Here is a 43,029-nt window from a genome sequence, read left to right as displayed (position 1 = left end):
GGGCGCTTCGGCTGCTTCCGCTACTAAAGGCTCAAGCCAAGAAGAAGGCCTTCGGGCGCTTCGGCTGCTTCCGCTACTAAGGCTCAAGCCAAGAAGAAGGCTTCGGGCGCTTCGGCTGCTTCCGCTACTAAGGCTCAAGCCAAGAAGAAGGCTTCGGGCGCTTCGGCTGCTTCCGCTACTAAGGCTCAAGCCAAGAAGAAGGCTTCGGGCGCTTCGGCTGCTTCCGCTACTAAGGCTCAAGCCAAGAAGAAGGCTTCGGGCGCTTCGGCTGCTTCCGCTGCCAAGTAATCCGGCAAGCTGTAAAATTCAAAAACGGGGGCTTTGCCCCCGTTTTTGTTTTGCAAGGCACAAACCCATGCTCCGCTTCCTCGCCCTGCTGTCCGTTCTCTGCGCCGGCCTTGCCCACGCGGACGAAACCCCGGCACAGCGCAATATCCTGTTTTTCGGCCATGATGACCGCCAGTTCATCGCCGCCCCCTACCCCGCGCCATTTGCCCCGGTGGGCCAGCTGGAAACCCGCGCCGGCAACCTGTGTACCGCCACGCTGATCGCACCGGATCTCGCCATCACCGCTGCGCACTGCTTCCTGATGGAGCCGAAAAAAGGTGACGACGGCGTATGGTTCAAAACCGGCGTGCACAAGCACCGGTACACTGCGCGCTACCAGGTACTGGCGCAGGTGTTCCACCCGCGCTTCCAGAAAGGCACGTTCTTCAAGGGCAATGATCTGTACATCATGCCCGAGGCATCGCCTTACGATATGGCGTGGATCAAGCTCAAGCTGGTTGACGGCACGCCACCACCGCCAATGCCGCTATTTCGCGGCGACCGCAAGGCGCTGCAGGCCGCCATCAAGGCCGCCGGCAACACGGTGACGCAAGCCGGTTACGCGGGCGATCACGATGACGTGCTGACCACGCATCGCAATTGCAAGCTGACCGCACTGCGCCGTGACAACACCATTTTGCACCGCTGCGATACCTTGTCCGGCGATTCGGGCAGCCCCATCTGGCTCGATACGCCTACCGGCCCGCAGCTGATTGCCACGCAAAGCTCGGCACCGGACTGGTTCAAGCGCAAGACCATCGACAATATCGGCGTGTCGGTACTGCAAGCACCGCCGCGACCCTGAAAGCCGATGCATGGCGCCAGCCGGTATCGGCACGGGTTGCACGCGCATGGCTATATAGACCCGAGCGAAGTCGATAGAATGTAGCAATTGGATGCAACACCCTTAGCGGGCCGTATCATGGATATCAAAACCTATATGCAAGCCGTGGGCCGCAATGCCCGCGCCGCCAGCCGCGCAATGGCCAAGGCCGATACCGGCGCCAAGAACCGCGCGCTGAGCGCCATTGCCAGCGCCATCGAACGCGATGCCGCGCAATTGTTGGCGGCCAACGCACAGGACATGGTGCAGGCACGCGCCGATGGGCTGGAGCCAGCACTGCTGGACCGCCTGCAGCTGACCGAAAAAACCATCGCCACCATGGCCGAGGGTTTGCGCCAGATTGCCACGCTGCCGGACCCGATCGGCAATATGGGCGATTTCAAATACCAGCCGTCCGGCATCCAGGTGGGCAAGATGCGCGTGCCGCTGGGCGTGATCGGCATCATTTACGAAGCCCGTCCGAACGTGACTGCAGACGCGGCCGGCCTGTGCATCAAATCCGGCAATGCCACCATCCTGCGTGGTGGCAAGGAAGCATTCCATTGCAACCAAGCGATTGCCCGGCTGGTACAGGAAGGGCTGGAAGTCGCCGGCCTGCCGGCCACCGCAGTACAAGTGGTCGAAACACAAAACCGCGCCGCGGTGGGCGAGCTGATCACCATGACCGAGTTCGTCGATGTGATCGTGCCGCGTGGCGGCAAGGGGCTGATTGCCCGCATCGCTGCCGATGCGCGCGTGCCGGTGATCAAGCATCTGGACGGCATCTGCCACGTGTACATCGACGACGAAGCCGACCCGGACAAAGCCATCCGCATCAGCGACAACGCCAAGACCCACCGTTACTCGCCATGCAACACCATGGAAACGCTGCTGGTGAACAGCAACGTGGCCGACGTGATCCTGCCGCCGCTGGCCGACATCTACCGCAGCAAGGGCGTGGAACTGCGTGGTTGTGCCGCCACGCGCGATATCCTGCCCGATGCGGTAGCGGCAACCGAGGAAGACTGGCGCACCGAATATCTGGCGCCCATCCTCTCGATCAGGGTGGTGGATGATCTGGATGCCGCCATCGACCATATCAATACCTATGGCAGCCACCATACCGATGCCATCGTCACCGAGAATTACACCAAGGCGCGGCGCTTCTTGCGCGAGGTGGATTCGGCCAGCGTGATGGTAAATGCATCCACGCGCTTTGCCGATGGCTTCGAGTACGGGCTGGGTGCCGAGATCGGCATTTCCACCGACAAGATCCACGCGCGTGGCCCGGTTGGCCTGGAAGGGCTGACCAGTGAAAAATGGATCGTGCTGGGTGATGGCCAGGTCCGTAACTGAGCACGCCGTATCAACCACAGCGGCCCGCCCCACGGTGGGCCGTTTGTTTTGCGCGCCGCGCATCGGCATGCGGGCAGGCGCATGAACGCCATCGGCATTTACGGCGGCAGCTTCGACCCCATCCACAACGGGCACCTGACGTTTGCGCGTACGCTGCGCGATTGCTTTGCCTTGCCGCAGGTGCGCTTGATCCCCACCGGTTTGCCGCCGCACCGCCCTGCCACGCGGGTAAGCCCGCGCCAGCGCTACGACTGGGTGGTGCAGGCCATTGCCGGCGAACCGGCGCTGGTGGCGGATGACCGCGAAATACGCCGGCAAGGCTATTGCTATACCGTGGATACGCTGCAGGAGCTGCAGGGCGAGCACCCCGATGCACTGCTGGTGTGGCTGATCGGCGGTGATTCGCTGGCGCAACTGGCCAGCTGGCACAGCTGGCGCACGCTGTTGGCGCTGGGCCACCTGGTGGTTGCGGCGCGCCCCGGCTACGATTTGGCAGCATTACCCGTTGAAATTGCAGAAGAATTTGCCAAACGGCAGGTTTCTTCCACGCCGGAAGCGCTGGCTCGCGGTAAAATCAGCTTATTGCCCAGCCCGCTGCTGACGGTGTCATCGACGCTACTACGGGAAAAACTGGTGCGCGGCGACGATGTCAGCGCACTCACCCCGGTGGCCGATGCAGTGATGCAGAGCGGGCTTTATCGTTTTATGAAAGGACATACTGAATGAATGAACTGACCCAAGCCATGCGCGACGTCGCGGTTGCCGCCCTTGAAGACATCAAGGGCAAGGACATCCTGTCGCTGGATACCACCAAACTGACCGATCTGTTCGATTGCATGATCGTGGCTACCGGTGATTCCAACCGCCAGGTGCGTGCGCTGGCCAACAATGTGTCGGTCGAACTCAAGGCCAAGGGCTACGACATTGTCGGCACCGAAGGCGAAGAAGGCGGCGACTGGGTACTGGTCGATGCCGGTGAACTGGTAGTACACGTAATGCTGCCGGCAGTGCGCGATTACTACGACCTGGAACAGCTGTGGGGCGGCCAGAAGCCCACTTTCAACCCGCTTGGCAAGAGCTGGAGCGCGGTTTAAGCATGACGGCAACAGTGGTGAAAACGGCGCAAAGCCGCTTCACCACTGGTTTTACAGCGATTCAAACCGCCTATAAAACATAAAGTCATAACTACAGATTCTTTTTCTTTTATCCATTTTTTGGATACATTTGCGAAATTGAATCAATCGGCTCGCTAAGGGCCCGCATCGAGTACGCATGAACACCCTCAGTCACGCCCGCCTGACTCATCTCAAGCAACTGGAAGCAGAGTCCATCCACATCATCCGCGAAGTGGCTGCCGAATTCGATAACCCCGTCATGCTGTACTCGGTGGGCAAGGATTCCGCAGTGATGCTGCACTTGGCGAAAAAGGCGTTTGCCCCGGGCAAGCCGCCGTTTCCGCTGATGCATGTGGATACCACCTGGAAATTCCAGGAGATGTACACGCTGCGCGACAAGCAGAAGGCCGAAGGCTGGAACCTGATCACCTATGTGAACGAGGACGGCGTGAAAGCCGGCATCAATCCGTTTACCGCCGGCAGCGCCAAGCACACCGACGTGATGAAGACCGAGGGCCTGAAGCAGGCACTGAACAAGTACGGCTTCGATGCTGCATTTGGCGGTGCCCGCCGCGACGAGGAAAAGAGCCGCGCCAAAGAGCGCGTGTACTCGTTCCGCGACAAGAATCACCGCTGGGATCCGAAAAGCCAGCGCCCGGAGCTGTGGAACATCTACAACTCGCGCATCGACAAGGGTGAATCGATCCGCGTGTTCCCGCTGTCCAACTGGACCGAGCTGGACATCTGGCAATACATCTTCATGGAAAACATCGAGATCGTGCCGCTGTATTTCTCGGCACCGCGCCAGGTGGTCAACCTGAACGGCACGCTGGTGATGATCGACGACGATCGCATCCTGCAGTATCTGACGCCGGAACAGAAAGCCAGCATCGAAACCAGGTCTGTCCGCTTCCGCACGCTGGGTTGCTACCCGCTGACCGGCGCGGTGGAATCGACCGCGGCCACCCTGCCGGAAATCATCCAGGAAATGCTGCTGACCACCACCAGCGAGCGGCAGGGACGGGTGATCGACCATGATTCGTCGGGGTCGATGGAGAAGAAAAAGATGGAAGGCTATTTCTGATTCCGGGAAGCATTTGACCCCGGCACTTTGTCGGCTGCGCTGCGCGGCTCCTCACCTCAGTACTGTGTCGTCGCTGCTCGCTTGCCTTCGCGTTCCGGGGCCAAATGCTTCCCGGAATCCGCACAATTTGATATGACCGCCCCGATGGGCGGATATGAAGGACTGAACAGATGTCCCACCAATCCGATCTGATCGCCAGCGACATTCTTGGCTACCTCAAGCAGCACGAGAACAAGGACATGCTGCGCTTCATCACCTGCGGCAATGTCGACGATGGCAAATCCACGCTGATCGGGCGCTTGCTGCATGATTCCAAGCTGATCTTCGAAGACCAGCTAGCCGCTATCCAGAAAGACAGCCAGAAGTACAACACCACCGATCAGGAAATCGACCTGGCGCTGCTGGTGGACGGGCTGCAGGCGGAGCGCGAGCAGGGCATCACCATCGATGTGGCATATCGCTACTTCAGTACCGACAAGCGCAAGTTCATCATTGCCGACTGCCCGGGCCACGAGCAGTACACGCGCAATATGGCTACCGGTGCCAGCACCTGTGATCTGGCCATCATCCTGATCGACGCGCGCTACGGCGTACAGACGCAAACCCGCCGCCACAGCTATATCGTCAGCCTGCTGGGCATCAAGCATGTGCTGGTGGCGGTCAACAAGATGGACCTGATGGATTTCTCCGAAGCACGCTTCAACGAAATCAAGGCGCAGTACCTCGCTTTCGCAGAAGACCTGGCGATCCCGGATATCCGCTTCGTGCCGATCTCTGCCTTGCGCGGCGACAACGTGGTGAACGAATCCACCGCCACGCCGTGGTACGAGGGTGAAACGCTGATGCGCCTGCTGGAGAGCGTCGAGATCACCCAGCACGCGCAGCTGGATGCATTCCGCCTACCGGTGCAATACGTGAACCGCCCCAATCTGGATTTCCGTGGCTTCTGCGGCACCGTTGCTGCGGGCCATGTACTGCCTGGCGATGAAGTGGTGGCACTGCCTTCGGGCAAGAAGTCGAAAGTGAAAGCCATCGTCACCTTCGAGGGCGATCAGCCCGCGGCGTACGCCGGCCAAGCCGTCACGCTGACGCTGGAAGACGAAATCGACGTCAGCCGTGGCGATATGCTGGTGCGCGCCGGCGATGCGCAACCGGCGATCTCGCAAGCGTTCGAAGCCCACGTGGTGTGGATGAACGAAAGCCCGCTGCTGGTCGGCAAGGAATATGCGTTCAAGCTGGGTGGCAAGAGCGTATTCGGCCGCATCTCGCGCATTGCGCACCGCGTGGACGTCAACACCATGGAAAAGGTGGATGCCAGCCAGCTGAGCCTGAACGAAATCGCCCTGGTCACCGTGGAAGTGAACGCTGCGGTGGTGTTCGATAGCTACAGGCAGTGCCGTGGCACCGGTGGCTTCATCATCATCGACCGCCTGAGCAACGCCACCGCCGGCGCCGGCATGATCAACGCCAGTGCGGTATCGGCCCAGCAAGGTCAGGTGGATGAACTGAGCCGCCTGCGCGCATTCGAAGTGGAGCTCAATGCGCTGGTGCGCAAGCATTTTCCTGACTGGGAAGCCAGGGACATCAGCAAGCTGCGTTAAGCAGCACCCGTTCTGCAGAAAAAACCGCCGTTCCGGCGGTTTTTTTGTTTCAGTTCGCTGAAACTAGGACAAAATATCAGCATTCGCTGAGATCAGCCGCCACGCAGGCCAAACCGCATGTCGCCATTGGATTTGCTCCAGAACAGAATCGCCGGGCGCTCGCTCACCGTGGGCATCTACGGGCTGGGCTATGTCGGCCTGCCGCTGGCGCTGCGCTTTGCCGAAGTCGGCATCAGGGTGATCGGCTTCGACATCGATGCCCGCAAGGTCAGCATGCTGGACAGCGGCGAGAGCTATATCGAGCGCATCACGCCGGCACAGATCGCCAGCGCCCGCGCAGGGGGCTTTACCGCCACCACCGATTACAGCCGCACCGGCGAGGCCGATGCGCTGATCATCTGCGTGCCCACCCCGCTGGATGCCCACCGCGCGCCGGACCTGAGCTTCGTGATCAGCACCGTGGATGCCATCGTGCCGCACTTCCGCGCCGGGCAGCTGCTCAGCCTGGAAAGCACCACTTATCCCGGCACCACCGATGAAGAGCTGGCGCCGCGCCTGGCCGCACGTGGCTTCATTCCCGGGGAAAACTGTGCGCTGGTGTTCTCGCCGGAGCGCGAAGACCCGGGCAACCCCGATTACGGCACCAAGGACATCCCCAAGGTAGTGGGTGGCATCACGCCATCCTGCCTGGCGCTGGGCTGTGCGCTGTACCAGCTGGCAGTGAAAACCACCGTGCCGGTCAGCTCCACCCGCGTGGCCGAAATGACCAAGCTGCTGGAGAACATCCACCGCGCAGTGAATATCGGCCTCGTCAACGAAATGAAAATCGTCGCGGACAAGATGGGCATCAATATCCACGAAGTGATCCGCGCCGCCGCCACCAAGCCCTTCGGCTTCGTCCCCTACTATCCCGGCCCCGGCCTTGGCGGCCACTGCATCCCGATCGACCCGTTCTACCTGACCTGGAAAGCCAAGGAATACGGTGTGAACACGCGCTTCATCGAGCTGGCCGGCGAAGTGAACCACCAGATGCCGCACTGGGTGGTACATAAAACCCAGGCCGCGCTGAACGAACAGGGCAAAGCCGTCAAAGGCAGCCGTATCCTGGTGCTGGGCATTGCCTACAAGAAAAACATCGACGACACGCGCGAATCACCGTCGGTAGAAATCATGGACCTGCTACGGAAGATGGGTGCAGAAGTGCACTATTCGGATCCACACGTGCCGGTATTTCCGCAGATGCGGGAGTATCAGTTTGATTTGCAGTCGGTGGCACTGGATGCCGATGCGCTGGCAAGCTATGACTGCGTGGTGCTGGCGACGGATCATGACGGATTCGATTACGGCTTGATATCAGGAAGCGGCACCCCCATCATTGATACCAGAGGCCGCTATCAATCCCACGCAGAGCGCATTGTTCAGGCTTAGCGATGCCATTTCTTGATACGCCACATCAATTATTCGCTTGGATCACCCATGCTCAGAAATAGAGCGTGGGTAAGCTGGTTACCAGCGCCAATACAAAACAGGCTGCATGATCGCTATACCGCCCAAGCGGTACTGGCCAATTCGGGCTGGCTGATCTTTGACCGTGCTGGCCGCATGCTGACCAGCTTGCTGGTTGGCGTGTGGATGATCCGTTATCTCGGGCCGAGTCAATATGGGGAGCTGGCATATATTCTTGCCTGCGTTGCTTTCTTCCAGGTATTAGTCAGCCTGGGGCTCGATAGCATTGTTGTGCGTGAAGTGGCTATTGATTCAGAGCAAGCTCCCCACATACTTGGCTCCACGCTGTTTTTACGCAGTACAGCAGGTATTTTCGGCTGGCTTATCGCAATCGCCAGCATGGCAATTTTCGAATCGGGACCGCATAAAAATATATTGCTGATCTGCATTGCAGGCAGCTCGCTGGTATTTCAAGCAGCGGACAGTGTTGATCTCTGGTTTCAAAGTCAAAATCAAAGCCGGCGTACAGTGACGGTAAAATTGATTGCACACTTGGCCGCCAATGGGTTCAAGGTCGGATTGATACTTCTGCAAGCACCGCTGGTTTACTTTGCCGGAGCCGTCGCTATAGAAGCACTGCTATGTGCCTGCGGGCTTTTCTTCGCATATACTCGATTCAGGACCAGCACACCATGGTTCCATACTGCAACGAAATCGATGGCCCTTCTTTCCGAGTCGTTTCCATTCATCATCAGTGGCATATCGACCATAATCTATATGCGGATCGATCAGTTCATGATAAAACATTATCTCGGCGACACACAGCTTGGCATTTACTCTTCGATCATACTTTTATCGCAAGCGCTCAATTTCCTGCCAGCGACCATTGTCAGTTCCATTTTGCCGCACATGGCAAGAATCAGTACAACCAATGTCGTAACATACGAAAAATTTCTGATAAAAATTTTCCGATTTTTCTTTTACGGCGCATTGTTTTTTTCCCTGTGCATTTCATTTTTTTCTTCCAATATAATCTCCGCTTTCTATGGGTCAGCTTATGTATCCGGAAACGGAGTACTGGCATTGCATATTTTCTCGAATGTCTTTATCTGGCTGGGCGTAGCGCATACGATCTGGGTCGTAATCGAAAAAAAGCCGTCGATTCGTGTTTATGGAACGCTCATTGCTGCGGTTGCCAACATTATCTGCAACATTGCATTGATACCGCATCTCGGTTTGCTCGGCGCTTGCTATGCAACGATTGTTAGCCAATTCATCGCAGCAGTAGGAATAAATTTGTTCCTGGCCAAGCGTTCTTTCCAGCTTCAGTTAAGCGCCATCTTCTTCATTCCATTTCCAGCGGCACGTACACTTCATGGTTAAATATTTGATACAGTCGCGGCTTTACGGCCTTTTTTCCTTGGGAAAAAAAGCCTTGGCAAATTATGGATGGCTGCAAAGCTATACAAGCCGCTCTTCAGTAGACCGCCATGGCGATCCGGTTCCCTGGATTACCTATCCTGCAATCGATTTCCTGGACAGGCGTCTGCACCAGCACCTGGATGTATTCGAGTTTGGCTGTGGTAACAGTACCCTCTGGCTCAGCAAAAAAACCAGGGCGGTGCACAGCGTCGAGCATGATGCTGACTGGTTCCAGAAAATCAAGGCGACCTTGCCGGGAAATGCCTTTTTGCAGTATGTCCCCCTTGAATATGACGGCGATTATTGTCGTTCTGTATTGAACGGGAAATGGCATGTCATTTTTGTCGATGGCAGGGATCGCGTAAACTGCATAAAACATGCGCTCCATGCTTTGACTACAGACGGCATTGTGATCCTCGACAATTCGGATCGGAAAAACTACGGGGATGCCCTGGAAGTCCTGGCCGACAGCGGATTCAGACAACTCCCCTTCACCGGCTTGGCACCCATTACGCCCCATATATCAGAAACATCCATCTTTTATCGTGATCAAAACTGTCTTGGCCTCTAGCGTGTTTGATTGTCAAAAAGGGCGTATCATTTTCAATTGCCATACATGAAGAGACAGGCATAATCTAATGTTTCAGCAACATCTTGCACCGGTGGCCCTGTTCGTTTTTGCGAGGCCCGCACATACCAGACAAACCCTGGATGCTTTATTGGCTAACGACCTAGCCAGTAAAACGGATTTGATCGTCTATTCAGATGGTGCTCGTGCTGGTGCGGATGAAACTGCGGTGCAAGAGGTGCGTGACTTGATCCGTGCGTTGCGTGGCTTTAAAAGCGTCACCCTGATCGAGCGTCCGAGAAATTATGGTTTAGCAAGCAATATCATTTCCGGTGTCACCGAAACACTGAATCAATTCGGTCAGATCATCGTTCTCGAAGATGACCTGGTAACGAGCCCTCATTTTCTGGACTTCATGAATCAAGGTCTGGCCAAATACCGAGATAAGGAAAAAGTAGCTTCCATACATGGATACTGCTATCCGGTCAAAGACCCCATTCCTGAGCTCTTTTTCCTGCGCGGTGCAGACTGCTGGGGGTGGGCAACGTGGAGTCGGGCGTGGGATTGTTTTGAATCAAACGGTACGAAATTGCTGGCGGAATTGAAGCAACGCGACCTGATCAAAGAATTTGACAGAGGCATTTCATATCGCGTCTACTCGAAAATGCTGAAGAAGCAGATTGCGGGAAGGAACAACTCATGGGCCATTCGCTGGCATGCGTCAACTTTTTTAAATGGCATGTACACGCTTTATTCCAGAGAAAGCTTGATCAACAACATAGGCCATGATGCGAGCGGTGTACACTGCGCCCAGAATGATCACTACGGGAATCACACTCATAATTCCCGGATCATGCTGAAAGACATTGCCATCGTGGAAAATGCTGACGCGGTTTTTGCATTTCGCCGATTCTATGAATCGATACGGCCATCACTTCTGATGGCCATTCTTGGAAAATTAAAACAGATGGTTGGCATGCAATGATTGAACATATCAATATTGAAAATCAACTCGCCGCCATCATTATCCGGAGAGAATATACTACGTCGGGAATCCAGTTTTTTACGCCGGATGATTTTTCCCAACAACTCGGATATATGAATCGTCCTCGGGGCTACATCATCCCCCCGCATGTACACAACCCTGTTGTCAGGGAGGTCCAGTACACCAAGGAAGTGCTTTTCATCAAATCGGGCAAGGTCCGGGTAGATTTTTATGATGAAAAGCAGCAGTATCTGGAAAGCCGGAATTTGTATGCCGGGGATGTCATCTTATTGGCCTTTGGTGGCCATGGCTTCGAGGTGCTTGAGTCATCCGAAATCATAGAAGTCAAACAGGGGCCATATGCTGGCGAACAGGACAAGACTCGTTTTTCACCGGTACCTCACAGCCAAGTAAAGGTAGATGATGATCCCCGTTAATACCCCCCTGCTCGACGGCAACGAGAAGAAATACCTGAATGAATGTATCGATACCGGATGGATTTCGTCAGAAGGGCCATTCATTAAGAAATTCGAAGATGCGTTTGCAAAAACAGTGGGCAGACGCCATGCCATTGCGGTCTGCAACGGCTCTGTGGCTTTGGATGCGGCTGTTGTTGCGCTGGGAATTGGTCCAGGCGATGAAGTGATCCTGCCTACCTTCACCATTATTTCTTGCGCCAGTGCGATCGTACGCGCTGGCGCGTTACCGGTGCTGGTTGATAGTGATCCGGTAACCTGGAATATGGACACGCGGCAAATCGAACAAAAGATCACATCCAGGACCAAAGCAATCATGGTTGTGCATATTTATGGTTTGCCGGTAGACATGGCGGCAATTGAACGCATCGCTGCCAAACATCGGCTGCTGATTATCGAAGATGCAGCAGAAATGCATGGCCAGCGCTTTGAAGGACGGCCTTGCGGTAGCTTTGGAAATATCAGCACATTCAGTTTTTATCCAAACAAGCATATCACCACGGGGGAAGGAGGTATGCTGGTTACAGATGACGAGATATTGGCGGACCGTTGTCGCTCGTTGCGTAATTTGTGCTTCCAGCCTCAAAAGCGCTTTGTGCACGAAACGCTGGGCTGGAACATGCGGATGACCAATATGCAAGCGGCCATTGGCGTGGCCCAGCTTGAGCGGCTTGATGAGTTTGTTTTGCGAAAAAGGCAGATGGGGAATTTTTACACGCATGCGCTGCAGGGTGTCCCCGGGTTGCAACTTCCACTTGAGCGCGCAAGCTATGCCGAGAATATCTATTGGGTCTTCGGCATTGTGCTTGAGGATGATGTTTCTTTTGATGCCGAAGAAGCGATGAGGCGACTGGCAGAATTGGGCATTGGCACCCGGCCCTTTTTCTGGCCAATGCATGAGCAGCCCGTTTTCCAGGCAATGGGCCTATTTGCTGGTGAGCACTATCCCATTGCAGAAAAGCTCGCTCGTCGGGGGTTTTATATTCCAAGTGGTCTTGCCTTGCAGGAAGACCAGATGGAAACGGTTGGAGCAGGCGTGCGGGCCATGATGCAATGAGCATATTCGATCGTTATGCGCGTTATTATGATTTGCTGTACCGGGAAAAGGACTATCGCGGTGAAGCTGATTTCATCATTTCGCGCCTGAAAACCTATTTTCCTCAGGCAAGCACCATTCTCGAGCTGGGCTGCGGTACGGGTATTCACGCCCAAGTGTTAGCCGAAGCTGGCTATAAGGTTCATGGCATTGATATCAGTGCGAATATGCTGGCTGCTGCGGAGCAACGGAAGCGTGATCTGCCGCAGGAAATCAGTAATCGTCTGACTTTTTCACAGGCAGATTTGGGCAGCTTTTCAACAAGCAGAAAATTCGACATCGTATTATCCCTTTTTCATGTTTTCAGCTATCAAACCAGCAATCAAGCTTTGCATGCCGCATTTGATACTGCCAACAAGCATCTTGTAAATAACGGAATACTGGTTTTTGACTACTGGTATGGGCCTGCAGTTTTATCGATGAAACCGGAAACACGCGTCAAGCGGCTTCAGGATGGCGGCCTATCCATCATACGGATAGCCGAATCAACCATCGATTACCAGAAAAATACCGTCAACGTTCAGTACGAAATCATGATGACTGAACAGGACTCGGTGGAAGTCGTCAAAGAATCGCATCTTATGCGTTATCTATTTGCGCCAGAGGTGGAATACATGGCCAGCATGCACAACTTCTCCCTGCTCAGCCATGGCGTTCTCATGCAGGAATCAGCACCTAGCGAGAACAGTTGGGCTGCATACTCCACGTTTCGCTTGATTCCATGAAAAAATGTCTCATTGTCTTTCCGGATGACTGGATTGCTTACTCGCCATCGACCCTCAATATGGCGACGCTATTGAAAGCCCATGGCTTCGAGCCCACTATCCTCACATTCAATGGGAGGTTCAACAGCCACAACATCAGCCGTCTCTTCCGGATTGTTTTCATTGATCAAAGAAGCCCATTGTTATTGGTTTTGACAAAAACCAGGCTTTTGAACTTCTTGAAACCGCTGGTTCTTTATCGGCATATAAAGAAGCTGGATACATTTGACCATTACATTGGCATTGATTCCGCTGGCAGTCTGGCTTTGCAACTTGCAGGCATTCACAATTTTGACTATTTCTCGCTGGAAGTGAAGAAAAACATTGCATTTTTCTTGGTGGACAGCACAAACATTGCAAATGTCATTACTCAAAATAACGAACGGCTTGAAATCCAATTTCAAGAAAAATTACAGCGTGTTTTTTTTATACAAAATGCCCCCATCGCCCCTGCAGATCGCCCTGCAAAAGCATTACCTGAAAATGGAATAAAGAAATTGCTATATATCGGCAATGCCATTCCCAGCCATGGCATTCTTGATTGCATTGGCGCGCTGGAGGAGGATGACACGCTTCACCTGGAAGTCAGGGGCATCATACCGGACGTCATTCGCGAAAAAATCAATGCCAGCCCCGCCGCCAAGCGGATTACCGCAGCCGATGGCTTTGTGGAAAATTCGGATCTGATTGACTACATCCGGCAGTTCGATATCGGGTTATGTCTTTACAATGTAAAGAACAACGACCCCAATTACTTGACGTGCCCGTCGGGCAAAATGTTCAATTACATGGCCGCCGGTATACCGATGATAGGTACCCGGATACCGGGGTTAAAAATAATCGATGAGGCAGGCGCCGGAATTACCATAAAAGACAATGCACCAGCTGAAATAATAGCCGCCATCAGGAAAATCCAATCCAATTACGAAGCATACGCCTCCAACGCGTATAATGCATTTGAAAAATATGAATTTTCCAGAATGGCATCCCCATACATAGCCGCTGTCAGCCACAGCCAAGCTGAGTAACTGATCATGAAAAAAGCCCTTATCACCGGCATCACCGGTCAGGACGGATCCTATCTGGCCGAATTCCTGCTTGCCAAAGGCTATGAAGTCCATGGCATCAAGCGCCGGGCGTCGCTGTTCAATACGCAGCGTATCGACCATATCTATCAGGATCCACATGTAGAGAACCAGCGTTTCAAGCTGCACTACGGCGACCTGACCGACAGCTCCAACCTCACCCGCATCCTCGCGGAAGTGCAGCCAGACGAAGTGTACAACCTGGGCGCGCAATCGCATGTTGCGGTCAGTTTCGAATCGCCGGAATACACTGCGGATGTTGATGGCATGGGTACCTTGCGCTTGCTTGAGGCGATCCGCTTTCTGGGCCTGACTGGTAAAACCCGCTTCTATCAGGCGTCCACGTCCGAGCTGTACGGGCTGGTGCAGGAAACACCGCAGCGCGAAACCACGCCGTTTTATCCGCGCAGCCCGTATGCGGTGGCCAAGCTGTATGCGTACTGGATCACCGTCAATTACCGTGAAGCGTATGGCCTGTATGCGTGTAATGGCATCCTGTTCAACCATGAAAGCCCGCGCCGTGGTGAAACCTTCGTTACCCGCAAGATCACGCGTGGTTTGGCCAATATTGCACAGGGCCTGGAGCAATGCCTGTACTTGGGCAATCTGTCTGCACTTCGCGATTGGGGTCACGCGCGCGATTACGTAAAGATGCAGTGGCTGATGCTGCAGCAGGAAAAACCCGAGGACTTCGTGATCGCCACCGGCGTGCAATACAGCGTGCGCGATTTCGTGCTGCATGCAGCGGCAGAACTGGGTATTACGCTGGATTTCCACGGGGATGGGGCGGGAGAGTACGCGGTGATTGCTGCGATCAATGGTGATCGTGCCCCTGCCCTCTCCGTGGGTGATGTCATCGTGCGGGTAGATCCGCGCTACTATCGCCCGGCAGAAGTGGAAACCTTGCTCGGCGATGCCAGCAAGGCACGCGAGAAGCTGGGCTGGCAGGCAGAGACCACGCTGGATGAAATGGTGGCCGAAATGGTCGCGCATGATCTGGCGCAAGCCCGCCAGCACGCGCTATTGAAAGCGCATGGCTACCAGATCGACGTGGCCGGTGCCGATTAGGAGCATGCCCATGACCATCATTCCGGTCATTCTGTGTGGTGGCGCAGGGACCCGGCTATGGCCGGTATCACGCAAACTGCACCCCAAGCAATTCCTGTCCTTGCATGGTGAACACAGCCTGCTGCAACAGACTGCACAGCGCTTGCAAGGCATACCCGGCGTAGTCGCACCATTGCTGATCAGCAACCAGGATTTGCGTTTCCTGGTGGCAGAACAGCTGCGCAGTGCTGGCGTTACTACCGCGCGCATCGTGCTGGAGCCGGCTGAGCGCAATACCGCGCCAGCAGTAGCCGCCGCCGCACACCTGGCGTTGCGTCAGGATCAGGATGCGTTGCTGCTGGTGCTGCCATCCGATCACGTGATCGGGGCACCGGCGCGTTTCCGGCAATACGTGGCGCAAGCAGCAACATTGGCCCAGGATGGCAAGCTGGTCACGTTCGGCATCCGCCCTACCGAGCCGCACACCGGCTACGGTTATATCCGCCAGGGCGCAGCGCTGGCGGGGCATGAAGGCGCCCACCTGGTGTCGTCATTCGTCGAAAAACCGGATCGTGCCACCGCAGAGGCGTTCATCGCCAGCGGCGATTACCTGTGGAACAGCGGCATGTTCCTGTTCAAGGCGGCGTTGTTCCTGGAAGAACTGGCACGCCTGCAGCCGCAGATGCATCAGCATGTTGCGGATGCTGTCGTGCGCAGCCAGGAGGACCTGGATTTCCTGCGGCTCGATAGCGCGGCCTTTGCCGCCTGCCCGGCAGAATCCATCGACTATGCGGTGATGGAGCACACGCCGCATGCGGCAGTGATTGCCACCAGCGAACTGGGCTGGAACGACATCGGCTCGTGGAGCGCGCTGGCGGACGTCAGTACGCCGGATCAGCAAGGCAACGCGCTACTGGGCGACGTGTTTGCCGAAGATACGCGGAACAGCTATATCCGCAGTGAGGCACGACTGGTGGCCACCGTAGGGGTGGATGACCTGATCGTGGTGGAAACGGCCGATGCGGTGCTGGTGGCCCACAAGGCGCATGTACAGGGCATCAAGCAACTGGTTGACCGCCTGAAAAACGCCGGTCGCGGCGAAGTCTTGAACCAGCGCAAGGTGTTTCGCCCGTGGGGCAGTTACGAATCCGTCGACAGCGGCGCACGCTTCCAGGTGAAGCGCATCGTGGTCAACCCCGGGGCAGCCTTGTCGCTGCAGATGCATCACCATCGGGCCGAGCATTGGGTGGTGGTCAAAGGCACCGCCAAAGTCACCAATGGTGACAAGATCATATTGCTGAGCGAAAACCAGTCGACCTATATCCCGCTGGGCACCACGCACCGGCTGGAAAACCCTGGCAAGCTGCCGCTGGAAATCATCGAGGTACAATCGGGCAGCTATCTGGGCGAAGACGATATCGTACGCATGGATGACCAGTATGGCCGCACTCAGGACAAGCCGGCATGATGCTACCTGCGTGCTTCAAGGCCTACGACATCCGCGGCCGGGTGCCCGATGAGCTGGACGAAGCAATGGCCTATCGCATCGGGCGGGCATTCGTGGACGTGATGGCTGCACGGCGTGTTGCCGTGGGCGGCGATATCCGCCTGAGTACACCCGCCCTCAAGGCTGCGCTGATCCGGGGCCTGCAAGATGGCGGCGCGGATGTACTCGATCTGGGCATGACGGGGACCGAGGAAGTCTATTTCGCCGCTTTCCACCTGGATGTGGACGGCGGTATTGAAGTCACTGCCAGTCATAATCCCATCGATTTCAATGGCATGAAGCTGGTAGCCGGGGGGGCACGGCCGCTGGATAGCGATACCGAACTGCAGGCCATTGCGCAGCTGGTGCAGTCTGGCCAGTTTACCGCGGCAGGCCAACCCGGCACCGTGCAGGCCGTGGATTTGCTGGCGCCCTATACCGATCACCTGCTTGGCTATATCGCCACTGCACAGCTGCGGCCACTGCGCATCGTCGTCAATGCAGGCAACGGTGCCGCCGGGCAGGTGATCGATGCGCTGGAAACACGCCTTTGCGCTATGGGTGCGCCGCTGCAGTTCATCAAGCTCAACCATGCGCCGGATGGCCATTTTCCCAAAGGCATTCCCAATCCGTTGTTACCGGAAAACCGGGCCGAGACGGCAGATGCCGTGCGTGCGCATGGCGCAGACCTCGGCATTGCCTGGGATGGCGATTTTGATCGCTGCTTTTTCTTCGATGAGCAAGGCCGTTTCATCGAGGGCTATTACGTGGTCGGCCTGCTGGCCGAAGCATTCCTGCTGCAGCAGCCTGGCCAGAAAATCATTCATGACCCGCGCCTGACCTGGAACACGCTGCAACTCGTTGCCGCCGCCGGCGGCCAGGCAATCCAGAGCAAAACCGGCCACGCCTTCATCAAGGCGCGCATGCGCGAGGAAGATGCCGTGTATGGCGGCGAGATGAGCGCCCATCACTATTTCCGCGATTTTGCCTATTGCGACAGCGGAATGATTCCCTGGCTGCTGCTGGTGCAATTGCTCAGCGCGCGCGGGCTTGCGCTATCGCAACTGGTGGATGCGCGCATTGCCGCCTTCCCCTCGTCCGGCGAAATCAATCGCCAGATCGCCAATCCGACAGCAGCCATTGCCAATATCAAAGCGATCTATGCCGACCATGCGCTGCTGATGGATGAAACCGATGGCCTGAGCCTGGAATTTGCCGAATGGCGCTTCAACCTGCGCTGCAGCAATACCGAAGCACTGGTGCGCCTGAATGTGGAAAGCCGCGCCGATATCGCGCTGATGCAACAACAAACGCAAGTGCTGCTGGCCTTGCTGGATGAACACCATGACTGAAGCTGCCGCCAACAAAAAGACCGTCTTCATCGCTGGCCACCGCGGCATGGTCGGCTCTGCCATCGTGCGGCAACTGAGCGGGCAAGCGGATGTCACTCTGCTGCTGGCTGGCCGTGATGAACTCAACTTGTGCGATCAGGCAGCAGTGGAGGCATTTTTTGCCAGCCACGCCATCGACGAGGTGTATCTGGCTGCAGCCAGGGTGGGCGGCATTCAGGCCAACAACCAGTTCCCCGCTGATTTCATCCACGATAACCTGGCAATTGCATTGAACGTGATCGGTGCGGCGCACCGGCATGATGTACCCAGATTGCTGTTTCTGGGTTCAAGTTGCATTTACCCGCGGCTGGCCGAGCAGCCGATCAGCGAGGCACAGCTACTGACCGGTCATCTGGAGCCGACCAACGAGCCGTATGCGATTGCCAAGATTGCCGGCATCAAGCTGTGCGAATCCTATAACCGCCAGCATGGCCGCGATTACCGCAGCCTGATGCCGACCAATCTGTATGGCCCGGGCGACAATTTTCACCCCGAGAACAGCCATGTGATTCCAGCTTTGCTGCAGCGCTTCCATCTAGCCAGGCAACAAAGTGCACAGCGTGTGACGATCTGGGGTAGCGGTGCGCAGTTGCGCGAATTCCTGCATGTGGATGATCTGGCCATTGCGGCAGTAAATGTGATGAATCTGCCTGCAGCCACATGGCGGCGGCAGGTGACGCCGCAATGCAGCCACCTCAATGCCGGCACCGGCACCGACATCAGCATCCGCGATCTGGCTACCCTGATCGCCAAGGTGACCGGGTTCAGCGGCGAGATCGTTTTTGATGCCAGTAAACCGGATGGCGCACCGCGCAAGTTGCTGGACGTGAGCAAACTGCATTCACTCGGCATTACGCAAACGCGTGCTCTCGAAGCAGGCCTGGAGGCAACCTATCATTGGTATTGCGATCACCTTGGCACCGATATGCGCCGGTAATTGACTGCGACCCGCCCGAATGAAAATTCTTTTCCTGTGTAAACGCCGTCCACAAGGCCGTGACCTGATCAGCCGCCCTTATGGGCGTTTTTATCACCTGCCCAAAGGATTGTCAGAGCGCGGGCATGAAGTACACATGCTGCTATTGAGCTATAAGGATGACCCAGCCGTCAGCGAATTTGATGGGCTGATCCACTGGCATAGCGTATCACTGCGCCCCCGTGGACCGTTTGCGTACCTGCGTAAAGCAAAAGAACTGCTGCAAGCTGGGCAGTTCGACTGGATCGTCGGCTTTTCGGATACCTGGTATGGCATCCTCGCGCAATGCTTGGCAAAACGCTTTGGTATCCGGTCGCTGATCGATGCCTATGACAATTATGAAAGCTATATCCCATGGGCCAAGCCATTGCACTGGGCATGGCGCCGGGCATGCCGCCGGGCTGACGCACTGACAGCGGCAGGGCCGGGCTTGCTGAAGCGCATGCTGCAGGATGATCCGGCCCAAAAGGGAACGGTTATTCCCATGGCCGCCGACCCGTTCTTCAAACCAATGCAACAGGCCGAATGCCGGCAACAATTGGGCCTGCCGCCGGATATTGCCCTGATTGGTTACTGCGGCTCCCTATTTGCTAACCGCGGTGTTGGCATCTTGTTCGAGGCCATCGCCCTGTTTGAGAAGCACGGCATCGAAGTCAAACTGGTATTGACCGGGCGACGCCAACAGAACGTGAATTGGCCCGAAGCGCTCAATGGCAAAATCATCGAACTTGGTTATCTGCCAGATGCGCAGATGCCCACCGTCCTGAATGCCATGAATGCATTGCTGGTTATCAATGAAGCATCGGCGTTCGGCAACTATAGCTACCCGGCCAAGCTCTATGAGGCAATGCAATGCGGTATACCTGTGGTTGCCTCGGCGGTGGAAGGAACGAGCTGGGTACTGCGCGACCATCCGGAATGCCTCGTGACCCCGCGTGATGCCACCGCTTTGGCCATGGCAACCATCGCCACGGTGCGGGGATCTGCAAAGGTTGCATACTCGCCAACCGCAGATTGGGACCAATGTGCGGATTTGCTCTCGCAGATATTGGAAAAGACAAAACCATAAACCCGGGCGAATGCCTTGGTCATTTGTCAGGCATTACCCTCATCAGGCTTTGAATGCTTGATGATCCAGTCTTTATACGTCAGCGCAACCTGCGGCCAGTCAAATCGGCTTATTGCATCATTGCGGGCCTGCAATCTCAATGAGCCGATTGCCTCCGGGCTTTCAACCAGTTGCCGCAAGCGCTCCGATAGCGCTTGTACATCGCCTGCAGGGAAAAGGTAGCCATTGCGCTCATGGTCGATTACATCGTGCAGCGCAGGCAAATCGCTTGCCACCACGATGGCGCCACAAGACATGGCTTCCACCGCAACCAGGCCCAAACCCTCCTGATCACCCCCGCTCGCCACAACGGAGGGCATCACCACTGCCAGAGCCGCCTGATAACGCACGCGCAGCAGCTCATTGGGTTCTCGCCCCAGAAAGCGCACGCAACCGCCCAGTTGCAATTGTTGAGACTGTGCCTCCAGCGCAACGCGTTGCGGGCCATCCCCGACGATATCCAGGCCAACCCTGCAACCGCGCCGATGCAACAACTCCAGTGCCGCAAGCAGCACGTGCACCCCTTTTTTCTCAACCAGGCGGCCAACGAACAACAGACGTTGGCCAAGCTGCGGCTGGGTAGCGGGAGCGAACAACGCCGTATCAACGCCCATGGAGCGAACCAGCACCTGACCGCAGGGGTGGGCTGGAAATCGCTGCCGCAGCGCATCTACCATTGCATTGCTGACTACAGACGCGCCCTGGCTACGCATCAGAGTGAATCGCAGCAACGCATCGAACAGCGGCCCCCGCAAGCCGAACAGGTCACCACCATGTGAAGTAAGCAGTAGTGGTGTATCAGCCCGCGCGAGCATTTGCGCTACAGCCATTGCCCACCCTTGCGGGAACAGCCAATGGCTATGGACTACCTGTGGCCGCCAGCGACACAGAAACCGGTATGCAGCAAGGATTTGTGCCAGCAGGAAGAACGGTACGACCGCCAGCAACCAGGGCCGATGACGCAAATTGGGCAGCATGCCGCCAGAATAGGCAAGGCGTTGTGCGCCCTTCCATGCGTAGCGGTAGCGGTAGACGCGAACCTGGCCAACCCGGTCCCAACCCGCTTTTCCAGTCGATGCCGGCGCCAGCACGATCAACCGGAAAAAAGGTGCCAGCCGCTTGCACAATTCATACACGAATGGTGGCTCGGCATCCCCCAGTACCAGCGGAAATGTGGATGCCGAAACCAGCAAACGGGGCTTGCGCTTGCTCATTTCCGGCTATTTCTTTTGCAACTGGACGTGCATCAATGCGGTAATTTGCTCTGCAACAAGACCGATCAGGAAAATCAGCACTGCGTTGGACATCAACAATGCAGACATATTGGTAAAACGATGTTCTATGGCAAATGTATATCCATACAGGCCAAGCCCCGCCAGCAAAAACATCAGGGCGATCGGCGCGAATAACTTGATGGGCGAAAACAGCGTACCGATCTTGAAAATGATCAGCAAGAAGCGGATCCCGTCACGCGTGAGCTGGATATGGCTTTTGCCGATACGGGGCAACACGTTGATCGGCACATAGCTGACCCCATAGCCAGCGCGGAAAAAACACATGGTGCTGGTGGTGGGGTAGGAAAAACCGTTGGGTAGCAATGAAAGAAATTCGCGGAATTGCTCTGCTTTGAATGCGCGGAAGCCGGAAGTCAGATCCTCGATCCGGTGACCGACCATCCATGAAGCAAAACGGTTATAAACGCCGTTGGCAAACGAGCGGTGCATGCTGGCCTGCCCGGCGCGGTTACGCGCACCGACTACCATGTCATAGCCCTCCGCCAGACGTGCCAGCAACGCATCAATCTCTTCGGGGCGATGCTGACCATCTGCATCCATGCATACGATCACCTCGCCGCTGGCGTGGCGCACGCCAGCTTTGATCGCCGCACCGTTGCCACGGGCGTAGCTATGCTGAACCAGCTCCATGCCGTTAGCCCTGACGATTTCCGCGGTGGCATCCGTGGATCCATCATCGACAACGATAATTTCCGCCCCCGGCTGGGCAGCGCGTAGCGCCGGCAGGAAATTGAGCAGCGATGCGGCCTCGTTGCGTGCAGGGATGACGATACTCAGGTTCATAGCGTGGCTTTATTCTGCTTGGCAACGGCTTGATTGTACTTTTTTTCCATGCTGAGCAAATTCTTCCGGAACGCATAGTTCTGAGCGTCGCCGCTCGCAATGGCACTATGCGCCATCTCAAGATAGTGTTTTGCTGCGGGAAAGTCGCCGGCGTCGATCAAGGCGCTGCTGGCGATCAGGATATATTCAACCCGGTTGGAAAGACGATAAGCGTCGTCCAGATCCTTCAAGCTTGCATCCGTGTCCTTGGTGAAAGCGAAAAGCCTTGCTCTGTTAAACAGCAAATCAGCACGTGCTCCTTGGTAAGCGGGATTATCCAGTAAAGCGCCGATGAGTGTAATTAAATATTGCGGATCACTGCGAGCACAGCTTTTGTCTATTATCCAGCTCGTTGTTTGTTCGATCGTATTGGGCACCCATAAGGAATAGGGAGTACTTTTGAAACGGAAAACCAAATCCGATAATGGCGGTGCAGAAATGTTCGCGTCAAAGCAAGGTAACCCCACATAAAAAGCCCATGCGGCTACATTTTTGTCTTGCAATGCCGCCGCATGTACGATTGCCGATGCTTCCGCAATCTTGCCCTGATTAATCAACACCACTGCAGCGGCATGTTGCGCACGCTGGGAGTCAGGCTTGCGCTGCGCCCAGCTCAGTTGCAGTTTCCCTGCATCCTTCCATAGCGACGTTTCATTGGCCAACATCAAAGTCAATACGGTCACATAGGTTGGCAGTACAACTTTCCGCAAATCAATCAATCGGAAATTCTTATTAATTTCAGAGATACCGGACACCAGCAATAGCAAAATGCCGATCATGGGCACATAGTTTCGATGCTCAAAAACCAGTTCCAGATTCAAGCTGGTCGATTCGAGAGCATGCCCCAGCAAGAACCACAAACCGCCCAGTGCAAACAAAGGAAAACGGCGGCGCAACAACCAGCAGGCGATTAATGAGCCGTATATGGCAATCAAGGCAGGCAATGTCGTCCAAGGGGAAAGCAAGCTGCGCGAAATACTGAAATCGTCATAGAACAACGAAAACTGGCCAACGCGCGGAAGTACTATTTTCTGCAGATAGTCGCATAGCACGCGTGGCTCGGTCAGCAGACGTTCCCAAGCAGTGAAGTCACGATTAATGAACGATGGATTCAGTAAAGGTCGTAGCAGCGTCAGCAGCAAGGCAACGACCGCGATCCACAGCAAAGCACGCAATATCGTACGCCATTTACCGGTGCTGTCCGCATATAACGTGTATTCGATCGCAAAGAGATAAATAGGCAGCATAGCGCCGGATTCTTTGGAAAACACAGCCAGCAACTGGATGGGCAACAACAGCAGCAGTGCCTTCAAGCAGGCTTTTCGGACATGGCCAAGCGCAAGGTCGTCACGCAGTGAGAAATAAGTCACGCAACCAGCCAGCATGAACAGGCTGGCGAGGCCGGTCATGCGCTGGACGACATAAAGCGTGGTAGACACATTGATGGGATGCAGCAACCAGATGGAGCCCACCCAGATCGCCATGTTGGCGGCACTCTCACACCATGATGTACGGCGCAAGATCAGATAGCAGATACGCATCACCAGCACACCACATAGCAGATGAATCAGAAGATTCACCGCTTTGAAGTGCCCGGGGAAATCTGGCCAACTTTTGTATTGCAGGTAGAAGCTCAGCAAGCTGACAGGCCGACCGGTCGGTCCGGCCACGCCCTGCAAGGCAAAAAAGTCCAAGAACGAAGGAATGCTGAAGCCTTCCACGCGTGCGAGTACTTCGAGATTGATGCCGTCATCAAGCAGGAAACCACCAGGCATGCCTCCCATGTAAAAAAATGTGCATGCGAGTAAAGCCAAAGCTGCAAACACGTACTGCCTGGAACACATAGCCGCCCTTCACCAAAAAAATATCCGGAAAATCACCCAATAAAAAGCCGACACCTTTCGGTGTCGGCCAACTTGCAAAACCAATCTGAATAGGAATCAGATTAATTTAGTGCGACTGTTGAGCAGGACTTCGGACGAAGTTCGGCCGGCAGGTCAGTACCGCATGTCCACTTGCTGGATGCAGTTGTGAACCCGAATGAAACGGTCTTCAGCTTGATCTTGTTGTTTACGCTTTGGTTCTTGAAAGTAGCGATCAGGGTGGAACCGGAGATTGCGATCCCGTTCACATACTTGCCTGTACGAACGGAGCCAACCGGAATGGTGATGACGCCGTCATTGGAATACGCTTCAGCAACCGGTGTTTTCAGTCCGTCCAGCAATGTGAATGCTTCAGAGACTTGCGCACGGGCGGTGTAGTCTTGGTAAGCCGGGATGGCGACAGCGGCCAGGATGCCGATGATCGCAACCACGATCATCAATTCGATTAGCGTAAAACCTTGTTGCATTTTCATGTCAAATCTCCTTAGAGGGTGCGGAACAGCTCCGCGCTTGGTTGACTTAAGCAAAGCTTGTGCCAACCGAATCAAAAAAATGTTCAGCTGCAGCTCTTGGGCTTGAGCTGGCTGGCAATATTCGCACTGGCACAACTCCAAACTCCCCCGGAGCTGCTGTACGTAAAGGTGACTGACTTTGAAACTAATTGCGGACTTACGCTCGATCCCTTGAAGGTAGCGACCAAGGAAGTGCCTGCAGATACCTGAATGGTGTTCACATATTTGCCTGATCTTACAGTCCCTGCCGGGATGGTAAACACACCATTTGTTTCGTAAGCCTCAACCACTGGTGTTCTTACCCCGTCAAGCAGAGTAAATGCTTCAGATAGCTGGGCTCGGGCGGTATAGTTTTGATAAGCGGGAATCGCCACTGCTGCAAGGATACCGATGATAGCGACCACAATCATCAGTTCGATCAGCGTAAAACCTTTCTGTAGTCGCTGTGTCATATAACACCTCATCGGTATGTTTAATTACAATTACATAACTAGCACACCCCGTGCCAAGCATGAGCAAGATCAGACAATGTCGCCTCCAGTCGGCATTGAGCTCAGCTACCGCATCGTCTAGAATCTAGCGCTAGCGCCGTTGTAGCTCAGTCGGTAGAGCAACTGATTCGTAATCAGTAGGTCGAGTGTTCGATTCACTTCAACGGCACCAACGAAAAGAAAACCCGGCGTAAGCCGGGTTTTCTTTTCGTTGGTGCAGGTGACAATTTACGGCACCCAGATGACGCATATCAGTCAGCTATCATGGCACCCACTGCTGCACGCAATGCATGCGCGGGTTCACGCCAGTCACCCGCATTTTGCTGCCGGAACAATCTGGCCTGCGGATACCAGGGGCTATCATGTGTTCCGGCTTGCCATCGCCAATCCGGGGCGTGCGGCAACAACAGCCATGCTGGTTTGCCCAGTCCGCCAGCCATATGCGAAACGGCGCTGTCGATGGTGACAACCAGATCGAGGTTGGCGATCAGGCACGCGGTATCGTAGAAACTGCCCACCTCTGCCATCAAGTCGATGCGCTGCTCGGAGGAATCAGGCTCAAAATCTTCCTGGCCATACCCGAGCTGGAGATTGACAAGGGTTACCCCAGGGAACGTCAGGGCATCCGCAAGCAGTGAAAACGGGACGCTACGGACCGCCGCGGTCCAATTTTCAGGGTCGGACTGCCAAGCTACGCCGATACGTAGGCCCTTGGCGGCGGCCAACTTTACACCCCAGTTAGCAATATCTTCAGGTGCCGGGTACAGGTAAGGCGTAGAGCCTGGCAATTTCTCGATCACGATGTCCAGTCGATAAGGCAAGCTCATCATGGGGATTGCATAATCACAGCGCGAAGTCTGATCACCTTGAAGTACACTTTCCGAGATGCCCTCAGCATGAGCGAGCAATCTTTGCAACGGCTTCGTCGCTTCCACCACGACCCGCGCGCCCTGCTCATGCAAGCAGCTGGCGAACCTGATCATCTGCAGGCTGTCACCGAAACCTTGCTCGGCAACAATCCTGATGGACTTTCCGGACAAGGGCTGGCCCTCCCATTCAGGTTCGATCAATGATTCATTGATGTATTGGCCGGCTGCGCGAAAACGGCGTGCTTCATAAAGCGCAAATCCTTCCTCATACTGCCCTTTCGACAATAGCGCCAAAGACAAATTGAAATGCGCATCGGCAGAATCCGGTGCAAGCGCCGTCGCACGGCGCAGATATCCTTCGGCCGAAAAATAGTCGCCGTCAAATGCCAAAGCAACGGCAAGGTTGATCAGGCATCCAACATCACTCGGGGCAAGGGCTAGGGCACGCTCAAAAGCGGCGATACTGGCCACCAGTTGACCATCGCGCAGCAATGTTTCACCCGCCCGGCTCCAGACTGGAACACTTTTCGGCGCAAGCGCCTGCGCCTTTTCTATCCAAGCCAAAGCGCCCGGATAATCCTTGAGTTCATGCCGGAGCTGGCTCATATCGATCAGCGCGTTGGCATAATCGGGATCAGCCTCGATCGCCAACAGGAAATAAGGCTCTGCTTGGCTCAATTGCCCATCCTGCGCATAGCCTTCGCCAATCAGACAGAGTAGTTCCGGGTCACTACGGGATTGAGCGAGCAGGCGTTCGAGTAACGGCCGGGCGCCAGCGCTATCACCGCCACTTTGCAACAGCTTGGCAAGGCAACGCATTGCAACGGGCTCATCCGGGTTTGCCTGCAACAACTGCCTGTAAAGGGTACGGGCAAGCTCAAGGCACCCTTGTCGCTGCGCAACCAGTGCCTTGTGCAGCAAACTTTCGTCGTCCCGTTCTACCTCGTAGAGAGCGGCCCAGCGCTGGAATGCCACATCCAGTGCACCAGTTGCTTCACAGCAATATGCAATCTGGGAAAGTAGCCGGTGATCCGGGGTCCCAATCTGCTCCGCAGCGAGTAGTTGTGGCAGGGCGAGCGCCGGATCGTCCTTTTGCAGGTAAAGCTCTCCCAGCGCACGCCTGGCTTGGACCGATTCATCCCCAGCACGGATCGCCGCTACCTGCAGCTTGATCGCATCATCCAGCATGCCCTGCGAAGCGAGCTTGCTAGCGTAGCGGCGGCCCATCCAGCGTGCGAGAAATTTGAGCATGCCCTGCTGTCCTTGTTAGAGTGAGCGCGCGGTATTTCAACCGGTACTTCCAGCAAAGGCAACCCCCGTGTTCAGTTTCTTCGATATGCGTGCGATCAACGCACTGACGCAGCAGCTCATCAACGATTTCATCGCGGCCTATCCAGACCCGGCGGTCAAGAACAGCAAGGATGCCGGGCGGGCGATTGCCACGGTGGAAAAGCAGGTGTTGCAGTTCGTGGCAACCAAACCGCGGCTGGGTATCTATCGCAAAGCCAAGTGTGCGAATGCGGTCAAGTGGGCGCTGCAGAATGGCGGCTATCCGCAAGAAACCGTCGACGAAGTGGTCAAGCGCATCCTGTATGGCCTGTCCGACAAGATCAAGCCGACCACGCCCCAGTCAGCTCCAGCCGCAGCACCGGCTCCGGAGCAAGCAGCCATACCGGCCAGCAAAGCGGCCAGGCCGGCAAAGTCGCCAACACGGAAGAAAAAGTAGTCCGTTAAACCTGCTGCTTTCCGCCTAGCTTCAAGCCGGCATGGCGACAACACAAATAAGTGTGTGCAGTGCAGCAACGCATGTCGTATGAATACGCCCTAGAATGAAGGCACCTGCCGTTTATCCGGGTTCAATCATGCACACTGCAGTCATCCGCATCCGCCAGCATGGCGATGCTTCCGTCCTGACCTTGACCGAAGAAGCCGTCGCCGATCTGGCTGCCGATGAAGTACTGATCCGCCAGTTTGCCGCTGGCGTCAATTTCATCGATACCTACCATCGCTCCGGCCTTTATGCGCTACCGCTTCCCAGTGGGCTGGGGGTCGAAGCGGCTGGCGTGATCGAAGCCGTCGGCGCGGATGTGCATGAATTCAAGCCCGGCGACCGCGTGGCGTATGCCGGTGGCACCCCCGGCGCCTACGCCAGCCACCGCGTGATGCCGGCCAGCAGGGTGGTGCCGGTGCCGGCCCCCATCAGCGATGAAGTGGCCGCGGGTACGTTGCTGCGCGGCATGACTGCACAGTACCTGCTCAAGCGCACCTTCAAGGTGGAAAGCGGCATGACGGTATTGATCCATGCCGCCGCCGGCGGCGTGGGGCAGATCGCCTGCCAGTGGGCGCGCGCACTGGGCGCCACCGTGATCGGCACCGTGGGGAATGCCGTCAAGGCAGAACAGGCGGCAAAGTGGTGCGATCTGGTGATCGACTATAGCCAGGATGACGTCGCTGCGGCTGTGCGTGCTTTCACCGATGGCCGCGGCGTACCGGTGGTTTACGATGGGGTAGGGGCTGCCACTTTCAACGCATCGCTCGATTGCCTGGCGCCGCGCGGCATGCTGGTGAGCTTCGGGAATTCCTCCGGCGCCGTGCCGCCTTTTGCACCGGGCATCCTCGCGCAGAAGGGCTCGCTATTCTTCACCCGGCCGACGCTCGCGCATTACACGCTGAACCGGCAGGAACTCATCGACACGGCAGAAGACTATTTCACTGCGGTATCGCGCGGCGATGTCCTTGCAGAAGTACACCAACGTTACCCTTTGGCGGAGGCAGCACAAGCGCATCTTGATCTTGAAGCGCGCAAGACCACCGGTTCCACCATTTTGATTACCTGACGCCAGGATCGCCACATGGCCCTTCCGCATTTGATTTACCTGCACGGTTTCCTTTCCAGCCCGTTCTCGCAGAAAGCCCAGGACACGGCAGTCTGGATGGCCGAGCAACACCTGGCCGATTACTTCCATTGCCCGCAGTTGCCGATGGAACCGCTTGCCTGCGGAGAATTGATCCGCGAAGAAGTGGACAAACTGCGCGGCGAGCAGCTGTTCTTTATCGGTAGCTCGCTGGGGGGCTATTTCGCCGCCTGGGCGGTCGAAGAGTTCGGCGGCCGCGCCGTGCTGATCAACCCCGCCGTGCGCCCGTATGAAGAACTGGCGCGGCACGTTGGCCCGCAGCGCAATTACCAGACTGGCGAGCTCTACCAGATCGACCTGAGCTATGCCGATACGCTCAAACTGTATGAGCGCGAGATCAGCGATCCATCGCGCTACTGGTTGCTGGCACAGACCGGCGACGAAATTCTGGATTACCGGCTCGCCGTTGCCAAGTTCGCGGGCAGCCGGCAGAACATCGAAGAAGGCGGCGACCACAGCTTCCAGCATTTTCCGCGCTGGTTGCCTGCCATCTGGGAATTTGCACAGGAAACCCCATGACGCCACAAAGCGGCATCCTGCCCGACTCGTCCAGCCATGCATTGTTCGTTGCGTTCAGGCGCCGCATCGGCCGCCGCGCCGATCAGGCCAGCCGCCGCTGCCTGGCCATGCTGCCACAGCAACTGGGTGGATTGAACCAGCACGAGCTGACGCTGGGCACCATTGCCATCGGCCCGGATGCATGGAGCGAGCTGTTCGATACCCGCCCCGCCGAGCTGCGCGCCTTTCCGCGCGTTCCCGGCGCCATCCACCCTGCCCCGGCCAGCGAGATCGACGTGTTGCTGCACCTGCGCGGCGAGCGCTACGACCTGCTGCATGAGCTGGCCGACCAGTGCGTGAACCAGCTGGCCGACTGGCTGGAAGTGACCGAGAGCATTACCGGCTTCCGTTTCTATGACGGGCGCGATCTGACCGGCTTTGTGGATGGCTCTGAAAACCCGGTTGGCGACGAGAAAGCCGGGGTCGCACTGGTGGCCGATGGCGAATGGGCTGGCGGCAGCTATCTGCATATCCAGCGCTACGTGCACCGGCTGGGGCCATGGCAGAAGCTGCCGGTCAAGCAACAGGAAGCAGTAATCGGCCGCACCAAGGCCGATGACATCGAATTGCCCGATGAAGACAAGCCGCTGACCGCGCATATCAGCCGCGTGGTGATCGAGGAAAAGGGCGAAGAACTGGCGATGCTGCGCCGCTCCATGCCCTACGGCGCCCCGGGTGGCGAGCAGGGGCTGTATTTCGTCAGCTACTGCCACACGCCCACGGTATTCGAAAAGATGCTTGCCCGCATGATCGCGCCCACCACCGACGGCCGAGTGGATCACATGCTGAACTTCACCCGCGCGGTGACCGGCGCATCGCTGTTTGCGCCCAGCCAGGAAAAACTGCGCTCGCTGGCCTGAGCGGCAGGCTCACCACGGCGGCAAGCCCGACTGACCGGACGACCCGGCGATGGATGCTAGAACAAGCGCTCTGCAAACAGCGTGCGTGGAAACTCGTTCTGCCAGCCTTGCGCGGCGCTGGCTGCCAGTTGCTCGACCGGCACGCTGCAACGCGCTGCCAGCGTATCGAAATAGATGCCACGTTGCGGCAGCTGCTGGGTGATGGCTGCCGGTACGCAAAACATCGGCCGCCCCGCGAGCATTTCACCCATCTTCAGCGCGCGTTGCGGCTCCGCCGCGTAACGGACGAACAAGGGCACTTCGCCGCGATGCGCCTGCTGCTCGGGCGTGAGCTTGAGCGAGAACTGATAGCCGGCGTTGCGCTCACCGCCCAGCATGCGGAAATAACTCTGATCGAACACTCCGGCGTCAAAGAACGCCTTGGACAGTGAAGGCTTGTGATCGCCCACCAGCACGAACATGACGTCGCGTTTGCGCTTTTTCGCCTGTGCTTCGATGGTTTTGACAAAGCCCTGCAGATCACTCACTGCCTCACCCAGCCGGGCTTCATAATCACCACGGCCCCCATCAGCATCGCGCTCGATATAGGAGCCGTGCGTGCGTACGGTGACCAGGAACATGAAGGTTCGGCCATCCCGCGGCTGTTGCCGGTAGATCTGCTGTGCCTTCTGGTACATCAACCCATCATCTGGCCAGCCGGGCTTTTGCCAACGCATTTCGTCAATGAAATGCGTTTCCTGAAACCCGAACTTGGGATAGACCGCGTTGCGCTTCCAGAAGTTGGCATGGAAGTTATGCAGGCCGATGGTGCGATAGCCGCTATGCGCAAGCTTGGCCACCAGCGTGCGGGCATCATCGCGATAGGCATCGACAAAGTTCTGGTAATCAATGCCGGGCAATACCGTGGAGGGCATGCCGCTCAGGTATTCGAACTCGGCCTCTGCAGTGCCGCCACCATAGACCGGGCTGACCACCGATGATTGCTGGAAACCGCTGGCGGCCAGACGCGCCAGCGGCGTCACGAAGCGGTCATCGCGGCTGCTGAAGCACGCTTCGCACAGAATCATCACGATATCGGGCTGCACGGTGGTACCCGCCGGCACCAATGGCGCCACCGTATAGAAATCGTGCGCGCCTGGCTTGGGCACATCCACGCTTTCCGCAGTCAGGAAAAGATGCGCCAGCACCCCGTTCTGGCGGATGTTTTCCTTGAAGTTGTATGCAAGGTAGCGCGCACCTACGCCATTTTCGACGAACTCCGCCACGTATTGCTGCATGCCCGCAGGCGCGAACAGCCGCACCAGCAACAACAGCGGCAAGGTCATGCCGGCAAGCCAGCGCCAGGCATTGAAACGCGGCCGGTAATACAGCCCTGCCGCGAACGCAATTACCGTCAGGGCCGACCAGCACAGGATGGCAATACCCAGATAACTGGTCAGCGCTGCGCCTTGCGATACCGCGACCAAGTCGCGCGCCACGATGGGCTCGTCGGTCATCGCCTGCTTGACCGCATCCACACTGTTCAGCAGGCTTTCGATGCCGATCGCCGCGAAAAATGCCGCCCAGCGCTGCAGGAACATGGCAAGGAAGGCAAACAGCAATGCGGAGAAGAACAGCAACGGTGCGTAGGCGCCACCATCGGCAATGATGTGGCAACCCAGCAGCAGCAGCAGCGGTGCAAACACGCGTGGCAGCCAGGCCGGCCAGATGCTGTGCGCACGCAGCATGGTGCGCTGCACCGGGTTTGGCAAATAATGGAATGGCGCAGGGAGCGAGGCGACGCCACCTGCGGGATGAATTGGTCCAGTCATCCGGAGGAAATTAGCACGAATGGTCGCTTTTCAGCAGTGAAGCACTGACAATCGGCACGGTATGGAAAAGTGAAAAACAAAAAAGCCAGTCTTTCGACTGGCTTGTCTGCTTTTCTTTGGTGGGTCGTGCGGGACTCGAACCTGCGACCTACGGATTAAAAGTCCGCTGCTCTACCAACTGAGCTAACGACCCAAAACTATTGCTTGCGCACTAGCCTTGGAAAATGGTGGGTTGTGAGGGGCTCGAACCTTCGACCTACGGATTAAGAGTCCGCTGCTCTACCAACTGAGCTAACAACCCAAGAGAGGCGCAATAATAAAGGGCGTTAGCCGAAGCTGTCAACACCTTCTTGCACAAACAGGCAACATGTCACTGTCAACCTGCCGGCGGGCCGGTAAACTGGCACGCATCCCCCACCACTCTGGATCACGGAGCCCTTGCATGCGTTTGCTGCACACCATGTTGCGCGTTGGCAATCTTGACCGCGCCATTACCTTCTATACCGAAGTACTGGGCATGCGCCTGCTGCGCCAGCGCGAATACCCTGATGGGCGCTTTACACTGGCATTTGTAGGCTACGGTGATGAGAGCGATACCGCCGTCATCGAACTGACCCACAATTGGGACACCGGGAAATACGAGCTGGGCAATGGCTATGGCCATATCGCCATCGAGACCGATGACATCTACGCCACCTGTGAAGCGGTGCGTGCCAAGGGCGGCCGGGTAACGCGCGAGCCGGGCCCGATGAAGCATGGCACCACGGTGATCGCGTTCGTGGAAGACCCGGACGGCTACAAGATCGAATTCATCCAGCAACGCACCCAATAACCCTGCCCGAGGCCCGATGCTGAAAATCCTGCCCCCTACCCTTGTCACGCTGGCCTTGCTCCTGCTGCCAGGCCTTGCCCACGCCGCCGATCTGGATGGCGCCCGGCTGAGTCTGGCGTGGATATTGCCGTTTGCCGGCATCCTGCTTTCCATCGCCATCTTCCCGCTGGTGGCGCCGCATTTCTGGCACACGCATTTCGGCAAGATCGCCGCGCTCTGGGCGGCATTGCTGCTGGCACCGCTGGCGTGGGTATTCGGGCCAACGCTGGCGGGGCAGGTAGTTGTGCACGCGTTGCTGGCCGAGTACATCCCGTTCATCCTGCTGCTGTTTGCGTTGTATACGGTCAGTGGCGGCATCCTGGTGTGGGGCAATCTGCATGGCTCGGCCAAGCTCAATACCGGGTTGCTGGCACTGGGCACGCTGCTGGCATCGGTGATGGGCACCACGGGCGCGGCCATGCTGCTGATCCGGCCGCTGCTCAAGGCCAACGACAACCGCCAGCACAATGTGCACGTGGTGGTGTTCTTCATCTTTCTGGTGGCCAATATCGGCGGCGGCCTGACGCCGCTGGGCGATCCGCCGCTGTTCCTGGGCTTCCTGAAAGGCGTGAGCTTCTTCTGGACCGTGCAGCACATGTGGCCATCGGTGCTGTTTGCCAGCGTGGTGCTGCTGGCGGTGTTCTTCGTGATCGACAGTTATTACTTCAGGAAGGAAGGCGTATTGCCGCGTGATCCGAGCAAGGATTCACCGCTCAAGCTCTACGGCAAGCGCAATTTCTGGCTGATCGGCGCCATCGTGGCGGCGGTACTGATGTCCGGCCTGTGGAAATCCGGCGTGGAGTTCGACATGTTCGGCACGCATGTGGCGCTGGAGAGCGCAGCGCGGGATGTGCTGCTGCTGCTGATCGGCCTGTTGTCGCTGTGGATCACGCCCAAGCAGGTGCGTGCGGGCAACGAGTTCAACTGGGACCCGATCCTGGAAGTGGCCAAGCTGTTTGCCGGCATTTTCATCACCATTGCGCCAGCGATTGCCATTCTGCGTGCTGGCGAGGCCGGCCACCTGGCGGCCTTGGTCAAAACGGTGAGTACCGCCACCGGCGAACCCATCGACGTGATGTATTTCTGGATGACCGGCATCCTGTCAAGCTTCCTCGACAATGCGCCCACCTACCTGGTGTTCTTCAACCTGGCCGATGGCGACGCCACGCACCTGATGGGGCCGATGGCCTCCACGCTGCTGGCGATCTCGATGGGTGCGGTATTCATGGGCGCCAATACCTATATCGGCAATGCGCCCAACTTCATGGTGAAAGCGATTGCCGAGCAGCGCGGCATCAGGATGCCGAGCTTTTTCGGCTTCATGGCGTGGTCGGGCGCCATCCTGCTCCCGCTGTTCCTGCTGATGACGTGGGTATTTTTCTAAGCTGTCCGGCTTTGTTGCCCTGGCCAAAAAACCGCCGCTGCAAACCGGCGGTTTTTTTCATTTTTCTTTCGCCATACTTGGGGATGAACCCGATGAAATCCATACTGTCTTTTGGATAAGCTTGCGGCAGGCAGCAGTTGTGGCAGTCCCGGCGGAAGTATTCACGCCCTGCTCCGCAAGCCGGGCTTGATCTGGATCAGTATTCGGAAATACCAGCGTCCTACACTGGGTTCTAAGCAGCGCCCGGATACAGACGCCGCAGCAGCGAGGCCGGCAGCCCGCATGGCTATGCCGCCGGCCCCGGAGATCACTCAAACAACGAGGTGAAACAATGGCTCAAGCCAGCTCCAAAACCCGCAGCAAGACCCCCGCGAAGGACAGCAGCGCCAAACCGCTTTCGGCAGACCTGCTGGGCAAGATGCACGCCTACTGGCGTGCCGCCAATTATCTGTCGGTCGGGCAGATCTACCTGCTCGACAACCCGCTGCTGAAAAAGCCGCTGAAGCGCGAGCACGTGAAGCCGCGCCTGCTGGGCCACTGGGGCACCACGCCGGGCCTGAACTTCATCTACGTGCACCTGAACCGCGCCATCCGCGAGCGCCAGCAGCCGATGATCTATATCACCGGCCCCGGCCACGGTGGCCCGGGCCTGGTTGCCAACAGCTACCTGGAAGGGACCTATACCGAAACCTACCCGAACATCGACCAGTGCGAAGCGGGCATCCAGAAGCTGTTCAAGCAGTTCTCCTTCCCTGGTGGCATTCCCTCGCATGTGGCGCCGGAAACCCCCGGTTCGATGCACGAGGGTGGCGAGCTGGGCTATTCGATCTCGCACGCGTATGGCGCGGCTTTCGACAACCCGGATCAGCTGGTAGTGGCGGTGGTGGGTGACGGCGAAGCCGAAACCGGACCGCTGGCAACCAGTTGGCATTCCAACAAATTCCTCAACCCGGTGCGCGATGGCAGCGTGCTGCCGATCCTGCACCTGAACGGCTACAAGATCGCCAACCCTACCGTATTGGCCCGGCTGCCCAAGGACGAGCTGACCAAGCTGTTCGAAGGCTATGGCCATACCGTGCACTTCGTGGAAACCGGCAAGGATGTCGACGACTACGAGGCCATGCACCAGGCGTTTGCCGCCACGCTCGATACGGTGCTGGACGAGATCCGCGAAATCCGCGCCAAGGCCGCGAAGGAAGCCAAGGCCGGCAAGCCGATCACGCGCCCGCACTGGCCGATGATCATCCTGCGCTCGCCCAAGGGCTGGACCGGCCCCAAGGAAATCGACGGCAAGAAAGTGGAAGGCTACTGGCGCAGCCACCAGGTACCGTTCTCCGACATGACGCCGGAACACGTGGACGCACTGGAAAAATGGCTGGAGAGCTACAAGCCGAAGGAGCTGTTTACCGAAACCGGCGCGCTCAAGCCCGAACTGGCGGCGCTGGCTCCGGAAGGCATCCTGCGCATGAGCGCCAACCCGCATGTGCACGGGCTGGTAAGCCGCGACCTGAAAATGCCGGACTTCCGCAAGTACGCGGTCAAGCTCGACAAGCCGGGCACGGTGATTGCCGAAGCCACGCGCGTGATGGGCAAGCTGCTGCGTGACGTGATGAAAGAAAACGACGACGCGCAGAACTTCCGCATCTTCGGCCCGGACGAAACCGCATCCAACCGCTGGGCCGATGTATTCGATACCACCGGCAAGACCTGGCTGGCCGAGCACTTCCCGGAAGACACCGGCAATGACCACCTGGCCGACAATGGCCGGGTGATGGAAATCCTGTCCGAGCATACTTGCCAGGGCTGGCTGGAAGGCTACAACCTGACTGGCCGTCACGGCTTCTTCAGCTGCTACGAAGCGTTCATCCATGTCATCGATTCGATGTTCAACCAGCACGCCAAGTGGCTGAAAACTACCAAGGACATCCCGTGGCGGCGCGAGATCCCGTCGCTCAACTACCTGCTGACCAGCCATGTATGGCGCCAGGACCATAACGGCTTCAGCCACCAGGACCCGGGTTTCATCGATCACGTGGTGAACAAGAAATCCGAGGTGATCCGCGTTTACCTGCCGCCAGATGCCAACACACTGCTGTCGGTAACCGACCATTGCCTGCGCAGCCGCCACTACGTGAACGTGGTGGTGGCCGGCAAGCAGCCGGCGCTGCAGTACCTGACCATGGAGCAGGCGATCAAGCATTGCACCAAGGGCCTGGGGATCTGGGACTGGGCAAGCAACGACGAAGGTGGTGAACCGGATGTGGTGCTGGCGTGTGCTGGGGACGTGCCGACCATGGAAGCACTCGCGGCTACCGATCTGATCCGCACGCACTTCCCGGATGTGAAGATCCGCTTCGTCAACGTGGTGGACCTGATGACGCTGCAATCGAAGAGCGAGCACCCGCACGGACTGGACGATCACGAGTTCGATGCAGTGTTCACCACGGACAAACCGGTGGTATTCGCTTTCCACGGCTACCCGTGGCTGATCCACCGGCTGACCTACCGCCGCAACGGGCACAGCAACCTGCATGTGCGCGGCTATATCGAGAACGGCACCACGTCGACCCCGTTCGACATGGTGGTGATGAACCAGGTGGACCGCTACAACCTGGCCATCGACGTGATCGACCGCGTGCCCAAGCTGCAGAAGATCGGCGCCCACGTACGGCAGAAGTTCCTCGACAAGCTGATCGAGCACAAGCACTACATCAACGAGTTCGGCGACGACATGCCGGAAGTGAAAAACTGGGCGTGGCCGTTTTGAAGCCAGCCGGGCGGTGCACATTGCCCGGCCAGCGCCCTGACCCGATCATCTCGTAGTCCTCAGCCCGCCAATTGGCGGGTTTTTTTTGCCTGGCTAAAGTGGGAATGCCGCAACGGGCCGGAATACCGGAAAGGCAACGGGGCGGCCAGGGCCGCCCCGTTCATGCCAGGCGATGCCGCTCAGGCTGCGACGGGCTTGATGCAGTTCACGTAGTAAACGCCATCTTCCACCTCGACGCCGTGCGTATCGTGGGTAAAGCCGGGGAAGCGCCGGTCATACGCTTCCAGCGCCTGCAGATAGGCCAGGAAGGGGCTGTCGGCAGCACCGAAGTTCTCACCCGGCATCAGCAGCGGGATACCCGGCGGATAGGGCACCACACCGGTGGCGACGGTGCGGCCGGCCACCTGATCGAGCGGCAGCGTTTCCACGTTGCCGCGCACCAGTTGCTCGTACGCCTCCACCGGGCTGTAATCAGGCACCGGCAGTTGCGAGAAACCACGCGACATCGACTCCGTGGTTTTCAGCTCGCTCATCGCGGCGAACATGGTATCTGCCAGATCGCGCAGACCCATGCCGCGATAGCGTTGCGGGTGGGCGGCGATCAGATCGGGCAGCACTTGCTCGAGCGAGGCATTGGCATCGTAATCGCGCTTGAAATCGAGCAATGCGTTCACCAGCGTGCCCCATTTGCCCTTCGTCACGCCGATGGAGAACAGGAACAGGATGGTGAAATCGGTGGTTTTCTCGACCACGATGCCCTGCCGATCCAGGTAGGCGGTGAGCACGGTGGCGGGGATGCCCACCGGCAGCAAGCCGCCCGCCGGTGCCACGCCCGGCGTGACGATGGAGACCTTGATCGGATCGAGCATGCAGTAGCCGTCTTCGATATCGCCAAAGCCATGCCATTGCGCATTGGGCTCCAGCACCCAGCAACGCGGTTCTGCAATCAGCAGCTCTTCATCGGCCTCATGGAACGGCTTGCGGCGGCCGGTGCGGGTATCGATCACGGTTTCAGGCTGCCAGGCGTTGAAGAACCAGTCGCCCTTGTCGGCAAACTCGTTGGCAAGGCGCGCAATCATGCGGCGGAACGCCACTGCCTCGCGGATGGCATCCGTGGTGAGCGCCGGGCCGCCGGGGCCGTCCATCATGGCGGCGCTGACGTCGTTGGACGCGATGATCGCGTAGTTGGGCGACGTGGACGCATGCATCATGAACGATTCGTTGAACCGCGCATGCTCGATGGGCTTGCGGCCGTCGCGCACGTGGATGAACGACGCTTGCGACAACGCGGCCAGCAACTTGTGCGTGGACTGCGTGGCAAATACTGTGGGCTTGCTGGCATCGTGCTCGGCCGGATCGCCGTGCATTGCATGCCGGTCGCGGTAAATGGGGTTGAAGCGGGCGTAGCCATACCAGGCCTCATCGAAATGAAGCCGGTCCACGCTCTGGCCCAGCAGTTCTTCCACGCGCTTCACGTTGTAGCACAGGCCGTCGTAAGTGGAATTGGTGATGATGGCGTGCACGGGGGTGCGGTCCAACCCTTCCTTGACCAGCGGGTTTTGATCGATGGACAGGCGGATGGCCGCCGGAGTGAGGTGGCCGGGCAGGATGGGGCCGATGATGCCGTAGTGATTGCGGGACGGCACCAGGTAGGTGGGAATGGCGCCGGACATGGTCATTGAATGCTCGGCCGACTTGTGGCAGTTGCGGTCACACAGCGCGATCTGGTTGCGGGTGACGCTGGCCATCAGGATCACGCGGTTGGAGGTGGAAGAGCCATTGGTGACGTGATAGCTGCGGTGGGCGCCGAACACCCGCGCCGCGTAACGCTCGCTCTCGCCGATGGGGCCGGAATGATCGAGCAGCGAACCCAGCTCGCCCACCGAAATCGACAGGTCGGAGCGGAACAGGCTTTCGCCGAAGTATTCGAAGAAGGCACGGCCGACCGGCGATTTGAGGAAGGCGGTACCGCCGGTATGGCCGGGCGTATGCCATGAGTACTCGTACACGCGGGAGAAACGCGCCAGCGCACCGAACATCGGTGGCAGCACCGTGGCGCGGTAGCGCTCGATGGCGGCAACGATGCGCCCGCCGATGAAATCGGTGGTGTCCTCCAGCGCCCAGATGAAGTCATCGGCTTTCTGCATCGCATCGACCGGGATTTGCGCGGCGCTGGTGCGATCTGCCAGCAGGAAAATCGGCACGGTGGCATTGCGGCTGCGCAGGCCATCGAGCACATCCTGCGCGGGTGCATGATCATCGCCACCCTCCAGATCCCAATCGAGCAACAGGCACTGGATGGCGGGATCGGACGTGGCGATGGCGCGGCCATCGTCCGCAGTGGTGGCAACGATGACTTCGATCAGCCGGGCTTCCAGCTCGATGATCAGCGCCTGGATGGCGCGGCCGATGGCGGTGGGCGCATCGGCATCGCCGTGCACCAGCAACGCCCGCATACCCAGTTTGTAATGCTTTTGCTGCAAGGACATGATTCTGCTTCCTTCTAGATAAGGTGGCGCTTAGTTGGTGGCACTGGCCGGTGCGGCAGGCTCTGGCGGCAGCTCGGTCGAGGTGGTGCCCTGTTGCGTGCTGACGGGTTGCGGCGCACGTGGGTGCAGCGTCAGATCACGATGCTTGCCGACGGAAATCCAGAACATGACGATCAGCGCGCCGATGGTGATGGCCAGCGTGCCGTAGCGTATCCAGCGCGGTGCCGCGCCACCCGGATGCATGCCGGTTTCTTCCATCTCGCGCGTGCGGTTGATCGACAGCTCGTAGAAGATGATGGTGGACACCACGAAGATCAGCGACCAGCGCGTTTGCTCGCCATCCGAGCCGACCATCGCCCACAGGCTGTAGACGGCGGCAATGATGCCGACGAAGGTGTAGAAGGTGAACTGACCATCCGACATCTTCTTGTAGCCGAGTACCTTGATGGCTATCGCCGAGTAGATATACGGCAGCAAGGTCATGATCACCGCGATCGAGGCGATCTTGCCGAACTGCTCGCTGGCGGTGGGCGACATCGTGGCAAGTACCTGCACGCTCATGATGGCGGCAACGATGGCGAGGCCGGCCGAGGGCACGCCCTTGCTATTGACGCGTGCAAAGACATTGCCGAACAGGCCGTCATCCGCGGCGGCCTTGGCGGTTTGCCCCACCAGCAAGGTCCAGCCGGCCAGCGAACCCAGGCAGCCGATGGCCGCGCACAACGCGACGATATTGGCAGCGGTATTGCCCAGTGCCAGCCGTGCGGCATCGGCAAACGGTGCGCTGGAGGCGATCAGCTCCTTGTTGGGGATCATGCCCATGATGACGGTGGAGCTGAGCACGTAACACACCGCCGCCAGCAACACGCCGCCTACGGTGGCAATGGGCACGTTGCGTGCCGGATCCCTGACCACGCCGGCCGAAACGGAGGCACTTTCCACGCCGATAAAAGCCCATAGCGTGTAGTTGAGCGTGGCGCCAACGGCATCGAAGCCGGTCTTGCCCGAGACGTTCCAGCCGGCTTCGTAGATATCGCCGCTGAACCAGAACCAGCCGAACAGCGCCATGCCGAGGATGGGAAACAGCGCGAACACCGTAGTGAACGACTGCAGCTTGCCAACCACGGTGGGGCCGAGGATGTTGGCGTAGGTGAAGAACCAGATCACCGCGATCTGCGCCATGGCGGAAATCAGCGGATCCTTGAGCGCCGGGAAGAAGTGCGACAGGTAGCCGAGGCCGGCCACTGCCAAGCCGACATTCCCCACCACGTTGGCCAGCCAGTACACCAGGTTGGCCTGGTAGCCCATGTAGTTGCCGAATGCCTTGCGTGTGTATGCGTACGGCCCGCCGGATGCGGGGTCGATGGCGGACAGCTTGGCAAATACCAGCGCCAGCGCCACTGCGCCCACCACGGTGATGAACCAGCCATACAGCGCGATGCCACCGGTGGTGGCGAGGTTGGCGGGCAGCATGAATACCCCCGAACCCATCATGTTGCCGGCCACCATCAGCGTGGCGGCGACGACACCGATCTTGTTGTCTGCCATTGCGATCACTCCAGAATTGCGGAACAAGGCGCAGGCAAGCCTGCCGCCACGTGGGTGCTACAGGATGTGCAAGAGTAAGAACGTGTGAGCGGCGCAGGGACAACGCGTGATCGTGCGGCGCCGGACAGGCATGCCGGTGCCGGCAAGCAGCATGCATAACGGGTATGGATACACATCATTCCCCTCCGCAATTGGCTGCCCCGGGTTTGCACCAACGCGGTGCGGGCACAGCATGCTTACGATACTAAAGGCAATTTTTTACATACGACATAGGCAAAAACCACAATAGGGCTTGCCCAATGCTTGTAGGGCTGGCCAACACAGCATAGACAGCGCGCCATGCCCACGCCATGTATCTGCAAGTGTGATGTGTGGTGGTACGCATCACTCAGCGGCACAAGGTATTCACGGGCCGGATACTCGCAATGGGGCAAACGCGCTTAGAATCGATGCATCGCCATACAGCGGCCCCGCCATGAACGACCTAGACCTGCTTGCCCGCCTGCAAACCCTGGTACGTGCGGTAGCACGTGACGAAGTGATGCCGCGCTACCAGAAGGTAGCGGCCGGCAAGAAGCATGATGGCAGCCTGTTTACCGAAGCAGACCTCGCCAGCCAGCAGGCGCTGGCGGTGCTGCTGCCGCGCCTGGCGCCCCACCCGGTGCTGGGCGAGGAAATGACTGCGGAAGAACAGCAGGCATTGTGGGACAGCAATCCGGGCGGGCTATGGGTGGTCGATCCCATCGATGGCACCACCAATTTCGTGCACGGGCTGCCTTACTTTGCGATCTCGGTGGCGCTGATGCGCGCCGGCAAATCCACGCTGGGCGTGGTGTACGTGCCGGTACTGGATGAGTGCTTTGCCGCCGCGGCCGGACATGGCGCGTGGCTGAATGACCAACCCATCCGCAACGATGAAGCCCCTGCACACATCGCCGATGCAGTGGCAGTGGTCGAACCCAAATACCTGGGCGGCCATCTGCCCGCCCGTGTAGTCAGCACGGCGCCATTCGGCAGCCTGCGCAACTACGGCGCCTCCACCATAGACTGGTGCTATCTGGCTGCCGGGCGCTTCGACCTGATGCTGCATGGCGCGCAGCGACTATGGGATTATGCGGCCGGTGCTTTGATCGCCAGCGAAGCGGGCTGCGTGCTGGGCACGCTGCATGGCGTGGATTACTGGAGCGATACCCTCTGGTCGCGCTCGGCGGTGGCGGCGCGCAACGACGCATTGTTCGGCCCATGGCGACAATGGGTCGACCAGAACCGTTAGCGCCATTGGCAAGCAGCCACGCGCTACCCGCCCGGATGAAAAAAGCCGCTGCATATGCAGCGGCTTTTTGTTGCCATGTTGCGTGGTAGCGATCAACGAGCACGATCAGCTACCGGCGCGTTCCTCGACGATCAGCCAGCGCTCGCCGCTCTTTTCCAGCAGCAGCGTCTTGTCCGTGACATCGGACAGCAGGTCTGACTGGTAGCGCTGCTGGAATTGCGCCTGCATCAGGCCGGCACTGGCTTCACTCACCTTGATATCGCCCAGGCTGACCGAAATTGACTTGGGCACGCTCAGGCGGGCACGCCGTTCTGCCGCCCATCCAGCAGCGGTCTTGCCGACCGGCGCCCTGAAATGCGTGCTGTAGGCGGCAAGGTAGTTATCGACATCCTTCTGGCTCCATGCAGTAGCCCAGGACTGTACCGCAGCGTTGATCTGCTGCTTTTGCAGCGTTGCAGCATCCACCGGCGGCACGGGTTTCTTTTCAAGCAGCGCGATATCGGCGGCTTTCAGTTCGGCAGCAGT

Annotated in this window: 36 protein-coding genes, 3 tRNA genes and 1 pseudogene; 28 read left to right on the top strand and 12 right to left on the bottom strand. The window is 57.8% G+C overall.

The features are described 5' to 3' along the window. Positions 1-355: 355 nt before the first annotated feature. The 19 genes from IGB42_RS20445 (at position 356) to IGB42_RS20355 (ending at position 20,117) form a co-directional block, all read left to right on the top strand. Positions 356-1,132 carry a serine protease gene (locus IGB42_RS20445; protein ID WP_159675217.1) on the top strand — a complete coding sequence of 259 codons (777 nt, stop codon included), beginning with the start codon at positions 356-358 and terminating at the stop codon, positions 1,130-1,132. A gap of 117 nt (positions 1,133-1,249) precedes the next feature. Further along, on the top strand, positions 1,250-2,506 hold the full coding sequence (locus IGB42_RS20440) for a glutamate-5-semialdehyde dehydrogenase (RefSeq protein ID WP_159675215.1): 1,257 nt from the start codon (positions 1,250-1,252) through the stop codon (positions 2,504-2,506). Between the two features lie 81 nt (positions 2,507-2,587). Then, positions 2,588-3,232, top strand: a complete 645-nt coding sequence (nadD, locus tag IGB42_RS20435) for a nicotinate-nucleotide adenylyltransferase (protein ID WP_159675213.1) — start codon at positions 2,588-2,590, stop codon at positions 3,230-3,232. Further along, a complete protein-coding gene (gene rsfS, locus IGB42_RS20430) occupies positions 3,229-3,600 on the top strand; it encodes a ribosome silencing factor (protein WP_159675211.1) in 372 nt (123 codons plus the stop codon). The genes nadD and rsfS overlap by 4 nt, the downstream gene beginning before the upstream one ends. A 178-nt stretch (positions 3,601-3,778) precedes the next feature. Further along, the gene (cysD, locus tag IGB42_RS20425; protein WP_159675209.1) at positions 3,779-4,705 is read left to right on the top strand and encodes a sulfate adenylyltransferase subunit CysD; all 927 of its coding nucleotides are present in this window, start codon (positions 3,779-3,781) and stop codon (positions 4,703-4,705) included. A 170-nt stretch (positions 4,706-4,875) separates the two neighbouring features. Continuing rightward, the gene (cysN, locus tag IGB42_RS20420) at positions 4,876-6,306 is read left to right on the top strand and encodes a sulfate adenylyltransferase subunit CysN (RefSeq protein WP_159675207.1); all 1,431 of its coding nucleotides are present in this window, start codon (positions 4,876-4,878) and stop codon (positions 6,304-6,306) included. Positions 6,307-6,423: 117 nt separating this feature from the next. After that, positions 6,424-7,734, top strand: coding sequence for a nucleotide sugar dehydrogenase (locus tag IGB42_RS20415; protein WP_159675205.1), 1,311 nt, complete (start codon positions 6,424-6,426; stop codon positions 7,732-7,734). Positions 7,735-7,782: 48 nt separating this feature from the next. Further along, entirely contained in the window at positions 7,783-9,135 is a 1,353-nt protein-coding gene (locus tag IGB42_RS20410; protein ID WP_159675203.1) for a flippase, read from the top strand. Next, positions 9,128-9,745, top strand: coding sequence for an FkbM family methyltransferase (locus tag IGB42_RS20405; protein ID WP_159675201.1), 618 nt, complete (start codon positions 9,128-9,130; stop codon positions 9,743-9,745). The genes IGB42_RS20410 and IGB42_RS20405 overlap by 8 nt, the downstream gene beginning before the upstream one ends. Positions 9,746-9,812: 67 nt before the next feature. Next, a complete protein-coding gene (locus IGB42_RS20400; RefSeq protein ID WP_159675199.1) occupies positions 9,813-10,727 on the top strand; it encodes a glycosyltransferase in 915 nt (304 codons plus the stop codon). Further along, positions 10,724-11,164 carry a hypothetical protein gene (locus tag IGB42_RS20395; RefSeq protein ID WP_159675197.1) on the top strand — a complete coding sequence of 147 codons (441 nt, stop codon included), beginning with the start codon at positions 10,724-10,726 and terminating at the stop codon, positions 11,162-11,164. Before IGB42_RS20400 ends, IGB42_RS20395 begins: the two co-directional genes overlap by 4 nt. Beyond that, on the top strand, positions 11,148-12,260 hold the full coding sequence (locus IGB42_RS20390) for a DegT/DnrJ/EryC1/StrS aminotransferase family protein (RefSeq protein WP_201800034.1): 1,113 nt from the start codon (positions 11,148-11,150) through the stop codon (positions 12,258-12,260). Before IGB42_RS20395 ends, IGB42_RS20390 begins: the two co-directional genes overlap by 17 nt. Continuing rightward, on the top strand, positions 12,257-13,024 hold the full coding sequence (locus IGB42_RS20385) for a class I SAM-dependent methyltransferase (RefSeq protein ID WP_159675195.1): 768 nt from the start codon (positions 12,257-12,259) through the stop codon (positions 13,022-13,024). Before IGB42_RS20390 ends, IGB42_RS20385 begins: the two co-directional genes overlap by 4 nt. After that, on the top strand, positions 13,021-14,091 hold the full coding sequence (locus IGB42_RS20380) for a hypothetical protein (RefSeq protein WP_159675193.1): 1,071 nt from the start codon (positions 13,021-13,023) through the stop codon (positions 14,089-14,091). The genes IGB42_RS20385 and IGB42_RS20380 overlap by 4 nt, the downstream gene beginning before the upstream one ends. Positions 14,092-14,097: 6 nt before the next feature. Beyond that, on the top strand, positions 14,098-15,216 hold the full coding sequence (gene gmd, locus IGB42_RS20375) for a GDP-mannose 4,6-dehydratase (protein WP_174764244.1): 1,119 nt from the start codon (positions 14,098-14,100) through the stop codon (positions 15,214-15,216). Between the two features lie 10 nt (positions 15,217-15,226). Then, positions 15,227-16,663, top strand: a complete 1,437-nt coding sequence (locus IGB42_RS20370) for a mannose-1-phosphate guanylyltransferase/mannose-6-phosphate isomerase (protein WP_159675191.1) — start codon at positions 15,227-15,229, stop codon at positions 16,661-16,663. After that, positions 16,660-18,033, top strand: coding sequence for a phosphomannomutase CpsG (locus tag IGB42_RS20365; RefSeq protein ID WP_201800033.1), 1,374 nt, complete (start codon positions 16,660-16,662; stop codon positions 18,031-18,033). Before IGB42_RS20370 ends, IGB42_RS20365 begins: the two co-directional genes overlap by 4 nt. Further along, positions 18,026-19,009: a GDP-L-fucose synthase gene (locus IGB42_RS20360; protein WP_159675189.1), complete on the top strand. Its 984-nt coding sequence runs from the start codon at positions 18,026-18,028 to the stop codon at positions 19,007-19,009. The genes IGB42_RS20365 and IGB42_RS20360 overlap by 8 nt, the downstream gene beginning before the upstream one ends. Before the next feature lie 19 nt (positions 19,010-19,028). Beyond that, the gene (locus IGB42_RS20355; RefSeq protein WP_159675187.1) at positions 19,029-20,117 is read left to right on the top strand and encodes a glycosyltransferase family 4 protein; all 1,089 of its coding nucleotides are present in this window, start codon (positions 19,029-19,031) and stop codon (positions 20,115-20,117) included. A gap of 26 nt (positions 20,118-20,143) precedes the next feature. Here IGB42_RS20355 and IGB42_RS20350 read toward each other — a convergent pair whose 3' ends face one another. From IGB42_RS20350 to IGB42_RS22380, 5 genes are all read right to left on the bottom strand, one after another. Continuing rightward, positions 20,144-21,370: a glycosyltransferase gene (locus tag IGB42_RS20350; RefSeq protein WP_159675185.1), complete on the bottom strand. Its 1,227-nt coding sequence runs from the start codon at positions 21,368-21,370 to the stop codon at positions 20,144-20,146. Positions 21,371-21,376: 6 nt separating this feature from the next. Further along, complete coding sequence (locus IGB42_RS20345) at positions 21,377-22,234, bottom strand: glycosyltransferase family 2 protein (RefSeq protein ID WP_159675183.1); 858 nt, start codon at positions 22,232-22,234, stop codon at positions 21,377-21,379. Further along, a complete protein-coding gene (locus IGB42_RS20340) occupies positions 22,231-24,099 on the bottom strand; it encodes a M48 family metallopeptidase (protein ID WP_159675181.1) in 1,869 nt (622 codons plus the stop codon). The genes IGB42_RS20345 and IGB42_RS20340 overlap by 4 nt, the downstream gene beginning before the upstream one ends. A 119-nt stretch (positions 24,100-24,218) precedes the next feature. Continuing rightward, positions 24,219-24,629 carry a pilin gene (locus IGB42_RS20335; protein WP_159675179.1) on the bottom strand — a complete coding sequence of 137 codons (411 nt, stop codon included), beginning with the start codon at positions 24,627-24,629 and terminating at the stop codon, positions 24,219-24,221. An 83-nt stretch (positions 24,630-24,712) separates the two neighbouring features. Next, the gene (locus tag IGB42_RS22380) at positions 24,713-25,120 is read right to left on the bottom strand and encodes a pilin (RefSeq protein WP_159675177.1); all 408 of its coding nucleotides are present in this window, start codon (positions 25,118-25,120) and stop codon (positions 24,713-24,715) included. A gap of 135 nt (positions 25,121-25,255) precedes the next feature. Between IGB42_RS22380 and IGB42_RS20325 the strand changes: the two genes are divergently transcribed. Then, a tRNA-Thr gene (locus tag IGB42_RS20325) sits at positions 25,256-25,331 on the top strand. A gap of 79 nt (positions 25,332-25,410) precedes the next feature. Here the strand turns inward: IGB42_RS20325 and IGB42_RS20320 are convergent. Further along, positions 25,411-27,279 (bottom strand): tetratricopeptide repeat protein, encoded by a 1,869-nt coding sequence (locus tag IGB42_RS20320; RefSeq protein WP_159675175.1) that lies wholly within the window; start codon positions 27,277-27,279, stop codon positions 25,411-25,413. A gap of 67 nt (positions 27,280-27,346) precedes the next feature. Here IGB42_RS20320 and IGB42_RS20315 point away from each other — a divergent pair, with 67 nt between their 5' ends. From IGB42_RS20315 to IGB42_RS20300, 4 genes are all read left to right on the top strand, one after another. Then, complete coding sequence (locus IGB42_RS20315) at positions 27,347-27,754, top strand: hypothetical protein (protein WP_159675173.1); 408 nt, start codon at positions 27,347-27,349, stop codon at positions 27,752-27,754. 136 nt (positions 27,755-27,890) lie between these two features. Then, entirely contained in the window at positions 27,891-28,865 is a 975-nt protein-coding gene (locus IGB42_RS20310; protein ID WP_159675171.1) for a quinone oxidoreductase, read from the top strand. Positions 28,866-28,880: 15 nt separating this feature from the next. Continuing rightward, positions 28,881-29,462 (top strand): YqiA/YcfP family alpha/beta fold hydrolase, encoded by a 582-nt coding sequence (locus IGB42_RS20305; RefSeq protein ID WP_159675169.1) that lies wholly within the window; start codon positions 28,881-28,883, stop codon positions 29,460-29,462. Further along, positions 29,459-30,361, top strand: coding sequence for a Dyp-type peroxidase (locus IGB42_RS20300; protein ID WP_159675167.1), 903 nt, complete (start codon positions 29,459-29,461; stop codon positions 30,359-30,361). Before IGB42_RS20305 ends, IGB42_RS20300 begins: the two co-directional genes overlap by 4 nt. Positions 30,362-30,417: 56 nt before the next feature. Here the strand turns inward: IGB42_RS20300 and IGB42_RS20295 are convergent, their stop codons facing one another. From IGB42_RS20295 to IGB42_RS20285, 3 genes are all read right to left on the bottom strand, one after another. Then, positions 30,418-32,088 (bottom strand): LTA synthase family protein, encoded by a 1,671-nt coding sequence (locus tag IGB42_RS20295; protein ID WP_159675165.1) that lies wholly within the window; start codon positions 32,086-32,088, stop codon positions 30,418-30,420. A gap of 201 nt (positions 32,089-32,289) precedes the next feature. Continuing rightward, a tRNA-Lys gene (locus IGB42_RS20290) sits at positions 32,290-32,365 on the bottom strand. A gap of 32 nt (positions 32,366-32,397) precedes the next feature. Then, positions 32,398-32,473: transfer RNA gene (locus IGB42_RS20285), tRNA-Lys, on the bottom strand. Between the two features lie 141 nt (positions 32,474-32,614). Between IGB42_RS20285 and gloA the strand changes: the two genes are divergently transcribed. The 3 genes from gloA (at position 32,615) to IGB42_RS20270 (ending at position 37,194) form a co-directional block, all read left to right on the top strand. Continuing rightward, positions 32,615-33,004 carry a lactoylglutathione lyase gene (gene gloA / locus IGB42_RS20280; RefSeq protein WP_159675163.1) on the top strand — a complete coding sequence of 130 codons (390 nt, stop codon included), beginning with the start codon at positions 32,615-32,617 and terminating at the stop codon, positions 33,002-33,004. A gap of 16 nt (positions 33,005-33,020) precedes the next feature. Then, the gene (locus IGB42_RS20275; RefSeq protein ID WP_159675161.1) at positions 33,021-34,427 is read left to right on the top strand and encodes a sodium:proton antiporter; all 1,407 of its coding nucleotides are present in this window, start codon (positions 33,021-33,023) and stop codon (positions 34,425-34,427) included. A gap of 331 nt (positions 34,428-34,758) precedes the next feature. Beyond that, positions 34,759-37,194 (top strand): phosphoketolase, encoded by a 2,436-nt coding sequence (locus tag IGB42_RS20270; RefSeq protein ID WP_159675159.1) that lies wholly within the window; start codon positions 34,759-34,761, stop codon positions 37,192-37,194. A 179-nt stretch (positions 37,195-37,373) separates the two neighbouring features. On the opposite strand, the gene IGB42_RS20265 is transcribed toward IGB42_RS20270, so the two are convergent. Together IGB42_RS20265 and adiC are read right to left on the bottom strand one after the other, a co-directional pair. Then, complete coding sequence (locus tag IGB42_RS20265) at positions 37,374-39,683, bottom strand: Orn/Lys/Arg decarboxylase N-terminal domain-containing protein (protein ID WP_159675157.1); 2,310 nt, start codon at positions 39,681-39,683, stop codon at positions 37,374-37,376. Between the two features lie 30 nt (positions 39,684-39,713). After that, on the bottom strand, positions 39,714-41,231 hold the full coding sequence (gene adiC, locus IGB42_RS20260) for an arginine/agmatine antiporter (protein ID WP_159675155.1): 1,518 nt from the start codon (positions 41,229-41,231) through the stop codon (positions 39,714-39,716). A gap of 475 nt (positions 41,232-41,706) precedes the next feature. Between adiC and IGB42_RS20255 the strand changes: the two genes are divergently transcribed. Beyond that, positions 41,707-42,504 carry an inositol monophosphatase gene (locus tag IGB42_RS20255; RefSeq protein WP_159675153.1) on the top strand — a complete coding sequence of 266 codons (798 nt, stop codon included), beginning with the start codon at positions 41,707-41,709 and terminating at the stop codon, positions 42,502-42,504. Between the two features lie 105 nt (positions 42,505-42,609). Here the strand turns inward: IGB42_RS20255 and IGB42_RS20250 are convergent. Continuing rightward, positions 42,610-43,029 (bottom strand): annotated as a pseudogene (locus tag IGB42_RS20250) (hypothetical protein); the annotation flags it as partial.

The sequence above is a fragment of the Andreprevotia sp. IGB-42 genome, assembly GCF_009848685.1.
GTDB lineage: Bacteria > Pseudomonadota > Gammaproteobacteria > Burkholderiales > Chitinibacteraceae > Andreprevotia.
The sequence above is the reverse complement of the archived record's forward strand: the minus strand, read 5'-3'. Positions and strand labels throughout refer to the sequence as shown.

Bases quoted from the DNA above. Each gene is read 5' to 3' on its own strand.
- IGB42_RS20445 (WP_159675217.1), top strand. From the start codon at position 356: ATGCTCCGCTTCCTCGCCCTGCTGTCCGTTCTCTGCGCCGGCCTTGCC.
- IGB42_RS20440 (WP_159675215.1), top strand. From the start codon at position 1,250: ATGGATATCAAAACCTATATGCAAGCCGTGGGCCGCAATGCCCGCGCC.
- nadD (WP_159675213.1), top strand. From the start codon at position 2,588: ATGAACGCCATCGGCATTTACGGCGGCAGCTTCGACCCCATCCACAAC.
- rsfS (WP_159675211.1), top strand. From the start codon at position 3,229: ATGAATGAACTGACCCAAGCCATGCGCGACGTCGCGGTTGCCGCCCTT.
- cysD (WP_159675209.1), top strand. From the start codon at position 3,779: ATGAACACCCTCAGTCACGCCCGCCTGACTCATCTCAAGCAACTGGAA.
- cysN (WP_159675207.1), top strand. From the start codon at position 4,876: ATGTCCCACCAATCCGATCTGATCGCCAGCGACATTCTTGGCTACCTC.
- IGB42_RS20415 (WP_159675205.1), top strand. From the start codon at position 6,424: ATGTCGCCATTGGATTTGCTCCAGAACAGAATCGCCGGGCGCTCGCTC.
- IGB42_RS20410 (WP_159675203.1), top strand. From the start codon at position 7,783: ATGCTCAGAAATAGAGCGTGGGTAAGCTGGTTACCAGCGCCAATACAA.
- IGB42_RS20405 (WP_159675201.1), top strand. From the start codon at position 9,128: ATGGTTAAATATTTGATACAGTCGCGGCTTTACGGCCTTTTTTCCTTG.
- IGB42_RS20400 (WP_159675199.1), top strand. From the start codon at position 9,813: ATGTTTCAGCAACATCTTGCACCGGTGGCCCTGTTCGTTTTTGCGAGG.
- IGB42_RS20395 (WP_159675197.1), top strand. From the start codon at position 10,724: ATGATTGAACATATCAATATTGAAAATCAACTCGCCGCCATCATTATC.
- IGB42_RS20390 (WP_201800034.1), top strand. From the start codon at position 11,148: ATGATGATCCCCGTTAATACCCCCCTGCTCGACGGCAACGAGAAGAAA.
- IGB42_RS20385 (WP_159675195.1), top strand. From the start codon at position 12,257: ATGAGCATATTCGATCGTTATGCGCGTTATTATGATTTGCTGTACCGG.
- IGB42_RS20380 (WP_159675193.1), top strand. From the start codon at position 13,021: ATGAAAAAATGTCTCATTGTCTTTCCGGATGACTGGATTGCTTACTCG.
- gmd (WP_174764244.1), top strand. From the start codon at position 14,098: ATGAAAAAAGCCCTTATCACCGGCATCACCGGTCAGGACGGATCCTAT.
- IGB42_RS20370 (WP_159675191.1), top strand. From the start codon at position 15,227: ATGACCATCATTCCGGTCATTCTGTGTGGTGGCGCAGGGACCCGGCTA.
- IGB42_RS20365 (WP_201800033.1), top strand. From the start codon at position 16,660: ATGATGCTACCTGCGTGCTTCAAGGCCTACGACATCCGCGGCCGGGTG.
- IGB42_RS20360 (WP_159675189.1), top strand. From the start codon at position 18,026: ATGACTGAAGCTGCCGCCAACAAAAAGACCGTCTTCATCGCTGGCCAC.
- IGB42_RS20355 (WP_159675187.1), top strand. From the start codon at position 19,029: ATGAAAATTCTTTTCCTGTGTAAACGCCGTCCACAAGGCCGTGACCTG.
- IGB42_RS20350 (WP_159675185.1), bottom strand. From the start codon at position 21,370: ATGAGCAAGCGCAAGCCCCGTTTGCTGGTTTCGGCATCCACATTTCCG.
- IGB42_RS20345 (WP_159675183.1), bottom strand. From the start codon at position 22,234: ATGAACCTGAGTATCGTCATCCCTGCACGCAACGAGGCCGCATCGCTG.
- IGB42_RS20335 (WP_159675179.1), bottom strand. From the start codon at position 24,629: ATGAAAATGCAACAAGGTTTTACGCTAATCGAATTGATGATCGTGGTT.
- IGB42_RS22380 (WP_159675177.1), bottom strand. From the start codon at position 25,120: ATGACACAGCGACTACAGAAAGGTTTTACGCTGATCGAACTGATGATT.
- IGB42_RS20320 (WP_159675175.1), bottom strand. From the start codon at position 27,279: ATGCTCAAATTTCTCGCACGCTGGATGGGCCGCCGCTACGCTAGCAAG.
- IGB42_RS20310 (WP_159675171.1), top strand. From the start codon at position 27,891: ATGCACACTGCAGTCATCCGCATCCGCCAGCATGGCGATGCTTCCGTC.
- IGB42_RS20305 (WP_159675169.1), top strand. From the start codon at position 28,881: ATGGCCCTTCCGCATTTGATTTACCTGCACGGTTTCCTTTCCAGCCCG.
- IGB42_RS20300 (WP_159675167.1), top strand. From the start codon at position 29,459: ATGACGCCACAAAGCGGCATCCTGCCCGACTCGTCCAGCCATGCATTG.
- IGB42_RS20295 (WP_159675165.1), bottom strand. From the start codon at position 32,088: ATGCTGCGTGCGCACAGCATCTGGCCGGCCTGGCTGCCACGCGTGTTT.
- gloA (WP_159675163.1), top strand. From the start codon at position 32,615: ATGCGTTTGCTGCACACCATGTTGCGCGTTGGCAATCTTGACCGCGCC.
- IGB42_RS20275 (WP_159675161.1), top strand. From the start codon at position 33,021: ATGCTGAAAATCCTGCCCCCTACCCTTGTCACGCTGGCCTTGCTCCTG.
- IGB42_RS20270 (WP_159675159.1), top strand. From the start codon at position 34,759: ATGGCTCAAGCCAGCTCCAAAACCCGCAGCAAGACCCCCGCGAAGGAC.
- IGB42_RS20265 (WP_159675157.1), bottom strand. From the start codon at position 39,683: ATGTCCTTGCAGCAAAAGCATTACAAACTGGGTATGCGGGCGTTGCTG.
- adiC (WP_159675155.1), bottom strand. From the start codon at position 41,231: ATGGCAGACAACAAGATCGGTGTCGTCGCCGCCACGCTGATGGTGGCC.
- IGB42_RS20255 (WP_159675153.1), top strand. From the start codon at position 41,707: ATGAACGACCTAGACCTGCTTGCCCGCCTGCAAACCCTGGTACGTGCG.